Origin of the sequence: Aeromonas sp. Y293-4 (assembly GCF_027705905.1) — a bacterium.
GTDB classification, from domain to species: Bacteria; Pseudomonadota; Gammaproteobacteria; order Enterobacterales; family Aeromonadaceae; genus Aeromonas; species Aeromonas veronii.
On the sequence record NZ_JAPDCI010000013.1, the window covers coordinates 1 to 57,671 of the forward strand.

At 58.0% G+C, this 57,671-nt stretch carries 53 protein-coding genes and 4 tRNA genes (1 of these 57 running past the window's edge); 28 read left to right on the forward strand and 29 right to left on the reverse strand.

What is annotated here, in order from left to right; translation table 11 throughout:
• Window positions 1–1,053 precede the first annotated feature (1,053 nt).
• The 6 genes from OKC31_RS14625 to OKC31_RS14650 all read left to right on the forward strand — a co-directional run bounded on the left by OKC31_RS14625 (window position 1,054) and on the right by OKC31_RS14650 (window position 7,354).
• Window positions 1,054–1,130, forward strand: a tRNA-Arg gene (locus OKC31_RS14625).
• Window positions 1,131–1,237: 107 nt separating this feature from the next.
• Window positions 1,238–1,327, forward strand: a tRNA-Arg gene (locus OKC31_RS14630).
• Window positions 1,328–1,505: 178 nt separating this feature from the next.
• The gene (locus OKC31_RS14635; protein ID WP_270657108.1) at window positions 1,506–2,390 is read left to right on the forward strand and encodes a DMT family transporter; all 885 of its coding nucleotides are present in this window, start codon (window positions 1,506–1,508) and stop codon (window positions 2,388–2,390) included.
• A 105-nt stretch (window positions 2,391–2,495) separates the two neighbouring features.
• Complete coding sequence (locus tag OKC31_RS14640; RefSeq protein WP_270657109.1) at window positions 2,496–4,433, forward strand: methyl-accepting chemotaxis protein; 1,938 nt, start codon at window positions 2,496–2,498, stop codon at window positions 4,431–4,433.
• Between the two features lie 503 nt (window positions 4,434–4,936).
• Window positions 4,937–6,385 (forward strand): OprD family outer membrane porin, encoded by a 1,449-nt coding sequence (locus OKC31_RS14645; RefSeq protein ID WP_005338723.1) that lies wholly within the window; start codon window positions 4,937–4,939, stop codon window positions 6,383–6,385.
• A gap of 141 nt (window positions 6,386–6,526) precedes the next feature.
• On the forward strand, window positions 6,527–7,354 hold the full coding sequence (locus tag OKC31_RS14650) for an SDR family oxidoreductase (protein ID WP_021230349.1): 828 nt from the start codon (window positions 6,527–6,529) through the stop codon (window positions 7,352–7,354).
• A 91-nt stretch (window positions 7,355–7,445) separates the two neighbouring features.
• Here OKC31_RS14650 and OKC31_RS14655 read toward each other — a convergent pair whose 3' ends face one another.
• On the reverse strand, window positions 7,446–7,778 hold the full coding sequence (locus OKC31_RS14655) for a DUF1904 family protein (protein ID WP_270657111.1): 333 nt from the start codon (window positions 7,776–7,778) through the stop codon (window positions 7,446–7,448).
• An 88-nt stretch (window positions 7,779–7,866) separates the two neighbouring features.
• On the opposite strand from OKC31_RS14655, the gene OKC31_RS14660 reads away from it, so the two are divergent.
• The 4 genes from OKC31_RS14660 (at window position 7,867) to OKC31_RS14675 (ending at window position 11,456) form a co-directional block, all read left to right on the forward strand.
• Window positions 7,867–8,754, forward strand: coding sequence for a TraB/GumN family protein (locus tag OKC31_RS14660; RefSeq protein WP_270657112.1), 888 nt, complete (start codon window positions 7,867–7,869; stop codon window positions 8,752–8,754).
• A gap of 136 nt (window positions 8,755–8,890) precedes the next feature.
• Entirely contained in the window at window positions 8,891–9,070 is a 180-nt protein-coding gene (locus OKC31_RS14665; protein WP_047439337.1) for a DUF3149 domain-containing protein, read from the forward strand.
• 187 nt (window positions 9,071–9,257) lie between these two features.
• On the forward strand, window positions 9,258–9,839 hold the full coding sequence (gene smrA, locus OKC31_RS14670; protein WP_042080672.1) for a DNA endonuclease SmrA: 582 nt from the start codon (window positions 9,258–9,260) through the stop codon (window positions 9,837–9,839).
• Between the two features lie 138 nt (window positions 9,840–9,977).
• Entirely contained in the window at window positions 9,978–11,456 is a 1,479-nt protein-coding gene (locus OKC31_RS14675) for a carboxypeptidase M32 (RefSeq protein WP_236381870.1), read from the forward strand.
• Between the two features lie 135 nt (window positions 11,457–11,591).
• On the opposite strand, the gene OKC31_RS14680 is transcribed toward OKC31_RS14675, so the two are convergent.
• The 6 genes from OKC31_RS14680 to OKC31_RS14705 all read right to left on the reverse strand — a co-directional run bounded on the left by OKC31_RS14680 (window position 11,592) and on the right by OKC31_RS14705 (window position 15,454).
• Window positions 11,592–11,993: a VOC family protein gene (locus tag OKC31_RS14680; protein ID WP_005338740.1), complete on the reverse strand. Its 402-nt coding sequence runs from the start codon at window positions 11,991–11,993 to the stop codon at window positions 11,592–11,594.
• 94 nt (window positions 11,994–12,087) lie between these two features.
• The gene (locus OKC31_RS14685; RefSeq protein ID WP_270657113.1) at window positions 12,088–13,704 is read right to left on the reverse strand and encodes a DUF7305 domain-containing protein; all 1,617 of its coding nucleotides are present in this window, start codon (window positions 13,702–13,704) and stop codon (window positions 12,088–12,090) included.
• Entirely contained in the window at window positions 13,701–14,261 is a 561-nt protein-coding gene (locus OKC31_RS14690) for a PilW family protein (protein ID WP_160881889.1), read from the reverse strand. Before OKC31_RS14690 ends, OKC31_RS14685 begins: the two co-directional genes overlap by 4 nt.
• A complete protein-coding gene (locus OKC31_RS14695) occupies window positions 14,255–14,647 on the reverse strand; it encodes a type IV pilus modification PilV family protein (protein ID WP_005338749.1) in 393 nt (130 codons plus the stop codon). Before OKC31_RS14695 ends, OKC31_RS14690 begins: the two co-directional genes overlap by 7 nt.
• Entirely contained in the window at window positions 14,644–15,063 is a 420-nt protein-coding gene (locus OKC31_RS14700; RefSeq protein WP_005349592.1) for a GspH/FimT family pseudopilin, read from the reverse strand. The genes OKC31_RS14695 and OKC31_RS14700 overlap by 4 nt, the downstream gene beginning before the upstream one ends.
• Before the next feature lies 1 nt (window position 15,064).
• Window positions 15,065–15,454 carry a type IV pilin protein gene (locus OKC31_RS14705; protein ID WP_005343572.1) on the reverse strand — a complete coding sequence of 130 codons (390 nt, stop codon included), beginning with the start codon at window positions 15,452–15,454 and terminating at the stop codon, window positions 15,065–15,067.
• Window positions 15,455–15,862: 408 nt separating this feature from the next.
• Between OKC31_RS14705 and OKC31_RS14710 the strand changes: the two genes are divergently transcribed.
• Both OKC31_RS14710 and OKC31_RS14715 read left to right on the forward strand, forming a co-directional pair.
• The gene (locus tag OKC31_RS14710; RefSeq protein WP_041202742.1) at window positions 15,863–17,407 is read left to right on the forward strand and encodes an AlkA N-terminal domain-containing protein; all 1,545 of its coding nucleotides are present in this window, start codon (window positions 15,863–15,865) and stop codon (window positions 17,405–17,407) included.
• A complete protein-coding gene (locus tag OKC31_RS14715) occupies window positions 17,404–17,877 on the forward strand; it encodes a methylated-DNA--[protein]-cysteine S-methyltransferase (RefSeq protein WP_005349587.1) in 474 nt (157 codons plus the stop codon). The genes OKC31_RS14710 and OKC31_RS14715 overlap by 4 nt, the downstream gene beginning before the upstream one ends.
• Window positions 17,878–17,943: 66 nt before the next feature.
• Here OKC31_RS14715 and OKC31_RS14720 read toward each other — a convergent pair whose 3' ends face one another.
• The 3 genes from OKC31_RS14720 to OKC31_RS14730 form a co-directional block, all read right to left on the reverse strand.
• Complete coding sequence (locus tag OKC31_RS14720) at window positions 17,944–19,803, reverse strand: peptidase U32 family protein (protein ID WP_216959039.1); 1,860 nt, start codon at window positions 19,801–19,803, stop codon at window positions 17,944–17,946.
• A gap of 97 nt (window positions 19,804–19,900) precedes the next feature.
• Window positions 19,901–20,509: a LysE family translocator gene (locus OKC31_RS14725; protein WP_041207998.1), complete on the reverse strand. Its 609-nt coding sequence runs from the start codon at window positions 20,507–20,509 to the stop codon at window positions 19,901–19,903.
• Window positions 20,510–20,634: 125 nt separating this feature from the next.
• On the reverse strand, window positions 20,635–21,576 hold the full coding sequence (locus tag OKC31_RS14730) for a LysR family transcriptional regulator (RefSeq protein WP_270657114.1): 942 nt from the start codon (window positions 21,574–21,576) through the stop codon (window positions 20,635–20,637).
• Window positions 21,577–21,802: 226 nt separating this feature from the next.
• On the opposite strand from OKC31_RS14730, the gene OKC31_RS14735 reads away from it, so the two are divergent.
• The 11 genes from OKC31_RS14735 to OKC31_RS14785 all read left to right on the forward strand — a co-directional run bounded on the left by OKC31_RS14735 (window position 21,803) and on the right by OKC31_RS14785 (window position 34,040).
• Entirely contained in the window at window positions 21,803–22,891 is a 1,089-nt protein-coding gene (locus OKC31_RS14735; protein WP_270657115.1) for a ketoacyl-ACP synthase III, read from the forward strand.
• A 256-nt stretch (window positions 22,892–23,147) separates the two neighbouring features.
• Window positions 23,148–24,362, forward strand: a complete 1,215-nt coding sequence (locus OKC31_RS21710; RefSeq protein ID WP_429061111.1) for a methyl-accepting chemotaxis protein — start codon at window positions 23,148–23,150, stop codon at window positions 24,360–24,362.
• A gap of 9 nt (window positions 24,363–24,371) precedes the next feature.
• A complete protein-coding gene (locus OKC31_RS14745; protein ID WP_005338778.1) occupies window positions 24,372–24,740 on the forward strand; it encodes a response regulator in 369 nt (122 codons plus the stop codon).
• A gap of 13 nt (window positions 24,741–24,753) precedes the next feature.
• On the forward strand, window positions 24,754–25,080 hold the full coding sequence (locus OKC31_RS14750) for an STAS domain-containing protein (RefSeq protein ID WP_005358513.1): 327 nt from the start codon (window positions 24,754–24,756) through the stop codon (window positions 25,078–25,080).
• A 22-nt stretch (window positions 25,081–25,102) separates the two neighbouring features.
• On the forward strand, window positions 25,103–27,313 hold the full coding sequence (locus OKC31_RS14755; RefSeq protein ID WP_270657116.1) for a chemotaxis protein CheA: 2,211 nt from the start codon (window positions 25,103–25,105) through the stop codon (window positions 27,311–27,313).
• A gap of 10 nt (window positions 27,314–27,323) precedes the next feature.
• Window positions 27,324–29,249, forward strand: coding sequence for a HAMP domain-containing methyl-accepting chemotaxis protein (locus tag OKC31_RS14760; protein WP_257696685.1), 1,926 nt, complete (start codon window positions 27,324–27,326; stop codon window positions 29,247–29,249).
• 12 nt (window positions 29,250–29,261) lie between these two features.
• Window positions 29,262–29,831, forward strand: a complete 570-nt coding sequence (locus tag OKC31_RS14765; RefSeq protein ID WP_257696684.1) for a chemotaxis protein CheW — start codon at window positions 29,262–29,264, stop codon at window positions 29,829–29,831.
• A gap of 43 nt (window positions 29,832–29,874) precedes the next feature.
• On the forward strand, window positions 29,875–31,629 hold the full coding sequence (locus OKC31_RS14770) for a methyl-accepting chemotaxis protein (protein ID WP_257696683.1): 1,755 nt from the start codon (window positions 29,875–29,877) through the stop codon (window positions 31,627–31,629).
• 57 nt (window positions 31,630–31,686) lie between these two features.
• The gene (locus tag OKC31_RS14775; RefSeq protein ID WP_005349557.1) at window positions 31,687–32,490 is read left to right on the forward strand and encodes a CheR family methyltransferase; all 804 of its coding nucleotides are present in this window, start codon (window positions 31,687–31,689) and stop codon (window positions 32,488–32,490) included.
• 3 nt (window positions 32,491–32,493) lie between these two features.
• Window positions 32,494–32,985: a chemoreceptor glutamine deamidase CheD gene (gene cheD, locus OKC31_RS14780; RefSeq protein ID WP_201945757.1), complete on the forward strand. Its 492-nt coding sequence runs from the start codon at window positions 32,494–32,496 to the stop codon at window positions 32,983–32,985.
• Complete coding sequence (locus OKC31_RS14785; protein WP_257696682.1) at window positions 32,982–34,040, forward strand: protein-glutamate methylesterase/protein-glutamine glutaminase; 1,059 nt, start codon at window positions 32,982–32,984, stop codon at window positions 34,038–34,040. The genes cheD and OKC31_RS14785 overlap by 4 nt, the downstream gene beginning before the upstream one ends.
• A 98-nt stretch (window positions 34,041–34,138) precedes the next feature.
• On the opposite strand, the gene pnp is transcribed toward OKC31_RS14785, so the two are convergent.
• The 15 genes from pnp to rlmE all read right to left on the reverse strand — a co-directional run bounded on the left by pnp (window position 34,139) and on the right by rlmE (window position 49,529).
• On the reverse strand, window positions 34,139–36,286 hold the full coding sequence (gene pnp / locus OKC31_RS14790) for a polyribonucleotide nucleotidyltransferase (protein ID WP_005338796.1): 2,148 nt from the start codon (window positions 36,284–36,286) through the stop codon (window positions 34,139–34,141).
• Between the two features lie 167 nt (window positions 36,287–36,453).
• Window positions 36,454–36,723: a 30S ribosomal protein S15 gene (rpsO, locus tag OKC31_RS14795; RefSeq protein WP_005338797.1), complete on the reverse strand. Its 270-nt coding sequence runs from the start codon at window positions 36,721–36,723 to the stop codon at window positions 36,454–36,456.
• Window positions 36,724–36,867: 144 nt separating this feature from the next.
• The gene (gene truB, locus OKC31_RS14800; RefSeq protein WP_005338798.1) at window positions 36,868–37,818 is read right to left on the reverse strand and encodes a tRNA pseudouridine(55) synthase TruB; all 951 of its coding nucleotides are present in this window, start codon (window positions 37,816–37,818) and stop codon (window positions 36,868–36,870) included.
• Window position 37,819: 1 nt separating this feature from the next.
• Entirely contained in the window at window positions 37,820–38,257 is a 438-nt protein-coding gene (gene rbfA / locus OKC31_RS14805; protein ID WP_005338799.1) for a 30S ribosome-binding factor RbfA, read from the reverse strand.
• Window positions 38,258–38,312: 55 nt separating this feature from the next.
• A complete protein-coding gene (infB, locus tag OKC31_RS14810; protein ID WP_005338806.1) occupies window positions 38,313–41,006 on the reverse strand; it encodes a translation initiation factor IF-2 in 2,694 nt (897 codons plus the stop codon).
• Window positions 41,007–41,026: 20 nt separating this feature from the next.
• The gene (gene nusA / locus OKC31_RS14815) at window positions 41,027–42,529 is read right to left on the reverse strand and encodes a transcription termination factor NusA (RefSeq protein WP_115544343.1); all 1,503 of its coding nucleotides are present in this window, start codon (window positions 42,527–42,529) and stop codon (window positions 41,027–41,029) included.
• 14 nt (window positions 42,530–42,543) lie between these two features.
• Window positions 42,544–43,002 carry a ribosome maturation factor RimP gene (gene rimP, locus OKC31_RS14820; protein WP_005338809.1) on the reverse strand — a complete coding sequence of 153 codons (459 nt, stop codon included), beginning with the start codon at window positions 43,000–43,002 and terminating at the stop codon, window positions 42,544–42,546.
• 166 nt (window positions 43,003–43,168) lie between these two features.
• Window positions 43,169–43,245: transfer RNA gene (locus tag OKC31_RS14825), tRNA-Met, on the reverse strand.
• A gap of 92 nt (window positions 43,246–43,337) precedes the next feature.
• Window positions 43,338–43,422: transfer RNA gene (locus OKC31_RS14830), tRNA-Leu, on the reverse strand.
• A 7-nt stretch (window positions 43,423–43,429) separates the two neighbouring features.
• On the reverse strand, window positions 43,430–43,756 hold the full coding sequence (gene secG, locus OKC31_RS14835; protein WP_257696681.1) for a preprotein translocase subunit SecG: 327 nt from the start codon (window positions 43,754–43,756) through the stop codon (window positions 43,430–43,432).
• On the reverse strand, window positions 43,757–44,521 hold the full coding sequence (tpiA, locus tag OKC31_RS14840) for a triose-phosphate isomerase (protein ID WP_043822828.1): 765 nt from the start codon (window positions 44,519–44,521) through the stop codon (window positions 43,757–43,759).
• Window positions 44,522–44,652: 131 nt separating this feature from the next.
• Window positions 44,653–45,987, reverse strand: a complete 1,335-nt coding sequence (gene glmM / locus OKC31_RS14845; RefSeq protein WP_005338823.1) for a phosphoglucosamine mutase — start codon at window positions 45,985–45,987, stop codon at window positions 44,653–44,655.
• A 15-nt stretch (window positions 45,988–46,002) separates the two neighbouring features.
• Window positions 46,003–46,848 carry a dihydropteroate synthase gene (gene folP / locus OKC31_RS14850; protein ID WP_236381854.1) on the reverse strand — a complete coding sequence of 282 codons (846 nt, stop codon included), beginning with the start codon at window positions 46,846–46,848 and terminating at the stop codon, window positions 46,003–46,005.
• Between the two features lie 59 nt (window positions 46,849–46,907).
• Complete coding sequence (ftsH, locus tag OKC31_RS14855) at window positions 46,908–48,854, reverse strand: ATP-dependent zinc metalloprotease FtsH (RefSeq protein ID WP_042060094.1); 1,947 nt, start codon at window positions 48,852–48,854, stop codon at window positions 46,908–46,910.
• Window positions 48,855–48,899: 45 nt separating this feature from the next.
• The gene (gene rlmE, locus OKC31_RS14860; protein WP_005338828.1) at window positions 48,900–49,529 is read right to left on the reverse strand and encodes a 23S rRNA (uridine(2552)-2'-O)-methyltransferase RlmE; all 630 of its coding nucleotides are present in this window, start codon (window positions 49,527–49,529) and stop codon (window positions 48,900–48,902) included.
• Window positions 49,530–49,626: 97 nt separating this feature from the next.
• On the opposite strand from rlmE, the gene yhbY reads away from it, so the two are divergent.
• Complete coding sequence (yhbY, locus tag OKC31_RS14865) at window positions 49,627–49,923, forward strand: ribosome assembly RNA-binding protein YhbY (RefSeq protein WP_005338829.1); 297 nt, start codon at window positions 49,627–49,629, stop codon at window positions 49,921–49,923.
• Between the two features lie 103 nt (window positions 49,924–50,026).
• A complete protein-coding gene (locus OKC31_RS14870; protein ID WP_111899899.1) occupies window positions 50,027–50,608 on the forward strand; it encodes a PilZ domain-containing protein in 582 nt (193 codons plus the stop codon).
• Window positions 50,609–50,684: 76 nt separating this feature from the next.
• Here OKC31_RS14870 and greA read toward each other — a convergent pair whose 3' ends face one another.
• The 3 genes from greA to pomA form a co-directional block, all read right to left on the reverse strand.
• Window positions 50,685–51,161, reverse strand: a complete 477-nt coding sequence (greA, locus tag OKC31_RS14875; protein WP_005343528.1) for a transcription elongation factor GreA — start codon at window positions 51,159–51,161, stop codon at window positions 50,685–50,687.
• 156 nt (window positions 51,162–51,317) lie between these two features.
• Window positions 51,318–52,211, reverse strand: coding sequence for a flagellar motor protein MotB (locus OKC31_RS14880; protein ID WP_270657117.1), 894 nt, complete (start codon window positions 52,209–52,211; stop codon window positions 51,318–51,320).
• 8 nt (window positions 52,212–52,219) lie between these two features.
• Window positions 52,220–52,978, reverse strand: a complete 759-nt coding sequence (gene pomA, locus OKC31_RS14885; RefSeq protein WP_005349525.1) for a flagellar motor protein PomA — start codon at window positions 52,976–52,978, stop codon at window positions 52,220–52,222.
• A 211-nt stretch (window positions 52,979–53,189) separates the two neighbouring features.
• Between pomA and xseB the strand changes: the two genes are divergently transcribed.
• Genes xseB through dxs form a run of 3 tightly spaced genes read left to right on the forward strand, consistent with a single transcriptional unit; the run spans window position 53,190 to window position 56,222 of the window.
• Window positions 53,190–53,441: an exodeoxyribonuclease VII small subunit gene (xseB, locus tag OKC31_RS14890; protein ID WP_005338838.1), complete on the forward strand. Its 252-nt coding sequence runs from the start codon at window positions 53,190–53,192 to the stop codon at window positions 53,439–53,441.
• On the forward strand, window positions 53,442–54,332 hold the full coding sequence (gene ispA, locus OKC31_RS14895; protein ID WP_064338656.1) for a (2E,6E)-farnesyl diphosphate synthase: 891 nt from the start codon (window positions 53,442–53,444) through the stop codon (window positions 54,330–54,332).
• A gap of 21 nt (window positions 54,333–54,353) precedes the next feature.
• The gene (dxs, locus tag OKC31_RS14900; protein ID WP_257696679.1) at window positions 54,354–56,222 is read left to right on the forward strand and encodes a 1-deoxy-D-xylulose-5-phosphate synthase; all 1,869 of its coding nucleotides are present in this window, start codon (window positions 54,354–54,356) and stop codon (window positions 56,220–56,222) included.
• Between the two features lie 133 nt (window positions 56,223–56,355).
• On the opposite strand, the gene ushA is transcribed toward dxs, so the two are convergent.
• On the reverse strand, window positions 56,356–57,671 hold the 3' portion of the coding sequence (ushA, locus tag OKC31_RS14905; RefSeq protein WP_257696678.1) for a bifunctional UDP-sugar hydrolase/5'-nucleotidase UshA. 409 nt of this gene lie beyond the right edge of the window; 1,316 of the gene's 1,725 nt are visible here — the last part of the coding sequence; the start codon falls outside the window, past its right edge; it ends in the stop codon at window positions 56,356–56,358.

Consider the following 57,671-nt stretch of genomic DNA (forward strand, 5'->3'; position numbering starts at 1 on the left):
CAGGCAGTGATTGTCGGCTGACAACGGGCTGATCTGCACCAGAGTGCCCGCTGGCCGGAACTGCTACAGGTATCGTGAAATGGAATTCTGACCCTGGCAGGCAGTAATTGTCGGCTGACAACGGGCTGATCTGCACCAGAGTGCCCGCTGGCCAGTACTGCTACAGGTATCGTGGAATAGAATTCTGACCCTGGCAGACAATGATTGTCGGCTGACAACGAGGTGATCTGCACCGGTGTGCCCGAGTGCGGAACCGCTATAGGTATCGTGAAATGAAACCCTCGCTGCTGACTGGCAGCGATTGTCAGCTGACAACGGAGTGATCTGCACCTCAGCCCCGCTGACAACCGCATTATCGGTATCGTGAAATGGAACCCTCTCTGCTGACTGGCTGCGATTGTCAGCTGACAACGGGCTGATCTGCACCAGAGTGGCCGCAGGCCGGAACAGCTACAGGTATCGTGAAATGAAACTCCGATCCTGGCCGACTTCGATTGTCGGCTGACAACGGGGTGATCTGCACCAGAGTACCCGCTGGCCCGAACAGCTATAGGTATCGTGAAATGGAACTCTTGCCCCAGCGAACTCGATTGTCGGCTGACAACGGGCCGAACTGCACCAGAGTACCAGAGGCCAGAACAACTACAGGTATCGTGAAATGGAACTCCGACCCAGGCCGATAGCGATTGTCGGCTGACAACAGGCTGATCTGTACCTGAGTACCTGAGGCCGGAACAGCTACAGGTCTCGTGAAGTGGAATCATGACCCTGGCCGATAGCGATCGTCGGCTGACAACGGACCAATCTGCGCCTCGGTGGCCGCTGGCGATCCAATTATCGATACCATGAATGGCAAAAAGGGCACTACATAAGCCTTGATGAGGTCAGATTGGAGTTAGCAATCGAGGACTAAAAATCATTTTTTTGCCGTGTGGTGGCTCCCTACCAAAAAATCTGAACAACAAGCACCCAATCAGGCTAAAAAAGAAGCTTTCCGACAGAAAATCTACGCAGCTGTTTATTTTTATTAGTATTTTTATATAATGCGCGCACGTCCCAGTGGCACAGCTGGATAGCGCGCGCCCCTCCTAAGGGCGAGGTCGCAGGTTCGAATCCTGCCTGGGACGCCATCTCGTAACCTCATTTCACCACCCAATAATGCATTTGCGCATGCGTTGCAAGCATTATTTTGCGCTATTTCAGCGCTATTCAAATCCAAAAATGCACTCAAACCATTGTTTTTTAACGATATTTTTTATTTAAAAGCTCTTATAACCATCCCCTCCTAAGGGACAGGCCACTGGTTCGACTCCAGTCGGGAGCGCCATATAAAACAAGGGGTTGGCATCATTACGATGCCAACCCCTTGGTCGTTTTTGGCCGACCATCCAACCGTAATGACCCTCTCCTTTCTGCGTTCAGAGCATGCGCTCTCTCTGATAGACTGCTTCTCTTTGGCTTGTCTTTGAGGCCAAGCCCTGTTTCATCTTGCAAAGGAGTGTTGGATGTCCGGATGTTCCTGGTGGGATAGATCCACCAGTTTTGCACTGCTGACCATTGTGCTGTGGGCCTCGCTGGCGGCGCTGACGTCACGGGTCACCAGCGTGTCACCGCTGGTGCTGGTCGGGCTGGTGCTGTTGTTCTGCGGGGTCGGGGCTTTGCCGTTCTGGCGCCAATGGCGCGCTCGACCTATTACCTGGCTGGTGACCGTTACGGCATTGCTGCTCTACCATCTGCTGCTTTTTATGAGCTTTCGCCACGCCCCCGTGCTGGAGGCAAACCTCATCAACTACCTCTGGCCGCTCTGCATCATTCTGTTCACCCCGCTGTTGTTGCCCGGCCATCCCCTCCATGCCCGTCACCTACTGGCTGGCGCCTTTGGTCTAGCGGGTTCCATGCTGATGATGGTCAATGGCGAGCTGCAACTGCAGCAGGCCTATCTGTCGGGATACCTGTTGGCGCTCGGTGCAGCTGTCGTCTGGGGGGCCTATTCGGTGCTATCACGCCGTCTGCCGCCAGCCCCTGCCGTGGTCACTGCGGCAGCCTGCCTGCCCGCTGGTTTGCTGGCACTGCTGCTCGCCCGTCTGCTGGAGGGGCCCCTGCCACTCGCGCAGATCCCCACCAGTGACTGGAGCCTCATCATCGGGCTGGCGCTGGGCCCTATGGGGGCGGCCTTTGTGACCTGGTATCTAGCACTGCGAGACGGCGATCCACGCCGGATCGGTGCCCTTGCCTACCTGACACCGCTGCTGAGCACCTTGCTGCTGGTGTTGCTCAATGGAGAAACGCTGACCTCGCGCCATCTGCTGGCCGGTGCACTTATCATGGGAGGCGCCCTGCTCGGTATGCTTGGCCAACGCAACAGCGCTCAGGTATCCCCAGCCAGTTAAGCCGGCAAGATAGGGCTACCTGACCATGCTGTCATAAAAACGCCATCATCCCTGTTTAGGCTCTGGCCACGCTCCCCCATGGTCTGTGCTGACAGGAATTACCCCGTGAAAATCGCCCATTACGCCACCCTATCCTCCCTTGTTTTGTTACTGGTTGCGGGAGGACAGGCGCTGGCCCTCTACCACGGCTGGCAACAGCTTGCCCATACCAATCAGGCCCAGCATCAGCACGAGACGCTGCAACAACTAGTGACAGTGACCCTGCAAAACAGTCTGCGTGACTACCTCAACAGCGGCGATCCACAGCAACTGACCGCTGCGGAGAAGATCCGCCAGCAAGCGCTCTCCTCACTGGCCGCTCAGGATGATGCCGTGGCGGCCCCGCTCAGGCAGCAACTCGAGCAGATGGCGCAGCGCATCGCGCACGACTATCAGGCCGCTGGCAAGCTCTCGGGCAACAGCCAGCTGCTGCTGCAAAATGCGGAGAGTGAGCTGGGCAGCCAGGCCATGGCGCTGATCCGCTATGGGGAGCAAGGCGCCAGCACGGAACAATCTGCCGCAGCACAGCAATATCGCAGCGGTGCGGCCGAGATCCTGGCGGGCCTGCCGCGCCTCGCCCATTTGCGCCAAAGCTATATGGAGCAGGGCAATGAAAAGCTGCTCGAAGGGATCCGCTTTGAGCTGGAGGCACTGCAAAAACAGGCGCAAGCGCTGCAAGCCTTGCCGCTGCTCGGCCTGTATGAAGAGGCTCCCGCCGATGAGTTCACGCTGGGGGAGCCGGTACGCAAGGAGCTGGGAGATCAACCGCGCAGCGAATTACGTTCGCTGCTGGGCCGCTATCCGCAGGAGCTGGCCAACAGCCGCACGGCGCTCCAGCAACAACAGGCTGGCCGCCAGACCGTGCAGCAAGACATCATGGCGATGTTGCAAGCGACCAGACAGATGGGGGAACAACTTGCCCAAGAACGGCAAGCCGTCAATCAGGAGCTGGCCACCATCCTCGGCACGCTGGCGCTCTGTCTGGTGATAGTCGCCCTGCTGTTTGCGCTGGTGCAACGACGCTGGCTGCTCGCCCCCTTGTTGCGACTGCGCGGAGCCTTTCTGCAGCTCGATCAGACGGGGCAGGCCGAGCCGTTGCCTACCGGGCGCGATCGCAACGAGCTGGCCGATATTGTTGCCAGCTACAACCGGCTGATCGGTCGCCTGCAACTGGACCAACAACAGAAAGAGGGGCAGCTGTCAGCGGTATCCCTCAGCCTGCAAGGAATGGTCAGCCAGGTTGACGAGATCCATCACAGCACCCGCACCACCGAACAGGTGGTCGACGAGAGCGGCCAGATGATGGATGAGCTGAACCAGCTGGCCGGAGAGGTCCATCAGGTCGCTGCCGACATCGCCCAGCATGCCCACCATAACGAACAGGCGATGAGCCAGAGCGAAGATCTGGTGGGGAGCATGCTGCACGCCACTCATCAGACCGGACTGGCGATTGACGAGAGCGATGAGGCGCTGCAAGCCCTCACCCGCTCGGTTGCCGATGTGACGGCCATTGTCGATGTGATCGGTCATATCGCTCAGCAGACCAACTTGCTGGCCCTCAACGCCGCCATCGAAGCGGCCCGCGCAGGGGAACAGGGACGAGGCTTTGCCGTGGTTGCCGATGAAGTGCGTCACCTCTCGGCCAATACCCAGCAATCCCTCAACCAGATCACCGATATTCTGGGGCGCCTGACCCAATCCGGCGAACAACTTGGCACTGTACTGAACCGGATCACCAGCGAATCAAGCCGCCAGCGGGCGCAGGCGGAACAACTGCGCCAAACTACCCAGGCAGTGCGGGAGATCGCCCGGAACACCGCAGTGATCGCCCTGCAGGGGGCCGACAACGCCAAAAGTCAGGAACACAAACTGGCCAGTTTTGCCGACCTGATCGCCCGTATCCATCAGCATGCCCGTCAGGTGAGTCAACTCTCGGTGCAGGTCTCCTCCCATATCCACCATCAGGCGCAGCAGATCCCCCGCATCCTCGGCCAGCAAGGCTGAACCCTATTCGTCCCATATCCCCACCAGATCACTTTCCCTCAACCAGAGGGAAAGTTTTTTTGTGGCACAAAATTATCTGTTATCGGCAGGTTAACTGACACCTCTTCCCCCGTACCGGATGAAAACCCGCACTGGCGCTGGCTGCGGCCTCAAGAAAACGCTCTCATCACCGTAATACCTGCCATGAGCCTGTTTACGACCTTGCCCATGATTATTTGCACTCGGTCATACTTTTGAAACGTTGAGGGAACTTTTCATTGATATTTCGCACCGCGAACGTACTCTTGGGGTTGTCCGATAGCCAAGAATCGGAACATAAAAAAACAACATGTGATGATCAGGACTGCCAACTACAGATGTGCCAAGACATCCGGGTTTGCAGGTAGCCAAGACAAGATTTTTTGCCCTTCGGGGTTTTGATTGCAATGCCAATACCGAGCGGTAGGCCCGATGCCAACTGCCGGAAAAAAAAAGCTAAGTCCATAAAATCAGGAGCAATAAAAATGGAAAAAGTGATCTTCAAGCGCGCCGCTTTGAGTGCCGCTGTGGTAGCCGCTCTGGTCGCCCCCGGTATGGCGTTGGCAGCTCAGGACATGATGAGCCCGGAATACGGCCAGTCCTATGAAACCTTCGTTAAAGACTCCAAACTGACCGGCGGCCTGTTTTACTTCCAGCGTGATCGTCAGCGCATCGATGGTGACCCGACTGCAGCCAAGAAAGAAGGCAAATACCAGTCCAACCTGAGCCACTCCACCGTTCAAGCCGCTCTCAACTTCAACTCCGGTTATGCCTGGGACACCGTAGGTCTGGATCTGGGCGGCTTCGGTGCCTATGACCTGGCCGTTACCGAAAATCACCCGGTCAACCAGGAAAACGAATTCTCCTTCGCTGGCCGTTCTTGGGGCAACAACGCCAAAGATGGCTCCCCTGAAGGTGGTTTCAGCCTCTCCAACGCAGCGATGAAGCTGAAATTCCTGGACGGCGGCATCACTGCCAAGGGTGGTTATACCCAGCTGTATGTCCCTGGCCAAATCGGTGTTAACTGGTCTTATCAGCCGGGTACCTATCGTGGTGGTCAAGTTGAAGGTAACTTCGGTGGCCTCTACCTGACCTACGCCATCGCTGACGAGTACAAGGCCCCCTGGTACAAAGAGACTCAGGTCTTCTCCCGTGCCAAAGCGTGGATGGATCCGTTCGCTGATGAAAACGTCATCGACTACATCCACGGTATTGCAGCCCGTTACACCTTCGAAAATGGCACTGCTGTGACCGGTTCTTTCGGTCAGTCCGAAGGCTACATGGACAGCTACCACTTCAAACTGGCTCACAAGTTTGACGTACTGGGCGGCCTCTCCACCAGCTACCAGTTCTACGGTTCCGAGACCGAGACCTACACCAAGGGCGCTTCCCAGATCGAGACTTATGACGGTCTGGCATGGCAACAAGCACTGACAGCTGCCTGGGGCATGGGCCCGTACGGCTTCCGTCTGGAAGGTCTGTGGACCAAGGCTGAAGGTGCGGAAGGCAACTACCTGCCCCGTCTGACCCGTGGCTACGCCAACTCCCAGGGTGCCAACGAAATTTGGTGGGACTCCCGCTCTGACTGGAACGCCAACAACGAGAAAGCGCTGTTCTTCGGCGTGACCCGTTCTCTGGATGACCTGGTTGGTGCGCCTGGCTGGTCCGTCGGTGTATCCGGTGCTTACGGTTGGGATATCGAAACCGGTCAAGGCAAGAAAGCAGCTAACGGTGAAGATACCGAATGGGCAGCCAACTTCGATGTCACCTATACCGTGCAGGATGGCAAGCTGAAAGGCACCCTGTTCAAACTGCACTACACCGACTACAACAACGACATCAGCCAGGGCGGCGGTTGGACCGATTACCCCAACATCTTCGCCTCCGAACACGACGTCAAGTTCCACATCATCATGCCGCTTACCTTCATGTAATCAGGCAATACGATGTCAGCAAACCGGGCCACTTGGCCCGGTTTTCTTTTTGCCGGTTGGCAGGCTAACATGCGAGCCGGATAAGGATTTTACCCACTCACCTGCCCACACGCTTTTGTCAGCAGTCACAAGGACGCCATCATGCCCCGTTTTGTTCTGATCACCGGTTGTTCCAGCGGTATTGGCCTCGCCGCCGCACAGGCGCTCGGGCAGCACGGTTTTACCGTGATCGCCTCGGCGCGCAAGGCGGAAGATGTGGCCCGTCTGCAGCAACAGGGATTGCTGGCAGTACAGCTGGATCTGGCGGACCCTGCCTCCATCGAGCTGGGTGCCAGTGCGGCGCTCCATCTGGCGGGCGGGCGCCTCTATGGCCTGTTCAACAATGGCGCTTATGGCCAACCCGGGGCGCTGGAAGATCTGCCCACCGAAGCGCTCAGGGAACAATTCAATACCAACCTGTTTGGCTGGCACCATCTGATCCGTCAGGTGCTGCCGCCGATGCTGGAGGCCAAAGAGGGACGGATAGTGCAGAACAGCTCGGTTCTGGGACTGGTTGCCATGAAGTATCGCGGCGCCTACAACGCCAGCAAATTTGCGCTGGAAGGTTATAGCGACACCCTGCGCCTCGAACTGGCGGGTAGCGGGGTACATATCAGCCTGATTGAACCGGGCCCCATCGATACCCGTTTTCGTGCCAATGCCCGCAGCGCCTTCTTGCGGCACATCGATCCGGCCCAGAGCCGTCATCAGTCGGCCTACCGCCAAACCCTGACACGGCTGGAAAAAGAGGGGGCCACCAGCAGCTTTACCCTCCCAAGCGACGCCTGCATCCCGCCACTGCTCCATGCACTGACCCACGCCCATCCCAAGGCGCGCTATCCGGTGACCACGCCGACCCGGCTGTTTGCCTTCCTGCGACGGGTATTGCCCACTCGCTGGCTCGATAAACTGCTGGCCAAATCGGCCTGATCCCGTGATGGGCGACAAGCATCCTGCCGCCCAAGTGGCGTTAGCCGGGTAGCGGCATCACCCGTCCCGCCAACCTGGTTTGTCCCTCTCTTCAATAGTGCTCGCCATTGCTGTAGTAGGCGCTCTTGACCAAGGGGACTACCTGCACCACCACATAGGTCTGCGCCCCCAGCACCCGTTTCAAATGGCGCGTGATAAGGCGCGCGGCAGCGTCCTGCATCTCCTGCGGCCGTTCGAACCAGTGCAACTCGACAAACGGAAATCCCGCCTCTGGCTCGCCGTTGCGGATCCAGCAGCTCTCCACCCGCTCCATGGTGACAAACTCCGGCTTGCCGCCGGTCAACTCGCAAAGCTCGGCCAGCAGCGGGCCGCTCACCTGTTGCAGGGTCTCGAGCGCCACGGCGCGAAAACGAAGATGGGGCATGGCAAACCTCTTGGTTATCTGAAATGAGGACTTATCATAGGAGTTATTGTCAGCAAGAGAAGTCACCCGGCGCATATTAAGGATTCCCATGAGATTTCATCGCACCCTCTTTGCCTTCCTGCTCTGCCTGCTGCTACCGCTGCACGCCTTTGCCGATCCCGCCTTCTATCGGGTGAGCAAGGGCAACCAGCAACACTGGCTGCTGGGCTCCATCCATGCAGGTAAACCAGCCCTCTATCCTCTGCCCGAGCCGGTGGAGCGTGCCTGGCTGCAGAGTCGCGCACTGGTGATGGAGGTGGACATGAACAGCATCACGCCGGATCAGTGGCAACAGACCAGCTCCCTCACCCGACTGGTGGATGGCAAACCGCTCAAGGATCATCTGCCTGCCGAGCTCTATCAACGCACCCTGATGGCGGGCGCCCGCTATGGCATCGACGAGGCGACCCTCGCCACCCTGCGCCCATGGTTTGCCGCCATTACCCTGACCCAGGCCGCCATGGCCCGCTCCGACTTCAAGAGTGAACTCGGGATAGACCAGCACTTTGCCGTCCGGGCCGCCAAAGAGGGCAAACCGGTAGTGGGTTTTGAAACCCTGCTGGAGCAGCTCGGTTATCTGGCCAGCGTGGGTGACAACCAGACCCTGATGCTCGCCAGCACCCTGGATGAGCTACCGATGCTGGAGAGTGGTTTCGCCGCCGTGATGAAGGCGTGGCAGCAGGGAGATGAGGCGATGCTGATCAATCTGCTCAAGGAGGAGATGGCCCCGCCCGCGCTACAGAGCTGGATGGAGCAGACCCTGCTGGCCGAGCGCAACCATAACTGGCTGAAAAAATGGTCCACCCTGCCCAACGAGAGCTTTATCGTGGTAGGCGCCCTGCACCTTTACGGCGAACAGGGGTTGCTGGCGTTGCTGGAGCAGCAAGGGTGGCGCATTACCCCGCTCACCACACCGGGCCCTGTGCAGGCTCGGTAGCAAGGAGTCCAGTGAGAACGATCACAGATCGCGCTGGTTATTAAACAACCTGCAAGGGAGTTGATCGGGATCATCCCGGACGTGGCAAAGAGGTATTTATCATGCCTGTCATCAACTGGGTGACAGGAGCAATAAAATGGACTTTTGGCTGGACCTGATGTTTGGCAACAGCGTGGGATTGATGTCGATGCTGGTGATTATCGGCACCTTCTTGCTCATCAGCTCTTACGCGGCCTACTTCATCTACAAGGTGATGCACTCGCAACCGCCTCATTCACAGCACCCCCATTCTCAACAACCCAAAGAGGGCAAATAATCCTCTGACCACAGGCGGCAGTTCACACTGACCGCCTGTGCTGTTTTATGGTTCGCGACTGTGATTCCCGGGCCAGACTGCACTAATGTCCATGCTGGGCGCCCCTTATCCCCTCCCCCTTTCCCCGTTTTCTGTGCCGGTTGCGGCCGTTATAATGGCCCCCACTTTTTCTTATGGGGAGCCTGCCGTGTCTCATAACGACGAACTCTCGCTATTCATGAATGAAGTGGCCGACGTGCGGCCCATTCGCAGCGACAACATCCATCCCCATGCGGCCAAATCCGCCCCGACCGAGGCACAGCTCGCTCGCCGTCAGGCTGCCACCGCCGAACAACTCGCCCTCGACCACCTCACCATGGAGGCCATCGAGATGCTAGATCCGCACGAAATCGTCGGCTTCAAGCGTGATGGGGTGCAGGAGGGGGTCTACAAGAAGCTGCGGCTCGGCAAATACGAGCTGCAGGCCAGCCTGGACTTGCACCAGAAAACCCTCAATGAGGCACGCCAGACGCTGGTGCAGTTCATTGCGGATTGTGAAGTCCGGGATATCCGCTGTCTGCTGATCCTGCACGGCAAGGGGGAGCGCAGCACCCCGCGCGCCCTGCTGAAAAGCTATGTGAGCGCCTGGTTGCCGCAACTGCCCGCCGTCATGGCGATCCACAGCGCCGAGCGTCGCCACGGCGGCAGCGGTGCTCTATACGTGCTGCTGCGCAAAAGCGAACGCAAAAAAGCGGAAAACCGCGAACGGCACCAGAAGCGGCTCGGCTAATCCGCGTTTCGCCCCCACGCCTTTGGCCCGCCTGCATGAAGGTGGTCAACTATACAGCGGCGGTGTTAGCATCGAACGGCCCCGATCATGCCAGGTACGGGGCGGCATACCATCAGGGACGATAACAAGGACAATCCCATGTCATATCAAAAGCTTGAACAACATCAGCAGCAGATCCACCGCTTTAGCCATCTCGCCGCCATCTGCGGCTGGGATCAGGCGGCCATGATGCCGGAAGGGGGCAATGATGCCCGCGCCGAAGCGATGGCCGAACTCGGTCTGCTGATCCACCAGAAGCGCACCGCTCCCGAGCTGGGCGACTGGATTGCCAAGGCCGAGAGCGAACCGCTCGATGAAGTGCAACGTGCCAACCTCGGCGAGATCAAGCGCCAGTGGCAAGATGCCAGCCTGCTGCCCGGTGAGCTGGTCGAAGCGCTATCGCTCGCTGGCAGCAAGTGCGAGCACGCCTGGCGCAGCCAGCGCAAGAACAACGACTGGGCCGGTTTTGCCCCCAATCTCGAGGAGGTGGTGAAACTCTCCCGTGAAGTAGCGCAGCTGCGGGCCGATGCGCTTGGCGTGCGCCCCTACGACGCCATGCTGGCGCTCTATGAGCCGGGCATGACCAGCGCGCGGCTCGATCAGATCTTCGGCGATCTGGCCAGCTGGCTGCCGGCTCTTATCCAGACCGTGAGTGAACAGCAGAAGGGCGATGCCCTGCTACTGCCGCAAGGCCCCTTCCCCATCCCGACCCAGCAAGCGCTCGGTCAGGAGGTGATGGGACTGCTCGGCTTTGATTTCGCACACGGCCGCCTCGATGTGAGCAGTCACCCCTTCTGTGGCGGCGTGCCGACCGACGTGCGGATCACTACCCGCTATAACGAGCAGGAGTTTGTCTCCAGCCTGATGGGCATAGTGCACGAAACCGGTCACGCCCGTTACGAGCAGGGGCTGCCGCGCCATCTGCTGGGTCAGCCGGTGGCCGAAGCGCGCTCCATGGCGATCCACGAGAGCCAGAGCCTGTTTTGCGAGATGCAGCTGGGCCATCATCCCGCCTTCCTCACGCTGCTGGCACCACGCATTCGTCACCACTTCGGCGAGCAGGCGGCGTTTGCGCCGGACAATCTGGCCAAGCTCTACAGCCGGATCGAGCCGGGCTTTATCCGGGTCGATGCGGACGAGGTGACCTATCCGGCCCACGTTATTCTGCGCTACGAGCTGGAGCGCGATCTGGTGGAAGGGAAGATCGAAGTGGCCGACATCCCCGAGCTGTGGGATGCCAAGATGCAGCAGTGGCTGGGGCTCTCCACCAAGGGCAACTACCGCAATGGCTGCATGCAGGATATTCACTGGACCGACGGCTCGTTCGGCTATTTCCCGAGTTACACCCTGGGTGCCATGTATGCCGCCCAGCTGCGTTTTGCCCTCGAGAAAGAGCTGGGCAGCATGGGGGAGGTGATCGCGGCGGGCCGCCTGCCGGAGATCTTCGGCTGGCTCGGGCGCAACATCTGGTCACAGGGGAGCCTGCACAGCACCGACGAGCTGGTGCGCCGCGCCACCGGTGAAGCGCTCAACCCGCACTGGCTGCGCCAACATCTGGAACAGCGCTACCTGAAGTAATGAGCACAGTAAGCTAACAGCAGAACGGAGCCCTTTTTAGTTGACCACTACAGGGCCCCGTTTTTATGGCGGTTAATTTTTATGGCGGTGCATGGCACAGCACGCCGTCACGACAATGCTGTAAAAATAGGGAGTTCAGAGGGGGTCCGGGGAACCCAGCAACTCGCGCAGTTGCAGGATATTGCCCTCCGGGTCGAAGGCGTTGCGCACCACAAAGCCAGGCCCTGTCCACTGCTGTGGCAGCAAACCGCCGCCGAGATCCGCCGCCTTCGCTTCTGCCCAGGCGAGGCTGGAGACGGTGAAGAACAGCTTGATGGCCCCCTCTTCCCGCAGTGCTGGCGGCCGCTTGATAACGACTTGCCCGGCATAAGGCTCGGGAATGGCGTGGATCAGCAGCTGGATATCGCTGTTTTCCAGCACCACCAGCTGCTCATCCTGACTGCAGACCACCATCTGCAGCAGGGTACGGTAAAAGTGGGTCAGCAGGCCCGGATCCTTGGCATAGATCAGGGCACCGGCACGAGCGGGGCCTGGCATGGAGCACTCCTCAACAGTGAACGGCTGGGTGGACAGATCTCCACCTTCTCACAGTTGCGCGCCCCATTCGATCCTTTTTAGCGGCTCGCCAGCCTCACTGCACAAAGTGCCACTGCCGCAGTGCCAGCGTCGGAGGCGGCCCCTGATCCTCCCCCAGATCTGCCATGCCCAGCGCCTCGTCATAGTGCACCCCGCCCGCACCGCTCTCGGTCAAGTGTTTTGCACGCACCGCCCCGTACAAACCGCCACTTCCGCTGATCTTCATCTCGGTGAGCGGGGCATAGAGGGCGGCATAGAGCGGGGTATTGCCCGACAGCTTGATCCCATCCTTGCCGCTATACGCGGAATAGATGGAGATAGCGGGCGTACCGCCAGCGGTCAGCCCCTGCTTGACTGCCGTCACCTCGGCACCGGCCCCGAGATCAACCTTGCCGCTGACGATCAGGGTCAGACTGCTCCCCTCGCTCACCGTCAACTTGTTGCTGCCAGTCATGGTGAAATCCTTGTCGATCAGCAGCACCACATCCCCCTTGATGGTGAGTGTGGCATCGGCCCCCATATTGAGACTGTCGAGCTGATAAATGGTCTGATCCTTGCCAAACAGCTCCCCCTTGCCGGGTAGCGGCAACCCGGGCTTGTGCTGGTTGCTGCTGGTGACCGAGCCAGTGGCGGGATCCGTGGTCAGCACCATCTGCTGGGTGGCGCCCAGCGTCAGCGGCCCATTGATGGGCAGTGTGGCAGGGGGGAACGATTTGGGCAACGCGGCCACATTGAGCGGGTCACACACCTGCCCGGCCACGGGTGGCAGCTTGGGATGAGTGCGGTATTGGGGATCCAGATACTTCTGATGCTTGGCATCAAGGAATGCCCCCTTCCCACCATAGTTCAACTTGTCGCCAGCAATGCTTGTGCCATGACCCATAGAAACATCACCATTGATCGCAACAGCTCCGGCAATATGCCCCCCTTGCAAGGCAAAATTTCCACTCCCGTTTACGCTGCCCTCAACCCTGACGACACCATCAGAAGGAGAAATGGTGATGTCGCCACCAGCAAGTACATTACCCGCAACAGGTGAAGAGCCGTTCAAGGTCACCGAGCCGGTCGCCCGCACATCACCCCAGATGGGGGAGTGCCCGGCGAGCACCACATTGGCCTTGTCGCTAACGGTCGCCACCTTGGCATTCTGGTTAATGTTGGTGCCGCCATATTTGCCCTTGCGCGAATCATAGCTGTCGATAAAACCGCTGCCGGAGAGGCTTAACCCTTCACACGCCACCACCGAATCCTGAAAGATGAGATTGCCGGGCTCACGCTTGAGGGCAAACAGCGCGTTGAGGCTGGCATTTCCCTCCAGATAGCGGCCATGGCTCTGCAACGCCAACTTGCTGCCGGCAGAGGCATCCAGCTGATCGATGCTGAAGCGGCTGCCCGCCATGGCCCCTTCGCCCTTGCTTGGCACCTTCTGCACCAGTTGAGCCCACTCTATCCGTGGTTCGGCGCCAAGGGCCTGATGCAGGGCGCGATAACTCTCGTTCATCCCCTGCTCGGCACTGAGCTGCGCATTGATCTTCTTGTGAAAATTGCCGCTCAGGCGAGTCTGCAACTGGTTCTCCTGAATGCTGGTAAACACCAGCAGACTCGACAGCAGGCTCACTACCAGCACCACCAGCAGCACGGCTCCCCGCTGCCCGCTCAATCCCTTGTTCATCCCGCTCCCCCTACTGTGGCGCTGGCACCGGATGTGGCCAACGCTGCCGCCCAGACCGCCTTGCGGCGGGCCACCTGCACCTCTACTCCCGGTGCCAGATAGCTCGGCAGCCCTTCGGGCAAGATGCGGATATTGACCAACGCACCCTGCTGGCCGAATTCAAGATCCTGAAGATGGGCCAGCAACAGGCGCGGGCCATCTCCGTCATCGCAACTGAGTACCGGCGGCGTGAAGCGGTACTGCTCGGTAAAATCGGCGGTTTTCTGGTTGCCAAGGCAGGAGAGCACCTGACTGCCCCCCTCTACCTTGAAAGCCAGCGTCAGGCGATCAGGGGTCACGGCTATCAGCTGATCCGCCTGCTTGATGCTGTTGGTAAAGGTGAGAGTGGCAAAGCGCAGCACTTCGTTCGCCTGCTCCAGCGCCTTGCTCTGTTCGACCGTACTCTTGATCGGGGCGTAACCGGCAAAAATCGCCAGCATCAGCATCAGACCGAGCACCATGGAGATCATCAGCTCGACGAGACTGACGCCTCGTTGCCGTGAGGGGACGCTCAGCATAAAGGCGGAAATCCTGCGTTCAGCTCCACCCGCTTGGCGCCGGAGACCCGCTCATCCTGCCACTCGATAGCGACCACAAAGTTGTCGCTATAACGGTTCGGCAGCACCAGCCGGTGGCCATCCTGCAGGGTGAAACGGGCCAGAAAATCGGCCTGGGTGAACCGCTCGGGCTTGCGCTGCACTTCACACAGCGAACTCCAGATCTGCTCCACGCTGTTGCTCGCCTCGATCGTAGCCAGCGTGCTCTGCAAGCTGTAATGCGCCTGCTGCAACGAGACCACTTGCCCCTTGGCGAGACCGAGAAACACCATCACCGCCAACACCATGGAGACCATGATCTCCACCAGATTGAAGCCTTGCTGGCGGGCAAGTGCGGCGTATCTCATGAGCAGCTCCCTTGCAGCAGCTGGCCGCTCGGGGCCACGCAGAGCACCCGCTGCTCACCGAGGCGATTGGCCAGAATGATCTCGGCGTGGCTGCTGCTGCCGGTTGGCGCGATCTGGATGGGGTCAAACGGCTTGATCACCACGCCGCCACCGGGAGCTGATGCCTGACGCAACCGCTGGCTGTCGGCCATCACCTCCCAGCCACCGTTCTCGGTGCCCTGCAGCACCACCGGCAGGGTCAGCTTGACCGCTTCACTGCGGGCAAAACGGTAGGCAGACGCGAGCTCGGTCGCGCTGCGATCGAGCCGTTCGGCCGCGAGGCGCTGACTCATGGAGGGCAACCCGACCAATAGCAAGATGGCGGCGATGCCGACCGTGATCATTAACTCAATCAGAGTAAATCCGCGCACATTCATCTTATGATCCCCAGCAGTCATGGCGATTGGCCGCGCGATAACCGGTCTGATCGAGGGTCAGAGTGCCGCACTCATCCTGTTGTCGCGTCGTTGGAATGGCTTTGAGCAGGTAGTCGCCAGCATCTTGCTGGCTGTAGCTGAACTGGTAGAAATCCGTGTTGGAAGGGGTAGCAAACGTATCGGGATAACGGCCCTGTTGGGTATAGATACGTTCGAGGGCGAGCGCCTGCTCCAGCAATTGCTGCTGCGCTTCGTAACGACGTCCCTGTTGCAGATAACCCTGATACGCTGGCAACGCGATGGCCGCGAGAATGCTGACAACCGTCATGGCGATCAACAACTCGATCAGACTAAACCCACGGCAATGGGGCCATGCCTTACAGTCGTTCACTTATCATCCTTGGCAAGTGTTGTTATTGGTCGGCCTAAGGCCGCAGATGTGATGACTTAATAATCATCAAAAATTAACTGACTCGATTGAACAACACAAAATCGCCACACTCAACGTAAAAAAGATAGTTATGTGATCTGTTATTAATTTTTAAGCAGTTTTCTCCGCAACTAATCTCGCTAAGCAAATAAAGCTAAGCCAATCGTGCCTCCGACCCGTCCGTTATGCCCCCTTCTGTCGAGCCGCGACATATGAATAACAGCGTGACGAAGAGTGAAACCCGGCCGTGCAATGAAAGAGCAAAAAAACCTTTGGCCAATTTTTGCTATCCCTGTCCGTTTCTGGCTAGTCACGGCCCCCGAGCCCCCTTACTCTTTTGCCATCTATTCCAGCAAAGCCGCCAACACCATGAATGCAAAGCCAAGCCCAGATTCGTCACAAGATGAGGTGATCAACACCCTCAGCCGTGAGCAGTGTCACGCAGCACGGCTCGCTCGCGACGCTCGCTTTGATGGCCGCTTCTTTACCGGCGTTATCTCGACCGGCATCTACTGCCGACCGGTCTGCCCGGCACGTCCGCCGCACGAGCACAATGTGCGCTACTTCCAAAGCGCCGCGGCCGCCGAGCAGTATGGGCTGCGACCCTGCCTGCGCTGCCGCCCTGAGCTGGCCCCCGCCGCCCGTGGCGATCTGCCGGTTGAACTGGCACGTCTGCTGGCACGCATCGATCGCGGAGAGCTGGCGGAGGGCACGCTCGCCAAACTGGCCACTGAGGCAGGGATCAGCGAACGCACCCTGCGCCGCCAGTTCGAGCAACATCTCGGCGCCTCACCAAAACAGGTGGAGCAGACGCGCCGCCTGCTGCTCGCGAAACGGCTGCTGACTGAAACCGGGCTGCCCATTACCGACATCGCGTTTGCCGCCGGCTTTGCCAGCATCCGCCGCTTCAATGACGCCTGGCTGAACGCCTACGGACTGGCCCCGCGCTCCCTGCGCCAACAGGAGCAGCACGATGACGCGCCAGAGCACATGAGTGCGCAGCCGCGCGGCGCAACTCTGACGCTGCAACTGCCCTACCGCCCCCCATATGACGTGGCGGCCATGCTGGCGTTCTATCGGCTCCGGGCGATCCCCGGGCTGGAGCAGGTGGATGGTGAGATGTATGAGCGGTGCTACCGGGTCGGCGATCAGGTCGCGCGGGTGCGTATCGCGCAGGGCAAGGGGCATAGCCTGCAGCTCACCGTGCATGACCTGCCGCTCGCCGCGCTGCCCGATCTGCTCTATCGGGTGCGTCGGATGTGGGATCTCGATGCCGACATGCAGCGGATCGGTGATCTGCTCGGTCAGGATCCGCTGCTCGCCCGCTTGCAGGCGCGCTGGCCCGGCGTTCGGCTGCCGGGTGGCTGGGACGAATACGAGGTGATGCTGCGCGCCATCGTCGGCCAGCAGGTCTCGGTCAAGGGAGCCATCACCATACTCGGGCGACTGGTGGCCCGCACCGAGGCGCAATTCGGGGTGGCGCAACTACCGACCCCCGCCCAGTTGTGCGAACTCGATCTCGACGGTATCGGCATGCCCGGCAGCCGCATTCGCACCCTGCGCGGAGTGGCGCAGGCGCTGGCCAGTGGCGAGCTGCCCCTCACTACAGCCAGTGACGAGCAGTTGCTGGCGCTGCCGGGCATAGGCCCCTGGACGGTCTCTTACTGGCGGCTGCGTTGCGGGCTGGATACCGATGCCTTCCCCGCCTCCGATCTGGTACTGCAAAAGGCACTCGGAGGCGGCACCAAGCTGCCGGTGAAGGAGGTGTTGGCGCAAAGCGCAGCATGGCAGCCATGGCGCAGCTATGCGGCCAGCTGGCTGTGGCACGCCATGAGTGAAGCGCCCGATTTGCTGCTCCGTGCCACCGGCAACGAACAACAGCCAGATACCCAACAACAGGAGAGAACCCCATGATCCGCTACGATATCCTGCCGACCCGCTGCGGCAATCTGCTGGTTGCCATCAACGAGTATGGCTTGGTGCACGTGGACTTTGTGGCGGGCCTGCGGGCGCTGCCCGATATGAGCGGCTGGCTGCAAGACCCCGCAGCGCTGGCCCCCTTCCTCGCCGAATTTGACGCCTATTTTGCCGGTCGCTTGCAGCGCTTCTCCCTGCCCCTTGCCGCCCGTGGCACAGCTTTTCAGCAGGCGGTGTGGCAAGCGCTGTGCGACATCCCCTACGGCGAGACCCGCAGCTACAGCGATATCGCTCGCACCATCGGCAAACCCGATGCGGTGCGGGCAGTGGGCGCGGCGAATGGCCGCAATCCGCTCTCGATCATCGTCCCCTGCCATCGGGTGATCGGCCAAAACGGCAGCCTGACCGGCTATGCGGGGGGATTGGAGATTAAAAAAACGCTGCTGGCGCTGGAGAGGGGCAATTAAAGGAGGGTAGGCAGAGAACCTGCGATAAAAATTGCCCCTTTCCGGATGGAGAAAGGGGCTCATTGATCAGCGTTTCAGGCTGCCCATCACATGCATTTCGCAGCGGTTACAGTCAAAACGCAGGCGGAAGGTGTCTTTACCCATTTTGAGTTCCAGCGGCTCGGCCTTGAGACCTGGCACCTCGTTCGGACAGAGGTTCTGGCTATAGCGGATGCAATGCTTGGTGATCATCAGCACCACTTCCCGCTCCTCCTTGTTCGCCTCATAGGCGGGAGCAATCCGATCCACCCCGTGTTCGCGGAAGAACTGCTCGGCCGCGCTGTTCAGCACATTGCCAAGGTAGGAGAGACGGTGCTGGGGATAGTTGATATCCCGCAGGGCAATGCGTCGCTCGGGGCGCTGGTAGCTGGCCACGCGTGCGGCCTCCAGTGCAGCGATGCCATCCCGGCGCAAACCGTTGAGCTGTGATGCGGCGATAAATAGCGGGTGAGTGAATGCCAACTCAATCTTGCGCGCCACAAACAGGGTATTGCCGAGTTTGCCAAGCTGATCCCGCGCCTGTTGCAGCGCCCGCTCCGGGTTGTCGGCAGGCTGCTTGTCGCAAGGCAGGGTCACCGCAACGCTGATGCCCTGCTCGTCGGTGAGCGTGAGGATCACACCCTCATCGCACTCAGCCAGCACCATATCGACCCGGATGCGGCGATCCGCGCTCGCCTTCTCCAGCATCTTGCTGAACGCCTGATCGTGGTTGCGGTAGATTTCTGTCCCCACCTTTAGCCCCGGCATTCGTTCTGACAGGAGTAACTGCTTACCTTCGACCTTGTTGAGGCGCATCCCCACCAGCTCATTGTTCGGCTTGAAGAAGCCCAAACCGTCGCCGTTGTTGAGGGTGACCTGTTTGCCATCAATCTCGATACCGTCACGGGTCACCTTGGTGACACGCCCCAGCGGTTCGCCCACATATTTCGGGCTTTTGGTGGAGTCGATCCCCTGCTGGCGGCCATGGAGGAAATAGTCGGTGCTGCCGCGGTTGAAGCTCTTCTTGGGGTCAGGCGTGAAGCTGTAGCTGCAACGACCCGCCGAGGCGGCCACCAGATCGGAGCGGCTATCGAGAATGGCGTCCAGCTTCTGGCGATACCAGGCAGTAACGTTTTTGACGTAGTCGAGCCCCTTGAGTCGCCCTTCAATCTTGAAGGAGCGGATCCCCGCCTCGATCAAGGCCTCCAGGTTATCGGTCTGATCCATATCCTTGAGCGACAGCAGGTGGCTGTCGGCCACCAGCACTTCACCGTCCGGCTTTTGCAGCGAGCAGGGCAGACGGCAGAGCTGGGCACACTCGCCACGGTTGGCGCTGCGGCCGGTACGGGCATGGCTGATGTTGCACTGGCCGCTGTAGGAGACACAGAGCGCGCCGTGGATAAAGAACTCCAGCTGCACATTGGTCGCCGCGCTGATCTCGCGGATCTGCGCAAGAGACAGTTCGCGCGCCAGCACCACCTGAGAGAAACCCACATCCTGCAGAAACTTCACCTTCTCCGGCGTGCGGTTGTCGGTCTGGGTACTGGCATGGAGCGCGATGGGAGGCAAATCCAGCGCCAGCAGCCCCATATCCTGCACGATGAGCGCATCGGCACCGGCTTCGTAGATTTGGTGGGTCAGCCGCCGGGCCTGCTCCAGCTCATGATCGTGCAGCAGGGTGTTGAAGGCGACAAAGACCTGGGCGCCGAAACGGTGGGCGTGGCGCGCCAGCGCCTCGATATCTTCGAGGGAGTTGCCCGCCGCACTGCGGGCGCCAAAGGCTGGGCCGCCCATGTAGACGGCATCGGCGCCATGGTTGATGGCTTCGATGCCGTAGGCGAGGTTCTTGGCCGGAGCCAGCAGCTCCAACCGGTTGTTGTGGCTTAACGGGTGCTTGTTCTGGTGCATGGTCTCGGGATCAGGGCGGACAGCAAATGGGCGCTACTCTAGCCCATTCACCGCCCACGTGCCTTGATCCCGCTTAAGGTATCTGCGAAATGCAGGATTAGATAACCACCTTGAGTGCCAGTCCCAGCAGCACCAAGCCGCTCACCTTATCGATCACAAAGGATTTGGCTTTAAGCCACGCCAGCACAGGCCCGCGCGAGAGCACCAGCGCCACCAGCACGTACCAGACGGCATCGATCCCGCCCGCGGTGAGCATCATGATTCCCCCTTCGCTCCAGCCGGTATCGGCCCGCACAAACTGGCTGAACAGGGCGATGAAGAAGACCGCCAGCTGGGGATTGAGGAAGGCCACCATAAAACCTTCAAAGGCCCCTTGCCGACCACGCAGCTGGTGCACCTCTTCACTCGCTTCACCACTGGCTGGTTTTGCCAGCAGGGCTTTCACCCCAAGCCAGGCAAGAAACGCAGCACCGCCGTAGCGGATCAGATCAAACAGGATTGGGGTCTGGGTGATCAAAATGGAGAGGCCGAGCGCGGTGACCAGCGCATAGATACCAACCCCGAGGCCGTGGCCGAGCGCAGTGGCGACACCATGCCCCTGCCCGCCCTGTACCGTGTTGCGGATGATCAGTGCCAGACTCGGCCCCGGGCTGATGGCCCCCATCACGCAGATTGCGGCCAGTGCCAGCCAACTCGTCAGTTCCATGCTTTCCTCTTTTGTGCTCGATATGATGACCTGTACTCAGGGTACGGGCTGACTCATTATGCCAGTAGTGAAAGTTATGAATAGATTCCATAACCCATGGCTATAACGCCACACAACTGACTGGGCTAACCGCCGAGATCGAGCAGCTTGTGACTCTCGCCGACAGTACGTTGCAGGTGATCCCGCAGGAATGGGTAGGCCAGCTCGCGAAACCAGCGGTGGGCCGGATCCTGATGGTGGCGCTGGTGCCACAGCAGATGATACTGCTGGTCGCGGGTAGCAAATGGCAGATCGACAAAGGTGAGTTCATGGCAGCAGGAGAGCTGCCAGGCGATATGAGCCGGGGTGGTCATCAGGCAATCGGTGCGCAGCAACACCTCCACCGCAGCCTGAAAGAAGGGAACTCTGGCAAACCAGCGCCGACTCAGCCCCTGCGGCGCCAGCACCTGTTCCACCGGGCTGTCCTTGTCGCCACCGCCACTCACCTGCAGGTGAGGCCAGGCAAGATAGTCATCGAGACTCAACGCCTTGCCTGCAAGCGGGTGGTGGCTTCCCATCAGCACCGCCAGCCGATCTTCCCCCTGATGCAGACCTCGGATCTGCTCCGGTACCTGCTCGGTGATGGTAGAGACCAGATCAAGCTCCGACTGCCACAGCTGCGGCAGCTGACGTTTGTCCCACAGGCTGTACTCCAGCGCCGCCAACGGCGCCTCTTTGGCGAGCGCGGCACAGATATCGGGCAGGATATGCTGGGCCACATAATCGGAGGAGGCGAGCCGAAATACCCGCTCGCAACGACTCGGGTCAAAACCGGGCGCCTCGTAGAGCCGCGCCAGCGCACCGAGAGAATCCGCCAGTTGAGCGGCCAACAGTTCGGCCCGTGGCGTCAGCAGCCAGCGTTGCCCCTCCCGCACCAGCAGCTCGTCGTCAAACTCGCTGCGCAACTGGGCAAGCTGCTTGCTGATGGAGGGCTGGCTCAGGTGCAGCAGCTCGGCAGCCCGGCTGATATTGCGGGTCTCCAGCAGCACCTTGAGGGTCGGCAACAAGTTGAGATTGGCTCTGAGCAAGGAGATACCCTCATCGGTGGGGAAACGCCTATCTTAGGGCAGAGGAGTCCCGCGTTTTAAGCAAAATTTCCTGCCATGTTCAGCACGTTGCAGCCCTTTGCGACCAGATGGCACAGCGGATCCCCCCGCACATCACCATGACCACAAGATGACAGTGGTTGTCTCGTACGGCATAATTGCACGATTTTCCGCCCGCGGGCGATCCACTTTGAGAAGCGGTAACAAGATGAAATACGCCAATATCACCGGCTGGGGCAAATGCCTGCCTCCCTCCGTGCTGACCAACGATGACCTCAGCACCATCATGGATACGTCAGACGAGTGGATCTATCCGCGCACCGGCATCAAGGCCCGCCGGATCTCCCATGTCAGCACCTCGGATCTCGCCACCCTGGCCGGTCGCCGCGCGCTGGCTTGTGCCGGTCTGGAGGCCAGCGATCTCGATGGCATCATCCTGGCCACCGCCACCCCGGACAACCTGCTGCCAAGCGCCGCCTCTGCCGTGCAGAAGAAACTGGGCGCAGTCAATGCCGCCGTGTTCGACCTCAACGCAGCCTGCACCGGTTTCGTCTACTCCCTCTCCGTCGCCACCTCGCTGGTGCAGACCGGCATGATGAAGAAGGTGCTGGTGATTGGCGCCGAGCGCCTCACCTATCTGCTGGACTGGGCGCGCCGCGATACCGCTGTGCTGTTTGGCGATGGTGCCGGTGCCGTGGTAATCGAGGCGAGCGAGCAGGAGTGTGGCCTGATCGCCAACAAGCTGGGCTGTGACAGCGAAGCGCGGGAGATCCTGCACGTACCGAACTTCGGTACTGACCGGGTGCGTTTTGCCGATATCGATGGGCTGTTCACTTTCAACTTCGAAGGCCCGGAGATCTTCAAACGCGCCGTACGCGGAATGGGGGAAGCCACCAGCACTGTGCTGGCGCAGGCCGGTATTGCGCCGGAGCAAGTCGACCTGATCGTTCCCCATCAGGCCAATATCCGTATCATCGAGACCCTCGCCAAACGGATGAATGCGCTGATGGAGAAGGTGATGGTCAACATCGAAAACTACGGCAACACCTCCGCCGCAACCGTGCCCATCGCCCTGTGCGAAGCGCTGGAGCAGGGCCGCGTCAAGCCGAACTCCTATCTGCTGACCGCCGCTTTCGGTGCCGGCCTGACCTGGGGCGCAGCCATCATCAAGTGGGGCGATCGCGTCACCCCCATCAAGGCGTGCGAGGCGGAACTGCCCCCCTGCGACCAGAGCGCACTGGAACTGATTGCTCACGCCGTGGAAGGTTGCCAGAAGGCTCACGCCAACGAGGCTTGATCCTCATCAGGAGCCTGAATCCTCAGGCTCCTTCTCTCCTTTTCATCCCCACCTAGCACTCCCCCCCCCCACTTCGCAAGCCGCTTGATACAGCAATCGCTGATACAAACAACTCCGATTTGCAGCCAATTAATTTTTTTCCGCTAACCTTATTGTGCCAACTATAAATAAAGAAAAGAGCGTCAAGGGGCACCATGACTGTTTCGGTCCTGCGCCTTTACCTCTTACCAAATAATTGCACAGGGATAAGCTACGTATGGCACAACACAAAAGTGGCGTGAACACACCGCTTTGGGAACCGGTTTGCTGGATTTGCTGCATCGGTCTTGCTCTGCTGAGCTGCCTGTTGCTGCAGCTTGCCGATGCGCTGTCACCTCTCTATCTGCTGCTCAATGTGCTGGTTGGTATTGCCGCCGCGCTCTGGACATCGAGTCACTTCCACCAGCACACACACCGACATCGTGCAGGAGAGGAACAAACCGTCGCGACCGGTCCTCTCGCCCACTCCATCATCGGGCTCGAACAGGTGTGTGAGAAGGCTCTACCAATCTGGTCCCAGCAAATTGAAAGCTCTCGTCAACAAACCGAAGCCGCGATGATTGACCTGACTCAACGCTTCAGCGGCTTGGCCAACAAGCTGGAAGAAGCAGTCAATGCTTCTCATCTGGCAGCCGGAGAACTGGGTGATGCCAATTCCCGTGGCATGGCAGGAGTTTTGAGCGAGAGCCAACAGCAGCTCAATGAGGTAGTGGCAATCCTGCACTCCGCCCAGGCCAATCGGGACGCCATGCTGGGTGAGATAAAAAGCCTGACCACCTACACCATAGAGCTCAACACCATGGCCATGGATGTGGCCAAAATCGCCTCCCAGACCAACCTGCTGGCCCTCAACGCCGCCATTGAAGCAGCTCGTGCAGGGGAAGCAGGCCGTGGCTTTGCTGTGGTCGCTGATGAAGTGCGCAACCTCTCCCGCCTCTCCAGCGAAACCGCCCAGAAGATGACCGACAAGGTAGACACCATCAATACTGCTATCGGCCGCGCCTTCCAGATTGCCGAAAATGCTGCCGCACGGGATCACGCCTCGGCGCTCAATTCGGAGCAAACAATCGAACAGGTACTGGCCCGTTTTCGCCATGCCACTGACAGCCTGGCGGAATCCGCCTCCCTGCTGCAAAACGAGAGCACCGATATCCATCGCGAAATCTCCAGCGTCATTGTCTCGCTTCAATTTCAAGACAGGGTCAGCCAGATCCTCAGCCACGTCAGACAAAACATGGAGAGCCTCTCAAGCCATCTGGTTGCTTCGGAGCAGAGCAGCAATGCGACAGGGCCAATCCAGATTGATGCCAATCGCTGGCTGGCAGAGATGGAGCTCTCATACGCCACCGACGAACAGCGCAATATTCACCATGGTCGCACCACCCGTTCTGTCAACGCGCAACCAAGCAGCGCCGACATCACATTTTTCTAGGAGAGAGATATGGGCAAAACGATCCTGATCGTGGATGACTCGGCAACTATTCGCCAAGTCGTGGGCATGACCCTCAAGGGAGCCGGTTATGAGGTCATGGAAGCCTCTGACGGCAAAGATGCGCTCAACAAACTAGATGGCAAGAAGATCAACCTGATCATCAGTGACGTCAACATGCCGAACATGGATGGCATCACCTTCGTCAAAGAGGCCAAAAAGCTGGCCAACTACAAATTTACCCCAGTCATCATGCTGACCACCGAGTCTCAGGACAGCAAGAAGCAGGAGGGACAAGCCGCAGGAGCCAAAGCTTGGGTAGTCAAACCCTTCCAGCCCGAACAGATGCTGGCCGCAGTCGCCAAGCTCATCATGCCGTGATCCGGAGCGCATCATGCAACTACAGAGTGAGCTACTCGACAACAAGGTAGTGGTGACCATGCCGGATGAGATCACCATTTATACAGTCAGCGAGCTGAAAGATGCTCTCTCACCCTTATTACATCAGGGGAACGAACTGGAGCTGAATCTGGCGGCGGTATCCGAGATAGACAGCGCCGGGCTGCAATTGCTGCTGGCAGCGAAGAAAACCGCTCTGCAGCAAGGCTCCTCCCTGGCGCTGGTCTGGCACAGCCATGTTGTGCTTGAACTGCTGGAGCTCTGCCAGCTCTCGGCCTTTTTTGGCGACCCCACCCTCATCACCCATGGCGAACGGCCCTGAGCCACCATGACAAGGAGTCACCGTGAGCATCGATCTTGATCAGGCTTTACAAACCTATATCGCCGAGGCACGCGAGTTGCTTGAAGAGATGGAGTCAGCCCTTCTATCACTGGAATCTGACCCTGACAATAGCGAGCTGATTGGTGCCATCTTCCGTGCTGCTCATACCATCAAGGGGTCGGCTGGCCTGTTTGGTCTGCAACCAATCGTCGGGTTTACCCATATCGTCGAGGATCTGCTCGACCAGATCCGCAATCAGCAGCTCACCGTCACCTCTCCTCTGATCAAGGATCTGCTGGAGAGCTGTGACCACATCCAGACGCTCATCAGTGTCGTTGCAGAACAGGGCAGCACGTTAAGCGAGGGCGATGCCAACCAGGATGAACGGCTGAGGCTCACCCTCACCCGTCATCAGTGCATCCCCCATGCCACGCTGCCAGATACTGTGCATATGCCGGAACCCAAGATCGAAAAAGAGGGAGGAATTACCAGCTCCGCCTCCCTGTGGCATATCTCCCTGCGTTTTGGCCCCGATGTGCTGCGCAATGGCATGGATCCAGCCGCATTTCTGCGCTATCTCGGCACCCTCGGAACCATATGCTCGGTGGAGACCATCCATCAGGCGTTACCGGATTGGGAGCAGTTCGATCCGGAGAATTGCTACCTCGGCTACGAGATAGACTTCGACTCGCAGGCAGACAAGACGGCCATCAGCGATGTCTTTGAATTTGTCAGAGATGACTGTCAGATCACCATCTTGCCGCCCCACAGCAAGATCGCCGAGTTCATCAACCTGATCGAGTCGCTGCCGGAAGATAGCGTCATGCTGGGGCAGTTGCTGGTCAACACCGGCGCCCTGACTGCAGAGGAGTTAGCCAGCGGTCTGCAGGCACAACAAGCGACCCCGGCAGAACAAGCGCCCAAACTCGGAGAAATCCTGATTGCGCAGGGTGCCGTCAACGAAGCCGTCGTCGATGCCGCCCTGAAAAAACAGAATCAGACCAAGGAGAGCAAGAGCAAAGAGGGCCGTTACGTCAGGGTACATGCCGACAAACTGGACGATCTAATCAATCTGGTCGGGGAGCTGGTAGTCGCCAGTTCAGGAGCCAATCTGCTGGCCCAACGTACCCGCGAAAGCCAACTGCAGGAAGCCACCTCAGTCATTGCCATGCTGGTGGAAGAGATCCGCGACAGTGCACTGCGCCTGCGAATGGTGCCTATCGGCGATACCTTCAACCGCTTCCAGCGGGTGGTGCGCGATGTCAGTCAGGAACTGAACAAGGATATCACTCTGGTAATCTCCGGAGCCGAGACTGAACTGGACAAATCGGTGGTAGAGAAGATCGGCGATCCGCTGATGCATCTGGTCAGAAACTCGATGGATCACGGCATCGAATCGGCAGAGCAACGGCTGCTGGCAGGCAAATCCCCCCGTGGCACCCTGAATCTCAATGCCTATCACGACTCCAACAGTATCGTCATCGAAATTCGGGATGATGGAGCTGGTCTCAACAAAGCCAGGATCCAGCAAAAAGCCATCGAGCGCGGTCTGATCAGCCCAACCACCACGCTGACGGATCAGGAGATATACAACCTGATCTTCGAGCCGGGGTTCTCTACCGCCGAGGCGATAACCAACCTCTCCGGTCGCGGGGTGGGCATGGATGTCGTCAAACGCAACATCACTGCCCTGCGCGGCACGGTCGATCTGGACAGCATCCCTGGAAAAGGAACCCGTGTGCAGATCCGTCTGCCGCTTACCCTTGCCATCATCGACGGCTTCCTGGTACGAGTCTGCGACACCCACTACGTCATTCCCCTCGATATGGTGATCGAGTGCGTTGAATTGACCCAGAGTGCACTGTCCGACACCCAGGGTCGCAATTACATCAATTTGCGTGGCGAGGTGCTGCCCTTTATCCGCCTGCAACACTACTTCGATACCAATGGCAGCAAAGGGCGGCGCGAGAACATTGTCGTGGTCAGCCATGCAGGCAAAAAATCCGGACTGGTAGTGGATGAACTGCTGGGAGAATTCCAGACCGTCATCAAACCGTTGGGGAAATTGTTCCAGCGCCTGCAGGGCATCAGTGGCTCCACCATTCTGGGGGGGGGAGAGGTCGCCCTGATCCTCGACATTCCTTCGCTGATCCAGCACGCAATCACTCAGGAATCCTGTCAGCTCAACAGGTTGACAGTGTCGCGCAACCTGCCTCAATCCAGCATCAACTGAGGGGACCATCATGTTAAAAAATTCCACCATCAAATTGCGTCTTATTGTACTGCTCTGCATGCTCTGCCTGCTGCTGCTGGCCGTTGGCAGCCTCGGGTTATACAACATGCAGAGCAGCAATACCGGGTTGCAGCGCGTTTACAATGACAGGGTGGTTCCCCTCAAGCAGCTGAAGACTATCTCCGACAGCTATGCCGTCTCGATCATCGACAACCTCAACAAGGCCAATGCGGGGCTGATCTCGGCAGAAGAGGCTTTGAAGCAGATACAACAGGCACAGCAGACAATCAAAAACGAGTGGCATCACTACCAGTCCACCACCCTCACACCGGATGAACAGCGCTTGTCAGCCGAGGCGACAACCCTGTTCAACGCGGCCGATACTGATATTGGCAAGCTGGAGAAATACCTCGCCACCCAGCACGGCATGATTACTGGCATGCTGAACAATTTTGACGGTGCCCTCTATGGCTCCATCGACCCGATAGGCAACAAAATCACCGAGCTGGTCAACCTGCAGCTCAATGTGGCCAAGTCGGAATATACCGCTGCGCAATCCTGGTATGACGTGATGCTGATAACCATGGCGGTGGTTATCGCGGTCGGCATCGGACTCGCAGCCTGGTTTGGCACCCTGCTGATCAAAAGCATCATCACCCCCATCGAACAGGCTCTGCGCGTGGCCAATAGTCTGGCCGATGGCAATCTGGATGTATCGATCCAGATAGAGTCCAACGATGAAGCGGGTCAGCTCTTGATGGCGATGGATAACATGGTCAAGAAACTGGGGGCATTGATCACGGATATCGAGACGCTGGTCACCGCCGCTGTCGAACAGGGCGACTTCAGCCACAAGATTGCGCTGGAGGATCGTCAGGGCTACATCAAGCGGGTATCCGAGCTGCTGAATCGCCTCTCCCATGTGACAGATACCAGCCTGGAAGATGTGATGCGCATTGCCACCGCGCTCTCCAAGGGTGACCTGACCCAACGGATCGATGAGCCCTATCCAGGAATTTTTGGCCAGACCAAAGACGGCCTCAACCGGACCATCACTGCGCTGACCAATATCATCGAAGAGGTACGCAACGCCGCCGACAACCTGACCAATGCCTCCAATCAGGTGAGCAATACGGCGCAGGCATTGAGCCAGGCCACCAGCGAGCAAGCAGCCAGCGTTGAAGAGACCAGCGCCTCTATCGAGCAGATGAGCGCCAGCATCAATCAGAACACCGAGAACGCCAAGATCACCGACAGCATGGCCAGCAACTCGGTGCTGGAGGCCACCGAAGGGGGCCAATCCGTTCAACAGACGGTGACCGCCATGCAGCAAATCGCCAAGAAAGTCAGCATCATCGACGACATTGCCTACCAGACCAACCTGCTTGCCCTCAACGCCGCCATTGAGGCGGCTCGCGCCGGAGAGCATGGCAAAGGCTTCGCGGTGGTTGCTGCCGAGGTGAGAAAACTGGCAGAGCGCAGCCAGATCGCAGCGCAGGAGATTGGCGAGCTATCCTCCGACAGCGTAAGCAAGGCAGAGCGGGCTGGCAACCTGCTGGAGAGGATCGTCCCCTCCATTCGCAAAACCTCTGATCTGGTACAAGAGATCAATGCTGCTTCCGGGGAACAGGCCAGCGCAGCCAACCAGATCAGTCTGGCCATGAACCAGCTTAATCAGGTGACACAGCAGAATGCGGCCAGCAGCGAGGAGCTGGCGGCCACGGCCGAAGAGATGAGCTCGCAAGCCAGCGAACTGCAGCAAACCATGGCCTTTTTTGCTCTGGAGAAAAGTGCGCAGCTCAACACCAGGCCCAATGAAACCGGCCACAAGGGCATGCCTCCCAGAGGCAGTTTCATCGCCCCCCCACAACGGGCCAGCCAGCCCAATCAACCATCATCCCATTCCATTGATGACGCGGATTTTGTCCGCTTTTAACCGGAGGCGACCATGCATACATTCACCGACATCACGGTGCCATCAGCGGCCGCTGACGAGAGCAGTGGCGATGCCCAGTACCTGACATTTCTGATCAACAACGAGATGTTCGCCATCAATATTCTGGGGGTCAAAGAGATCATCGAATACGGCAATATCACTCCGGTTCCGATGATGCCGGGTTTTATTCGTGGCGTAATCAACCTCAGAGGAGCGGTAGTGTCGGTCGTAGACTTGAATGCCCGCTTTGGCAATGCACCTTCGGTCATCACTCGCCGCAGTTGCATCGTCATTATTGAGGGGATGGCCCCGCAGGGCGATGAACCTGTAGGTCAGGATATTGGCGTTGTGGTGGATTCCGTATCGGAAGTACTGGGTATCCCACAAGCAGATATCGAGCCCCCACCCAGTTTTGGTGCCCGCATCCGGGCCGATTTCATCAGCGGCATGGGCAAGGTCAACGGCAAATTCGTCATCCTCATCGATACCGGGAAAGTGTTGTCACTCGATGAGATGGCTCAACTCAACGAACTGGCCCAGCCACAGGCAAGGTTGCCACAAGGCAACCTTCAACCCTCCTGAACAGGCCTCCATACTCCACGACATGCAGCATAAGGAAACGCTCATGACCCAATCACTCTTAGGAAAACTCTTCGGAGACAATGCCACCGAAGTGAAGCAGCGGACCCAGTTACTCGACGCAATCGGCCAGCTGCAACACGCAGTCCTGGCAGAGCAGGTTCCAGCACCACTCGATCTTTCCGGTATGGATAGCCCCTTGCGTGAAGTAGGACATGCCATCAACGAGGTGGTCACCTTGCTCAGTGACAAGCTGGAACAGAGCCGCAACGACATTAAAAAGAACCAGATGTTACTCCATGAGAACCAGCTGGTTCGCAAAGCCCTCGACTGCGCCAGCACCAACGTGATGATTGCCGATACCAACCTCGACATTATCTATATGAACGAGGCTGTGACCGGCATGCTCAATCAGGCTGAGACCGACATCAAGAAAGAGCTCTACAGCTTCAACGCCAATCAGCTGATGGGCGCCAACATCGACAGCTTTCATAAAAATCCCGGCCATCAGCGCGCCATGCTGGCCAAACTCAACAGCACCTACCGCACCCAGATACAGCTGGGGGGGCGCACCTTCTCCCTGATCGCCAATCCGGTCTTCAACGATACCGGAGAACGGTTGGGATCCGTGGTCGAATGGGCCGACAGAACCAAGGAGGTGATGATAGAGAAAGAGATGTCCGACATTGTGCAGGCCGTGATCAATGGCGAGCTGCACCGCAGGATGGAACTTGCTGGCAAGAGCGGCTTCTTTCAGGCGATGGGAGAAGGGATCAACCAGATTGCAGAAGTGATCGACAGCACCCTCAACGACGTCATCCGGGTCGTGCAATGTTTGGCAAAAGGTGATTTGACCCAACAGATTGAGGCGGACTACCCCGGTGTGTTTGGCACCACCAAGGATGCGCTCAACAAGACCATCGCTTCGCTCACCAACATCGTCACCGAAGTGCGCGGCGCCTCTGACAACCTCTCCAGTGCCGCCGAGCAGGTAAGCGCGACCGCCCAGTCGATCAGCCAATCCAGCAGTGAACAGGCCTCCAGCATGGAGGAGACCAGCGCCTCCATCGAACAGATGAGCGCCAGCATCAACCAGAATACCGACAATGCCCAGGTCACCGATGGCATGGCCAGCAAGGCAGCCAAAGAGGCCGTAGAGGGAGGAGAAGCGGTCAAACTGACTGTGGATGCCATGAAGCAGATCGCCAGACGGATTGGCATCATCGATGACATCGCCTACCAGACCAATCTGCTGGCACTCAACGCGGCTATCGAAGCGGCGCGGGCAGGCGATCACGGCAAAGGCTTTGCCGTAGTGGCCGCGGAGGTGCGCAAACTGGCCGAACGCAGCCAGGTGGCAGCACAGGAGATTGGTGAGCTGGCCTCCAGCAGTGTCGAGATGGCGGAAAAAGCAGGTCGCCTGCTCGATCAAATGGTGCCCTCCATCAACAAGACCTCGGATCTGGTGCAGGAGATCAGTGCCGCTTCGGTTGAGCAATCCACCGGTGTCAGCCAGATCAATCAGGCCATGAACCAGCTGAGTCAGGTTACCCAGCAGAATGCCTCTTGCAGCGAAGAGCTGGCTGCCACAGCAGAAGAGATGAGCAGCCAGGCTGAACAGCTGCAACTGGCCATGGAGTTCTTTACCCTGGAGGCCCACACCAAAGAAGTTAAAGCAGCCACCTCGCATCTTCACCCCAATACCCGAGGTCGCTTCATGAACGAGAGCAATGCCAACAGTCGGGAACGAGGCGCCACAGTCCAACGCCCCATCGGCGATGGCGATTTTGTCCGGTTCTAGTCATGGGAGAGGCGTTGCCTCTCCCATCAGCGACAACACAGGTAGAGGGACTGTTTTTTGTATCAAACCCAGCTGCATGATGATGAGTTCTCCCGTTTCCAACGCTGGCTTCATCAAACGGCGGGGATAGAGCTGTCTCCAGCCAAGAAGGCGCTGGTGGCCAGCCGCCTGGCGAAACGGCTCTGCCACTATGAGCTGGATAGTTATGACGACTATTTCCAGCTCATCATGAACGATCGCAGCAGCGAACTGCAGCTGGCGCTTGATCTCCTTACCACCAACGAAACCTACTTTTTCAGGGAGCCCAAACACTTCGAGTTTCTAACGCGAGAGATAGTCTCAGCGCTCCCGCCCGAGCAATCGCTGCGGGTCTGGAGCGCTGCCAGCTCATCCGGCGAGGAGCCCTACAGTCTGGCCATGACCCTCGCGGAAAAACGCAGCACCTTCAATTGGGAGATCCTGGCCTCCGATATCTCGTCCCGGGTGCTGGAACAGGCGATGAGCGGTCGCTACCCCATCGAGCGGGCGCAAAATATTCCACTGCCCTTTTTGATGAAATATTGCCTCAAGGGTGTGGGCCTGCAGGAGGGCATCTTCATCATCGATCGCAAGTTGCGGGACAAGGTGCAGTTCATGCAGATCAACCTCAATCAGGATCTGCCGGACATCGGCATGTTTGACGTCATCTTCATCAGAAACGTGATGATCTACTTCAACAAGGAGACCAAAGGGCAAGTATTGCAGCGGCTGGTACCCAGACTCAAACCCGGTGGCTACCTGCTGGTGAGCCACGCCGAGAGCCTGCATGGCCTGCACCACGGCCTGCAGCTTGTCTCGCCTTCCATCTATCAGAAGAGATAAGTCATGACTCGGGAGGTGATCCTGCAACCGGGAGAGCTCTTTTTTGGCAAGGAGGATGTGGTGGTCAGAACCGTACTGGGCTCCTGTATTGCCATCACCTTGTGGCATCCGGAGCAGAAACAGGGAGGAATGTGTCACTACATGCTGCCATGTAGGCGCAATCCCTCTGCCAAGCTGGATGGGCGCTATGCCGATGAAGCCCTCGCCTTGCTGCTGCAAGCGGCCAGTCACTATCCCGCCCCCATCCATGAATATGAGGCCAAGTTGTTCGGGGGTGGCAACATGTTTACCGAACCTCAATACGCACAGAGCGACAACAATGTCGCCGCCAAAAATATTCAGGCAGCCTGGCAGCTGGCCCGACACCTTGGCCTTGATATCAAGGCTCATCATCTTGGCCATAGCGGCCACCGAAGCTTGCTCTTTGAGCTCAGCAACGGCAGTGTCTGGCTCCGCCATCATCGTCTGCCACATCAACGGGAGTCGCGAGAATGAAGCAGATCCGGGTCATGCTGGTGGATGATTCCGCCGTGGTCAGACAGGTATTGCAAGCGGTGCTGGAGCAGGAGCCTGATATCCGGGTGATCGCCACGGCATCGGATCCCCTGTTTGCCCAGGAAAAACTGAAGAAAGAGTGGCCTGACGTCATCGTGCTCGATGTGGAGATGCCCCGTATGGATGGCATCACTTTTCTCTCCAAGATCATGGCAGAGCATCCAACCCCGGTGGTGATCTGCTCCTCCCTCACCGAAAAGGGGGCCGAGACCACCTTGCAGGCAATGGCTGCCGGCGCGGTGGACATCATCACCAAACCGACCATGGGGATAAAAAGCTTTCTGCAAGAATCTGCCCACGACCTGGCTATGGCGGTACGTGCTGCGGCCCAGGCCAATCTCAAGCGCGTGGGCAAGCCATCCTCTGTGCCGGTCAGCACCAAACTCAACGCAGATACCATGCTGGCGCCCAACCAGCACGCCATGGCACAAACCACCGAGCGGCTCATCGCCATCGGCACCTCGACCGGCGGCACCCAGGCGCTGGAAGCCGTGCTGACTGCCTTGCCCCGGGTCAGCCCCGGTATCGTCATCGTGCAGCACATGCCAGAGAAATTTACCGCCATGTTTGCCGAACGCCTGAACGGGGTCTGCCAGATAGAAGTGCGGGAGGCGAGGAACAATGACCGGGTGATCCCGGGGCTGGCGCTGATTGCCCCCGGAGGCAAGCATATGCTGCTCAAACGCAGCGGTGCCTACTATCACGTCGAGGTGGTCGACGGGCCGCTTATCAACCGCCATCGCCCCTCGGTGGATGTGCTGTTTCGCTCCGTTGCAAAATATGCCGGCAAGAATGCCACCGGCATCATCATGACCGGCATGGGGGATGACGGAGCCCGGGGATTGCGCGAGATGCTGGATGCGGGTGCCAACACGTATGCCCAGGATGAGGCATCCTGCGTGGTCTTTGGCATGCCCAAGGAGGCGATCAAGCTGGGAGCCGCCCGCCATGTGCTCCCCTTACAAGAGATGCAGTACGCCATCCTCGGCAAGTAATCCCTTATCGCGCGTTTTGCCCATAAAAAAGTCCGGCTCCCATTGGGGAGCCGGACTTTTTACATCAACCGGAACCAATCCGGTATCAGGCGAGTAGATTACTCTGCAGCAGGCGCTTCTTCAGCGGCCGGAGCGGCGTCAGCAGCAGGTGCAGCTGCTTCGGTCGGGGCGTTCGCTTCCTTGATGGAGAGACGTACACGGCCCTGACGGTCCACTTCCAGTACCTTCACCTTGACCACGTCACCGATTGTCAGGTGGTCAGCCACGTTCTGCACGCGAGCGTCGGTGATCTGGGAGATGTGTACCAGACCATCTTTGCCCGGCAGAATGTTGACGAATGCACCGAAATCGGCCAGACGAACAACTTTACCTTCATAGATGCGGTTCACTTCGATCTCGGCGGTGATAGCCTCGATGCGACGGATCGCTTCCATGGCGGCTTCGTTGGCCACGGCGGAGATACGTACAGTACCGTCATCATCCAGCTCGATGTTGGTGCCGGTCTCTTCGGTCAGCGCACGGATCACGGAACCACCCTTACCGATCACGTCCTTGATCTTCTCAGGATTGATCTTGATGGTGTGGATACGCGGTGCAAAATCGGAGATCTGGGCACGGGGAGCCTGGATAGCTTCATCCATCACTTTCAGGATGTGCAGACGAGCGCCACGAGCTTGCTTCAGCGCAATCTCCATGATCTCTTTGGTGATGCCTTCGATCTTGATGTCCATCTGCAGCGCGGTCACACCTTCGGTGGTACCGGCTACTTTGAAGTCCATGTCGCCCAGGTGATCTTCGTCACCCAGGATGTCGGACAGCACGACGAAACCTTCTTCTTCCTTCACCAGACCCATGGCGATACCGGCAACGGAGGCCTTGATCGGCACACCGGCATCCATCAGCGCCAGAGAGGAACCACAGACAGACGCCATGGAGGAGGAGCCGTTGGATTCGGTGATTTCAGAGACCACGCGCACCACGTACGGGAACTCGGCGGCGCTCGGCATCACGGCAGCAACGCCGCGCTTGGCCAGACGGCCGTGACCGATTTCACGACGCTTCGGGCTACCCATCATGCCAGTCTCACCGACACAGTATGGCGGGAAGTTGTAGTGCAGCATGAAGCGATCGGCACGGTTGCCGGTCAGCTCGTCGATGTTCTGGGCGTCACGCTCGGTACCCAGAGTGGCCACCACGATGGCCTGAGTTTCACCACGGGTGAACAGGGCAGAACCGTGGGCACGGGGCAGAATACCGGTACCTACGCTCAGGGCGCGGATCATTTCCGGATCGCGACCATCGATACGCGGCTCACCACGTACTACGCGACCACGAACGATGCGGCTTTCCAGGCTGTGGAACTCTTCGCCGATCTTCTTGGCATCTTCTTCCACGCCGGAAGCGATAACTTGCTCAACCACACGACCCTTGATGGCCGCGATGGTTTCGTAACGAACAGCCTTCTCGGTGATGCGGTAGGCTTCACCCAGTTCGGCGCTCGCCAGCTCGGCAACCTTGGCTTTCAGAGCTTCGTTGACGGCAGGCGGAGTCCAGTCCCACGGCTTGGTGCCGACGGCAGCGGCAAACTCGTTGATCGCATTGATCACGGTCTGCATCTGCTCGTGACCGTATACCACGGCGCCCAGCATGACCTCTTCGGAGAGGATGGCCGCTTCGGACTCAACCATCAGCACGGCATTGGCAGTACCGGCAACCACCAGATCCAAGTCGCTCTGCGGCAGTTCGGTGGTGGTCGGGTTCAGCACATACTGACCGTTCATGTAACCCACGCGAGCAGCACCGATCGGGCCGCCAAACGGGATACCGGAGATGGCCAGTGCAGCAGAGGCACCGATCATGGCAACGATGTCGGGGGATACGGCCGGATTCACGGACATTACGGTCGCAACGACCTGAACCTCATTGAGGAAGCCTTCCGGGAACAGCGGACGAATAGGACGGTCGATCAGACGGGAGATGAGGGTCTCGCCTTCGCTCGGACGGCCTTCACGACGGAAGAAACCACCCGGGATACGACCAGCAGCATAGGTACGCTCCTGGTAGTTGACGGTCAGCGGGAAGAAATCACGGCCGTGATCGGCCTCTTTCTTGCCGACAACGGTCACAAATACGCAGGTATCGTCCATGCTGACCATAACGGCCGCAGTGGCTTGACGGGCCATCACACCGGTTTCCAGAGTGACGGTGTGTTGACCGTACTGGAATGACTTTACAATAGGATTCACGTGAATTTCCTTTTTACAATTTGGCTCTTTAAATTCGCGCACAAGTATACTTGATTCGATGCAAAAGGTAAGCGGTGACGCGAATTCTGTGAGGCAGGCAACGGCTTGAAGAGCAATAAAAAAGGGGAACCTGACGGTTCCCCTTTTTCGCGAAATCTGATGGTCGATTAACGACGCAGACCCAGCTTGGCGATCAGAGCAGCATAACGCTCGGAGTCTTTACGCTTCAGGTAGTCCAGCAGCTTACGACGCTGGGAAACCATGCGCAGCAGACCGCGACGACCGTGGTGGTCCTTGGAGTGCTCTTTGAAGTGACCTTGCAGATGGTTGATCTGGGCAGTCAGCAGGGCAACTTGCACTTCGGGGGAACCGGTGTCGTTGGCGCAACGAGCGTTGTCAGCAACGATTTGAGCTTTGATCTCAGCATTTAGAGACATGGTAATACTCCAGTAGAGTGTTTAAAGGTTCACAGCCAATCTCTAATTCAGCCGTGAAATGAGGGCGGTATCATAATCGTCCCCGCCCCTTTTCGCAACGATAAAGAGGCGAAACGGGAAAGACGCGCTGATACCGCCTGAGGATCACTCCTCGTCGTGATAACGCACCAGTCGCTTGGGAGCGACGCGGCCATCGTCATCAATCTCGCCAACCCCGATGAACTCGCGCTCCGGGCCGACCGTCATGCGAACCTGACCGCTTTGCGGCGCACCCGCCACCTGCACGGCCTGGCCCTGATTCACATAGGCAGCCACAACCGCCAGCATGTTCACCTCGGGCAAGCTTGCTACGGCGGTATCCATCGGCAACAACAGCGGATCCAGCTGCTCGCGCGGCGGGATGCTCTCGGCCTTGGCCTGCTCGAAGATGCACTCGAGTTGCTCCAGAGTCAGCATCCGCTCATACGGATAGCTGGCCACCTGGGTACGACGCAACTGGGTCACGTGGGCGCCACAACCCAGTACTTCACCCAGATCATCCACCAGAGAGCGGATGTAGGTGCCCTTGCTGCAGTGCACTTCAAGGCGCACCTCATCACCTTCAAAGCTCAGCAGTTTGAGCTCGAATACGGTGATGGGACGGGCTTCTCGCTCGATCTCGATGCCTTCGCGGGCATATTCGTAGAGCGGACGGCCGTTGTGCTTGAGCGCGGAGTACATGGACGGCACCTGCATGATGGGGCCACGGAACTGGTCCAGCGCCTCGATCAGGGTACCGACAGCCACGTTCACCGGACGGGTGGAGACCACCTCACCATCGGAGTCGCTGGTGTTGGTGCGCTCGCCCAGTTTGGCGGTCACCTCATAGCGCTTGTCCGCTTCCAGCAGATACTGGGAGAACTTGGTGGCCTCGCCGAGGCAGATCGGCAGCATGCCGGTCGCCAGCGGATCCAGTGCGCCGGTGTGACCGGCCTTGGCGGCGTTGTAGATGCGCTTGACCTTCTGCAACACATCGTTGGAGGTCAGGCCGGTCGGCTTGTCCAGCAGCAGAATGCCGTGCACATCACGGCCCTTGAAACGACGTCTTCGGGTCATCTCAGGCTTTATCCTCAGTCGTGTCATCCGGTGCGGATTCAGCTTCTTCGTCACGGCCGGATTCGGCCATGCGACGCTTGTCTTCACGCACAGTGTTGGTCACCAGGTTGGAGAGACGCATCCCCTCGACCAGGGTCTGGTCGTAGTAGAAACGCAGCTCGGGCACCACGCGCAGACGCATGGCACTGCCCAGCAGACTACGGATATATCCGGCTGCTTCGGTCAGACCCTGCAAGCCTTCCTTGATGCGCTCGGCATCATTTTCCAGCTGCAAGAAGGTGACGTAAATCTTGGCATAGTTGAGGTCACGGGACACTTCCACATCGGAAACAGTCACCATGCCGATGCGCGGGTCTTTCACCTCGCGCTGCAGGATCAGCGCGATTTCACGCTGGATCTGCTGTCCGACCCGACGGGTCCGGCTGAATTCTCTGGCCATATTCTATCCTGCGATAAAAGGGGGCCGCGGCCCCCTATTTTGTCTAACTCTCGGCTTACAGAGTCCGTTGGATTTCAACAGTCTCGTAAACTTCGATCTGGTCGCCTTCGCGCACGTCGTTGTAGTTCTTGACCGCGATACCACACTCGTAGCCGTTGCGAACTTCGTTGACGTCATCCTTGAAGCGGCGCAGGGATTCCAGCTCGCCTTCATAGATAACCACGTTGTCACGCAGAACGCGGATACGGTTGGAACGCTTGACCACACCTTCGGTAACCATACAGCCGGCAACAGCGCCGAACTTCGGAGACTTGAAGACGCTACGCACTTCAGCCAGACCGATGATTTCCTGACGATACTCAGGGGCCAGCTTGCCGCTCATGGCCTGCTTCACTTCGTCGATCAGGTCATAGATGACGGAGTAGTAACGCAGATCCAGGCTCTCGGATTCGATGACCTTGCGCGCAGATGCGTCGGCACGGACGTTGAAACCAACCAAGATGGCGCTGGAAGCAGCAGCCAGGGTCGCGTCGGTTTCGGTGATACCACCTACGCCGGAACCCACGATCTTCACCTTCACTTCGTCGGTGGAGAGTTTGACCAGCGCATCACAGATCGCTTCCACAGAACCTTGTACGTCGGCCTTGATCACCACGTTCACTTCGGACACTTCGCCCTCGGTCATGTTGGCGAACATGTTTTCCAGCTTGGCCTTCTGCTGGCGAGCCAGCTTGACTTCGCGGAACTTGCCCTGACGATAGAGCGCCACTTCACGGGCTTTCTTCTCGTCACGGACAACGGTGGCTTCGTCACCGGCAGAGGGAACGCCGGACAGACCCAGGATTTCCACCGGCAGGGACGGACCCGCTTCCTTGATCTCGCGACCCAGTTCGTCACGCATGGCGCGAACACGGCCGTACTCGAGACCACACAGAACGATGTCGCCCTGACGCAGAGTACCTTCTTGCACCAGTACGGTCGCAACCGGACCACGACCTTTATCCAGGAAGGATTCGATCACGACGCCGTTGGCCATGCCATCAACCACCGCTTTCAGCTCCAGTACTTCAGCCTGGATCAGGATGGCCTCCAGCAGGTCGTCGATGCCTTCGCCAGACTTGGCGGACACGTGCACGAACTGGCAGTCTCCACCCCAATCTTCGGACATGACGTTGTAACGGGCCAGTTCGGTCTTGACGCGATCCGGATCCGCTTCCGGCTTGTCGATCTTGTTGACCGCAACAACCAGCGGCACACCGGCAGCCTTGGCGTGCTGGATAGCTTCGATGGTTTGCGGCATCACGCCGTCGTCAGCTGCAACAACCAGAACAACGATATCGGTCGCCTTGGCACCACGAGCACGCATGGAGGTAAACGCCGCGTGACCCGGGGTATCCAGGAAGGTGATCATGCCACTGTCGGTCTGGACGTGGTAAGCACCGATATGCTGGGTAATACCACCGGCTTCGCCAGCAGCAACCTTGGCTTTACGAATGTAGTCGAGCAGCGAGGTCTTACCATGGTCAACGTGACCCATGATGGTAACGACCGGTGCGCGCGGCTTGGCTTCGGAGGTCTCGTCACGATCGGACAGTACCGCCTCTTCCAGCTCGTTCTCACGACGCAGCACAACCTTGTGACCCATCTCCTCGGCGACCAGCTGAGCGGTCTCCTGGTCGATCACCTGGTTGATGGTGGCCATGGCCCCCATCTTCATCATCACCTTGATGACTTCAACGCCCTTGACGGCCATCTTGTTGGCCAGCTCGGCCACAGTGATGGTCTCGCCGATGACGACGTCGCGGTTCACCACGGCAGCCGGCTTGTTGAAGCCGTGCTTCATGGCGTTCGGCATGGCGACCTTGCCGCGCTTGCCTTTGCGGGCACGCGGGTTGCGAGAGTCGCGATCATCTTCACGACGACCGGCTTTCTTCGGTGCCTTGGCTGCTGCGGCAGTGCGGCGGCTGGTCTCTTCTTTCCGATCCAACTCGTCTTCTGCGGCTTGCGCATGCTTGTTGGTGGTCAGATGGTAGTCGCTGCTCTCTTTGGCGCGAGCGGCCTCTTCTTCAGCCCAGCGGGCTGCGTTCTGTTCCGCCATGAGACGAGCCTCTTCGGCTTTCTTCGCGGCGAGTTCTTCAGCTTTTTTCAAAGCTGTTTGTTCCTGTTGGCGCTTCAGTTCTTCTGCTTCGCGCTTGGCCATCTTTTCTGCCTCTTGCTGAGCTGTGCTACTGGCTGCTTTGGCGGGCTGTGAAGCCTGTCGAGCCTTTGATTGTGCCTCGATCCGCGCCTTTTCCTCAGCTTCACGACGAGCTTGCTCAGCCTCACGGCGAGCCTTCTCTTCAGCTTCGAGGCGAGCCTTCTCTTCGGCCTCGCGACGAGCTTTTTCTTCTGCTTCCAAACGCGCTGTTTCCTCGGCTTCCGCCTGACGCTGTTCATCTTCCAGCGCCGAGCGTCTTACATAGGTGCGAGACTTGCGCACTTCTACCTGCACTTCCTTGTTCTTGCCGCCAGTCCCCTGAACACTGATGGTGCTCTTGGTCTTGCGCTGCAAGGTCATGCGGGCAGGAGCGGCGACCTCGTCACCTCCATGCTGTTTCTTCAGGTGTGCCAGCAGAGCCTGTTTCTCAGACTCGCTGACCATGTCGTCGGCCTTGCTCTTGCTGATACCGGCATCGACAAACTGCTGGAGAAGACGATCAACCGGTGTGTCGATGTCAGTGGCAAGTTGTTTGACTGATACTTCTGCCATTCATTTTCCTCCGTTTGATCTTACTCGGACTGCTCTTCTCCGAACCAACAGATATTGCGAGCAGCCATAATGAGCTCACCTGCCTTCTCGGCAGTCAGCCCTTCAATATCAGCAAGGTCATCGATGCCTTGCTCAGCCAAATCTTCCAGGGTACCCACGCCACGGCCCGCCAGAGCGTAAGCCAGTTCGCGGCTCAGACCGTTCAGATTGAGCAGCTCTTCGGACGGCTCAACGCCATCGAAAGACTCTTCTTTGGCCAGTGCCTTGGTAGTCAGGGCATCTTTGGCGCGCTTGCGCAGCTCTTCGACCATGTCTTCATCCAGACCGTCGATAGCCAGCAGCTCGTTGACCGGTACAAAGGCGATCTCTTCCAGGGTAGAGAAGCCCTCTTCCATCAGCAGACCTGCGAAATCGTCGTCGATGTCCAGGGTGCTGGTGAACAGGTTCATGATGCGGTCGTTTTCGGCCTGGTGCTTGGCACGCATGTCCTCAACGGTCATCACGTTCAGCTCCCAACCGGTCAGCTGGGAGGCCAGACGCACGTTCTGACCATTGCGACCGATGGCCTGAGCCAGGTTGGCAGCTTCCACGGCGATATCCATGGTGTGGTTGTCTTCATCAACGATGATGGAGGCCACATCGGCAGGTGCCATGGCATTGATCACGTACTGGGCCGGGTTGTCATCGTACAGCACGATGTCGGCGCGCTCACCGCTCAGCTCGGCGGAGACAGCTTGCACACGGGCACCGCGCATGCCGATACAGGCACCAATCGGGTCGATACGACGATCGTTGGTTTTCACCGCGATCTTGGCGCGGGAACCCGGATCACGGGCAGCGCCCATGATTTCGATCATCTCTTCACCGATCTCCGGTACTTCGATACGGAACAACTCTTTCAGGAAGTCCGGGCTGGAACGGCTGACAAACAGCTGGGAACCACGGGCTTCCGGACGCACTGCATACAGCAGGCCACGGACACGGTCGCCCGGGCGGAAGGTTTCACGCGGCAGCATGTCATCACGGAAGATCACGGCTTCAGCATTGCTGCCCAGATCCAGGATGACGTTGTCGCGGTTGCTCTTCTTGACCACACCACTGATGATGGTGCCTTCTTTATCTTTAAACTGATCAACTACTTGTGAACGCTCGGCTTCGCGCACTTTTTGCACGATAACCTGCTTGGCGGTCTGGGTAGTGATACGGTCGAAGGTCACAGAATCGATCTGGTCTTCAACATACTCACCGATCTGGATATCCGGCTGATCAATTTGTGCCGCTTCCAGGGTGATTTCAGCATAGGGGTTCTCCATCGCGGCTTGATCCGCAATGACTACCCAGCGGCGATAAGTGTCGTAGTCACCGGTCTTGCGATCGATTTCGACCCGAACTTCGATCTCGCCTTCATATTTCTTCTTGGTCGCAGTCGCCAGCGCGGTTTCCAGAGCCTGGAAGATCTTCTCGCGGGGTACCGCTTTCTCGTTGGATACTGCGTCAACGACCAGCAAAATCTCTTTATTCATATCCGATAGCCTCGTTAACCAAAGTTCGGCACTATGTTCGCTTTTTGGATATTGGTGAAAGCCAACACGTCGTCCTTACCATCTACTGTCAGGGTGATCATGTCGCCCTGCACAGCTTTGATTACGCCTTTGAACTTGCGGCGGTTGTTTGTTGCCATCCGAAGCGTTACCGCCGCCTCTTGGCCAACGTATTTTTCGAAATGGGCAACCTTGAACAGGGGACGATCCAGGCCGGGGGAGGATACCTCGAGGTAATACTCCTCGGTGATGGGATCTTCGACGTCCATGATGGCGCCAACCTGATGGCTGACCTCAGCACAGTTCTCGACAGTCACACCCTGCTCGCCGTCGATATAGACACGCAAGGTGGAGTGTTTACCCGCGCGGATAAACTCAATACCCCAAAGTTCAAAACCCAAGGCAACGACCGGAGCCTCGAGCAGATCGGTCAAACGTTGTTCCAACGTAGCCAAAGTCACCCTCCGAAAAACAAAAAAAGGGCATAAAGCCCAGATAGATATCGATTCAGAGTAAATTGCACATAACAAAAAGCCCCGATGTCAAATCGGGGCTTGGCGCTTTACCCTGATTGTCGCCTCGCAGCGACCGCCTTCCTGAGCGTAGGAAATGCGTGAAATTTGGTTGCGGGGGCCGGATTTGAACCGACGACCTTCGGGTTATGAGCCCGACGAGCTACCATGCTGCTCCACCCCGCGTCCGAAATCGTGCGAGATTATAGCCACTTCACTGTCTCGACACAAGACTGAGTGGCTATAATACACTCGGTTTCCCGAGCTCACTGCTTAATTGGTGCCGTGGGCGGGACTCGAACCCGCACACCCTAGAGCACTACCCCCTCAAGATAGCGTGTCTACCAATTCCACCACCACGGCAAAACTCTTACTCGGGAACGTCAGTATCTTTCTTCACTGGCGCTTTGGTCTGCTCAACCTGTTTGGTTTGTTGCAGATTTTCCCATTCACTACCCTGCTTTACCTTGTTGCTGGACATAGATCCGAGCACCAGGCTGATAACGAAAAACAGAGTAGCCAAAAATGCTGTTGTTCGGGTCAGGAAACTGCCTGAACCACCGGAGCCGAATACTGTGTTCGATGCCCCTGCGCCGAAGGAGGCGCCCATATCAGCCCCTTTACCTTGCTGAATCATCACCAGACCAATCAGAGCCAGTGAAACCAGCAGATAAACGACTAGAAGAATCTCGTACATTTAACTTGCACCCTTTGCCGCTTCAACAATTCCTAAAAACGCATCGCTATCGAGGCTTGCTCCGCCAATCAGTCCGCCATCAATGTCGGGCTGTGCAAACAAATCTCTCGCGTTGCTCGGCGTTACGCTCCCACCATAGATGATTCTAACTTTCTCACCTATTACCGGAGTATCCTCCGCCAAGCGACCACGTATAAAGGAATGAACCTCTTGTGCCTGCTCGGGTGTGGCGCATTTACCTGTACCTACAGCCCAAATCGGCTCGTAGGCGATGATAGCATTATCGAAAGCCATCGCGCCATTTTTCTCTATGACGATATCCAGCTCTTCAGCGATCACCTCGAAGGCTCTTCTCGCCTGCCTAGCCGCACCTGATTCACCTAAACAGAGGATGGGAATCAAGCCTGCCGCTCTGGCTGCCGCAAACTTCTCTGCGACGATAAAACTGGTCTCACCAAAGAGACGCCTGCGCTCGGAGTGCCCTACCAATACGTAACGACACCCTGCCTCAACCAGCATCTGACACGAGATTTCTCCAGTGTAAGCGCCAGTCGCGTGCTGACTCACATTTTGAGCCCCCAACTTTATTACCTTCTGCTCATTGAGCAGTGAAGCGCTAAAGTCGAGATGCACATGGGAAGGACAGAGAACCACATCTACTTTTCCGTCAACGCCGTTTAGGCACTGACTCGTAAACTGCTCTAACTGCGACCTACTACCGTGCAACTTCCAGTTGGCTGCTACAAACGGCTTGCGATGTCCCATCGGCAACTCCCTTGCGAAAGCGGGGCTGATAATATCCAGAGGATGCTCAGCTGACAAGTGCTATTTTTAAATTTTTGAATCGTTTGAACAAGATACAACCAGGGCGGCTAAAAAGCCGCCCTGGTTGTTCATTAAAACGCCGATTCAACCTGCTTGGCGATGCGCTGAGCCATGTCACGCACCTGCTGTTCATGCTCCCCTTCGACCATGACCCGGATCAGCGGTTCGGTACCTGATTTACGCAACAGTACGCGACCACGACCAGCCAGCTCCTGTTCCACCTTGGCAACCTCAGCCATGACAGCATCAGCGGCCAGCGGATCCTTGCCTTCGGCAAAGCGAACATTCACCAGCACCTGCGGGAACTTGCTCATGCCGGAGCGCAGCTTGGCAAGCGGCATCTCGGCACTGCGCATGGCGGTAAGCACCTGCAAGGCGGCTACGATGCCATCACCCGTAGTGGTCTGATCCAGACAGATAATGTGGCCGGAGTTCTCACCACCGATGCGCCAGCCCTTCTCTTCCATCATCTCCAACACATAGCGGTCACCCACCTTGGCACGGGCAAACGGGATGCCCAGGGTTTGCAGCGCCAGCTCCAGACCCATGTTGGCCATCAGGGTGCCGACGACACCGCCTTTGAGGCGCCCATTGCGCAGGGCATCGCGCGCGATGATATAGAGCACTTCATCACCGTCGATGAGATAGCCGGTATGGTCGACCATGATCAGACGGTCACCATCACCATCAAAGGCAACCCCCAGATCGGCCTTGCACTCCAGCACCTTGGCAACCAGTGCGTCAGGCGCAGTCGAGCCGACACCATCGTTGATGTTGAGACCATCCGGGGCGCAGCCCATGGTGATCACTTCGGCACCCAGCTCGCGGAAAACCGATGGCGCAATGTGGTAAGTAGCGCCGTGGCCACAGTCGACCACCATTTTCACCCCATCCAGATTCATGTGGGAGGGGAAGGTGCTCTTGCAAAATTCGATATAGCGACCGGCTGCATCATCAATGCGCACCGCTTTGCCAAGTTCGGCCGACTCGACACACTTGAGCTCGTGATCCAGCTCGGCTTCGATAGCCAGCTCGACATCATCGGGCAGCTTGGTGCCATCGGCGGAGAAGAACTTGATGCCGTTGTCGTAGAAGGGGTTGTGGGAAGCGCTGATGACGATGCCAGCTTCGGCACGGAAAGTGCGAGTCAGGTAGGCAACCGCCGGCGTGGGCATCGGCCCCATCAGAATGGCCTTGAGGCCTGCCGCGGAGAGCCCCGCTTCCAGCGCGGATTCCAGCATGTAACCGGAGATGCGGGTATCTTTGCCGATCAGCACCTTTTTGGTGCCCTTCTTGGAGAGCACCTTGCCGGCAGCCCAACCCAATTTCATTACAAAATCAGGGGTGATCGGGTATTCGCCAACCTTGCCGCGTACCCCATCGGTACCGAAATACTTTCTTGCCATTGTCTGTTCTCTTTATTATCTGGAAATAAAATCTTGTCCCGTCATTGCCAGCCAACCGACGCGCAATGCGTCCATGGTCTCCCGTACATCGTGTACCCTGATGATGCGGGCCCCATGCTGCATGCCGATAAGGGCGCATGCCAGACTGCCCGCCAGACGCTCATCCACCGGACGGCCCAGCAGGTTGCCTATCATAGACTTTCGCGACATCCCCACCAATAGCGGCAAGCCATAATCAAGCAGTTCCTTTTGAGCCGCCAACAGCTGATAGTTGTGTGCAAGGGTTTTGCCAAAGCCATATCCCGGATCCAGCAACAGCTCTTCACGACGGATCCCGACCGCTAGACAAGCCGCAATACGCTCATCAAAGAAGGCGCGAACCTCCCCGATCAGGTCCTCATAGTGCGGCTCGACCTGCATGGTTCTCGGCTGCCCCTGCATATGCATCAGACAGACCGGAACCCGCGCTTCGGCCGCGGCTTGCAGTGCTCCAGGTTCTTGCAGTGCCCGCACATCGTTGATCAGATGGGCACCCGCCTTGCAACCCTCCCGCATCACAGCCGCTTTGGAGGTATCGAGGGAGACCATCACATCCAGCTCACGGACCATCTGCTCCACAACAGGAATGACCCTGTCCAGCTCCTCCGGCTCGCTCACATCGGGCGCACCAGGGCGGGTTGACTCGCCACCGATATCGATAAGGGTCGCACCGTCAGAGACCATCTGGCGCGCATGGGCCATTGCCCGTTCAAACTGGTTGAAATGGCCGCCATCGGAGAAGGAGTCGGGCGTCACATTGAGGATCCCCATCACATGGGGACGATCGAGGGAGAGGCTGAGCCCCTTGCTGGTTAACTGCATTTTCACATCCATCTGATAAAGAAAAACCCCGGGCAAGCCCGGGGTTTGGATAGTCACGATTATTTGGCCGGAGCGTCGTTGGCTTTGTCGATAGTGACATCCGCCACCGGTGCAGCCTCATCGGCAGGCTTGGCCTCGGCAGCCACAGTGGAACCGCCCTGCGGGGTATCACCGTGCTCGTCATGCCAGTTGCTCGGAGCACGTACCTCGCGACGCGCCATCAGATCATCGATCTGTTTGGCGTCGATGGTCTCGTACTTCATCAGCGCATCTTTCATGCTGTGCAACACGTCCATGTTATCCAGCAGGATCTGCTTGGAACGGGCGTAGTTGCGGTCGATGACCTGCTTGACCTCGGCATCGATAACGCGAGCGGTATCGTCGGACATGTGCTTGGCCTTGGCCATGCTGCGACCGAGGAACACCTCGCCATCTTCTTCCGCGTAGAGCATCGGGCCGAGACGCTCGGACATACCCCACTGGGTCACCATCTTGCGTGCAATCTCGGTCGCCCGCTCGATATCGTTGGACGCACCGGTCGATACCTTCTCGGCACCATAGATCAGCTCTTCTGCCAGACGACCGCCATACAGACTGGAGATCATCGACTCCAGATGCTGCTTGGAGTGGCTCCAGCGATCCTGCTCCGGCAGATACATGGTCACACCCAGCGCACGACCGCGCGGAATGATGGAGACCTTGTAAACCGGGTCATGATCCGGAACCAGACGACCAATGATGGCGTGACCGGCTTCATGATATGCAGTCATCTCTTTCTCGGACTCTTTCATCACCATGGAGCGGCGTTCCGCACCCATCATGATCTTGTCCTTGGCCTTCTCGAACTCGGCCATGGAGACCACTCGGCGGCTCTCACGAGCAGAGAAGAGGGCTGCTTCGTTGACCAGGTTGGCCAAGTCCGCACCGGAGAAACCGGGGGTACCACGGGCAATCAGCGCCGGATTCACGTCATCCGCCAACGGAACTTTGCGCATGTGCACTTTCAGGATCTGCTCGCGACCACGGACATCCGGCAGACCGACCACAACCTGACGGTCGAAACGGCCCGGACGCAGCAGTGCCGGATCCAGTACGTCAGGACGGTTGGTGGCAGCAATGACTATGATGCCTTCATTGCCTTCAAAACCATCCATCTCGACCAGCATCTGGTTAAGAGTCTGCTCACGTTCATCGTGACCACCACCCAGACCGGCGCCACGCTGGCGACCGACCGCATCAATTTCATCGATGAAGATGATGCAAGGAGAGGATTTCTTGGCCTGTTCGAACATGTCACGCACCCGGGAGGCACCGACACCGACGAACATCTCCACGAAATCGGAACCTGAGATGGTGAAGAACGGCACCTTGGCCTCACCCGCAATGGCCTTGGCCAGCAGGGTCTTACCGGTACCGGGAGGACCAACCAGCAGCACACCGGTCGGGATCTTGCCACCCAGTTTCTGGAATTTGCTCGGGTCGCGCAGATAGTCGACCAGCTCCTTCACCTCTTCCTTGGCTTCATCGCAACCTGCAACATCAGCAAAGGTGGTCTTGATCTGATCTTCGCTCATCAGGCGAGCCTTGCTCTTGCCAAACGACATGGCACCTTTGCCACCGCCGCCCTGCATCTGACGCATGAAGAAGACCCAGACACCGATCAGCAGCAGCATCGGGAACCAGGAGATGAAGATAGAGGTCAACAGAGACGGCTCTTCCGGCTTCTCGCCCATCACTTTGACATTGTGATTGAGCATGTCGTTGAGCAGCTGGGGATCCGGCGCAGGGATGATGGTGGTGAATCGTTCACCAGTACGCTTGACGCCATTAATGACCTTACCGTCCATCCGCACTTCACGGATCTGCTCTTGGGTCACCTCTTTAACGAAGCTGGAATAGTCCAGCTGGCGACTGGTGGTATCGCTGGGGCTGAAGCTATTGAACACCGACATCAAAACGACGGCGATGACCAGCCACAGGATTAAGTTTTTCGCCATGTCACTCAAATCAGTAACCTCGCAGACTGACAGTTAACGATGAAGGTTAGGGTACTACAGTTTAAAACCGGTAGCCACAATGTAGACTTCCCGTGATCTGGCGCGGGATGAGTCTGGTTTACGAATTTTGACAGCGGAGAAAAGTTTACGAATTTCATTGAGATAGGCATCAAAGCCCTCTCCCTGAAACACCTTCACTACGAAACTGCCGTCACTACGCAATACCTGATTGCACATGTCCAGCGCCAGCTCGACCAGATACATGGCGCGAGCCTGATCCACCTGCTGGGTACCGCTCATGTTAGGCGCCATATCAGACATCACGACATCGACCTTGTCGGGACCCACTCGCTCCAGCAAAGCGCCGAGTACAGTTTCCTCCCGAAAGTCCCCTTGCAGGAAATCGACACCAGCAATGGGATCCATCGGCAAAATGTCACATGCGATGACGCGACCCGAATCACCAACCTGTTCAACCGCGAACTGGGACCAACCACCGGGGGCTGCACCCAAATCCACTACGGTCATGCCATGTTTCAGCAAGCGATCCTTGCCCTGGATCTCGTCAATCTTGAAAACAGCACGAGAACGCAGGCCCATTTTCTGGGCTTTTTTGACGTATTGATCGTCGAAATGTTCTTTTAACCAGCGAGTTGAACTGGGGGAACGTTTTTTCTGGGTCATGATAATCGACTTTAAAAAACCACAAGGGTTATTAGTATTAAGGGCTAAGTGGGGGTAGAATACGCCCCTTTCAACCCTGACTTATGAAGAAATTGCGATGATTCTCAACAATAAACAGAAACAGTACCTCAAGGGCCTTGCCCATAGCCTCAAGCCTGTCGTCCTGCTGGGTCAGCATGGTCTGACCGAAGGTGTACTGGCCGAGATCGATCTGGCACTGAACCATCACGAGCTGATCAAGGTTAAGGTTGCCTCTGAAGATCGCGAAATGAAACAACTGGTTATGGATGCTATCGTCCGTGAAACCGGTTCAATCAAGGTGCAAAGCATGGGTCATGTGCTGACCATTTATCGTCAAGCCAACGAACCCAAAATCCAGCTGCCCCGCAAGTAAAAGGAAAGAGCATCGCTCTTTCCTTATTCCACTTCTTCCCGAGTCGCTTGCCAAAGTAGTCGCAAAGCCCTTAACCTGCGATGAATACTTCCGGACACGCATTATGGCTCACCATCCTATTCTGACCGACGATGAGCTGGCCATGCTGCGGGACTTGGGGAGCAATCAGGACACCCATGTTCTGAGTGGTCACCTCGATGCCCCCATGCTTGGCTTGCTGCAAAAAGCCGAACACCTTGTACTCGAAGCCCGCTTCGCAGGCCATCAGCTGCGTTTTCCCCTGAGCTTTACCCAAGGGGAAGATGGCTTCGTCGAGCCCCGGTTATCTGCACCGGTCATCAGGGAGCTGGGATTTGCGCAACCGCGCGCCTGGCGTCTCACACAAAAAGCCAAACTTTGCAGCGAGCTGGGCCTGTTTCAGGTGCTCAGCCTCTCCCTCAACGGCCTCATCGTGGAAAATTTGCCGACCGGCATGGTCGCCGATACCCCCATCAACGGCGAGCTCTGCATCGAGCAAGAGGCCCCTCTTCCACTACAGGGACGACTGGTAAGGCGCATCAAAGCCAATGCCGACCATGCCACCTGGGCACTGAGCTTTCAGATGAGCGAGAGCAACATCGAACGGCTGCGCCACTGGCTGTTTCAGCGTCATCAGGACGCCTTTACCGAGGCGTATCTGTCCTGATTTTTATCAATAATCATATAGATAAAGACAAACAGGGGAGCACCAGCCCCCCTGTTTCATCGTCTGTAGCATTCGCTTAGATATAAGCGACTTCCAGTACTTCGTATTCCACATCGCCAGCAGGGGTCTTGACGATTGCAACATCGTCCACTTCCTTGCCAATCAGGGCGCGGGCAATGGGGGAGTTGACAGAGATGAGGTTCTGTTTGATATCAGCCTCATCGTCACCCACGATGCGGTAAACCACCTCTTCCTCTGTCTCGCTCTTGAGCAGAGTCACAGTCGCGCCAAAAATAACGCGGCCGTTGTTGGTCATCTTGGTGACATCGATCACCTGCGCATTGGAGAGCTTGGCTTCAATCTCCTGAATGCGACCTTCACAGAACCCCTGCTGCTCGCGAGCGGCATGGTATTCGGCGTTTTCCTTCAGATCGCCGTGCTCACGGGCATCGGCAATCGCTTCGATAATCTGGGGACGAAGCTCGGTCTTGAGATAATCGAGCTCTTCGCGCAGCTTCTCAGCGCCGCGAACAGTCATCGGAGTATGATTCATAGTCGAAACCTGGGTTGCTTGAAAATAGAAACTGCGGCCATCTGCAAGGAGGCCGCAGCAATCTGTTCGGATGAGGCATCTTAATATGAAGCCAACACAAAATCCACGTCAGCCCCCTGATGCAGATCCCACTTGCCTCATCGACATTCCCCTCACTTACTTCCCTTCCGGTACGGAAATGGGGGCCGAAACAGTCGGTTTGCCCTGCATGATGGCGATCTCCACCCGCCGGTTCATCCGACGATTTTCCGGGGTCGTATTGGGCACCAATGGCTGGGAATCAGCCATCCCCTGCACCACCAGTCGCCCCTGATCAAAACCGGGGACCTTCAGCATCTGGTGCGCCACCGCCACCGCCCGTTGCGACGACAACTCCCAGTTGGACTGGAACAGCTCATCTTCGGTCGCGACGTTGTCAGTGTGACCGGAGATGGTGATTTCACCCGGCACATCCTTGAGCAGGGTCGCGACCTTGCGAATAACCGGCCAGAACTGGGGCTGCAGAAATGCCGAACCGGCCGGGAACGACGCTTTTTCCCTGATCCGGATGATGATCTGCTGGCCCAGAGCCTCAATTTCGATGGCGCCATCCTGGATCTGATCTTTCATCTGCTCGGCGAGGGCTTTGGCCAGGGTATTGGACTGTTCTTGCGCCTTCTTCGCATCCTGCACGGTATCGCCCCCCGTCTGCTTGCCATCACTCTTGTCCTGACCACCGGCCTGATCCGACTCGCCGGGCAGAAACTCCAGTTCGGTCTGGGTCAGATCGATGGTCTGCTGCATCACGGTATCAATCGGCGTGGGTTCCGGGCGACCGGGCCTGAACTCCTGGGCAATCACCGAGGTTCCCTTGGGAATATCTTTCACCTCAAGGATGTTCTGTACCCCGAATGCCTTGTCCATGGAACCGGCTATCTGTTTGAACTTCTGCACATCCATCTCGGCAAAGGAGAGCAACAGCACGAAGAAGCACATCAACAGCGACATCAGGTCGGCAAAGGTTCCCATGTAACCAGGAAGACCTGGTGGTGGGCACTTGCAATCAGACATAGCGCCCCCTATTCGGTGCCAGTATTACGTTTGGACTGGTTCAGATAGTTTTGCAGCATGGACTGGATCACCCGCGGGTTCTGGCCATCCTGAATCCCCATAATGGCATCAAGGATCAGGGTACGACTGAGCTTCTCCTCCCCGCTGCGCAGCTCCAGCTTGTCGGCAATCGGGATCGCCAACATATTGGCCTCTATCGCACCGTACAGGGTGGTAAGCAAGGCCACCGCCATTGCCGGCCCGATCGACTTGGGGTCACTCATGTTGGCCAGCATGGCCACCAGACCCACCAACGTACCTATCATCCCCATGGCAGGGCCCAGATCCCCAAGGGTACGGAAGACCTTGATGGCAATGACATGGCGCTCGGCTGTCAGGTCGATATCCTTTTCCATCACGGCGCGCACCACTTCGGCATCGTGACCATCCACCAACATGTCGATCCCTTTTTTCATAAATGCATTGGGGATCTCTGCGGCCTCCAGCGCCAGAAAGCCCCCTTTGCGAGCCGCGTCAGCCAGTTCAACGGCTTTGGTAATCAGGTCTTCAAGCTTATCGCCCTTGTACATAAAGGCTTTGCCCGCCACCTTGAATGCCATCAGGAACTGGCCAAGGTTGAACTTCATCATGGCGATGAAGATTGAGCCCAATACAGTGATATAGACCGATGGCATATCCACATACATGCTCATGGGGCCACCCAGCAGCATGCCGTACACCACCACCCCGAAACCCAGCACTATCCCTATCAGACTGCCTAGATCCACGTCCCTACTCCTGTCACCGGTTCTTATGTCTATTTATAGTTTGTTGAATTTTCTGCTATTGCGACCCATGCGGCAAGCATGCATCCACTGAGAATGATGGCTCATTATCGGCCAGTTTAGCGAGAGTTTGAGGGGGCGATGCTTTTCTGCCTCCCCCCTGTGGACGGTCGATGTTAATATAAGCCGTTTTTTTCAATCCCCGAGGATGGACATGGCCAGTAAAAAAATCGACCGTCTGAGTTTTGATGCCACTCTGGAAGAGCTGGAAACCATCGTTCATCAGCTGGAACAAGGTTCCCTACCCCTGGAAGAGGCACTCAAGCAGTTCGAGCAGGGCGTTCATCTGGTTCGGGCCGGTCAGCAGAAGCTGGAACTGGCCGAACAGAAGATCCAGATCCTGCTCAGTCAAGCCGATGGCAGTGACCAGCTCGCCCCCTTCCAGCCAGAACAAGGAGAGGAGTGAGTGGCGCTGGACCATTTTTCCCGTCTGCATCGTCAGCGTATTGACGACTGTCTGTCAGCACAACTTGAATCCTTGCCCGCAATGGCGCCACGCCTGCGCGATGCCATGAGTTATGGCCTGCTGCTGGGCGGCAAGCGGGTTCGCCCGTTTCTGGTCTACGCGGTCGGCGAGATGCTGGGCGTCAAGAGCGAACTGCTGGATGGCCCCGCGGCTGCCGTGGAGTGCATCCACGCCTACTCCCTGCTGCACGATGACCTGCCCGCCATGGATAACGACGACCTGCGTCGTGGTCAGCCAACCGTTCACAAGGCGTTTGACGAAGGAACCGCCATTCTGGCCGGTGATGCGCTGCAGACCCTGGCGTTCTCCATTCTGGCCGATCACCCCATGCCCGACTCCTTGATGGCCAACCGGGTGCGGATGCTGAGTACCCTCGCCCGTGCCTCCGGCTATCTGGGTATGTGTGGCGGTCAAGCGCTGGACCTGCAGGCTGAAGGGCGCCAGATCACGCTTGCCGAACTGGAGCAGGTACACCGCCACAAGACCGGTGCACTGATTGAATGTGCCGTGGCGCTCGGCGCCCTGTGCAAAGCCGATGTCGATGACGCCACGCTGGCTGCACTGCAAACCTACGCCGCCGCAATTGGCCTCGCCTTTCAGGTGCAGGATGACATCCTCGACATCACAGGTGATACCGCCACCCTGGGCAAGCCACAAGGTTCTGACCTGGCGCTGGAGAAAAGTACCTATCCGGCCCTGCTCGGACTCGAAAATGCCCGTGAGCTGGCTCGCGAACTGCATGGGAAAGCCTTAACAGCCCTGCAATCCTTGCCCTACAATACCGACATTCTGGAAGCGTTTGCCGATTACATCATCGAGCGAACCCACTAAACGCTGGATAACAGTAACAATATGAGCGTTGATATTAGCAATTTCCCCAACCTGGCCCTCGCGGACACTCCGGTCGAGCTGCGTTCCTTGCCCAAAGATCGGCTACCGGTGCTGTGCAACGAGCTGCGCGAATATCTGCTGCGCTCTGTCAGCCGCTCCAGCGGACACTTTGCCTCCGGTCTCGGCACGGTCGAACTGACCGTGGCCCTGCACTACGTCTACAACACCCCGTTCGATCGGCTGATCTGGGACGTGGGCCATCAGGCCTATCCCCACAAGATCCTGACCGGGCGCCGTGATCAGATCCACACCATCCGTCAGAAAGACGGTCTGCACCCCTTCCCCTGGCGCGGCGAGAGCGAGTACGACGTGCTCTCCGTCGGCCACTCCAGCACCTCCATCGGTGCGGCGCTTGGTATGGCGGTCGCCGCCGAGAGTGAAGGGCTGGGTCGCAAGGTCGTTGCAGTGATCGGTGATGGTGCCATTACCGCAGGGATGGCCTTTGAAGCGCTCAACCACGCTGGCGATGTGCACAAGGATATGCTGGTGATCCTCAACGACAACGAGATGTCCATCTCAGAGAATGTCGGCGCGCTGAACAACCATCTGGCCCGGGTCATGTCCGGCAAGCTCTACACCACCATCCGCGAAGGCGGCAAGAAGGTGCTGGCCGGTCTGCCGCCGGTCAAGGAGCTGGCCAAGCGGGCCGAAGAGCACCTCAAGGGGATGGTGGTGCCCGGCACCCTGTTCGAGGAGTTCGGCTTCAACTATATCGGCCCCATCAACGGTCACGATATCGAGGCGCTGGTCGAGACCCTGCGCAACATGCGCAACCTCAAGGGCCCGCAACTGCTGCACGTCAAAACCAAGAAGGGCAAGGGTTACGAGCCGGCGGAGAAAGACCCCATCGGTTATCACGCCGTGCCCAAGTTCAATCCTGACGATTGTTCCCTGCCCAAGGCGAGCAGCGCCAAACCCACCTTCTCCGCCATCTTTGGCCAGTGGCTGTGCGACATGGCGGCCAAAGACGAAAAGCTGGTCGGCATCACCCCCGCCATGCGCGAAGGCTCCGGTCTGGTGAAATTCAGCCAGCAGTATCCGGACCGCTACTTCGATGTGGCCATTGCCGAGCAGCATGCAGTCACGTTTGCTGCCGGTCTTGCCATCGCCGACAAGAAGCCGGTGGTGGCCATCTATTCGAGCTTCCTGCAGCGTGCCTACGATCAGGTGATCCACGACGTGGCGCTGCAAGATCTGCCGGTGCTGTTCGCCATCGACCGGGCCGGTCTGGTGGGCGCCGATGGTCCGACCCATCAGGGGGCGTTCGACATCAGCTTCCTGCGCACCGTGCCCAACATGGTAGTGATGACGCCATCTGATGAGAACGAGTGCCGCCAGATGCTCTATACCGGCTATCTCCATCAAGGCCCTGCCGCAGTGCGCTATCCGCGCGGCAGCAGCCTGAGCGACGCCCCCATCTCGTCAGAAATGCAGGCACTGGAGCTCGGCAAGGGACGAATCCTGCGAGAGGGCAAGGGCACTGCCATTCTGGCCTTTGGTACTCTGCTGCACCACGCCAAAGCGGCCGCAGAGGCACTGGATGCCACCCTGGTGGACATGCGCTTCGTCAAACCGATGGATGAGGCGCTGGTGCTGTCGCTGGCAGCCAGCCACGATCACTTCGTCACCATCGAAGACAACGCCATCATGGGCGGCGCCGGTTCGGCTGTGAACGAACTGCTGATGCGCAGTAAACAGTGCAAGCCGGTGCTCAACCTTGGCTTGCCGGACCGCTTCGTCGAACAGGGTACCCAGCAGGAGATCTATGCCCTGCTCGGTCTGGACGATGCAGGCATCCAGCGCAGCATCGAAAGCTGGCTGCAAGCCTGACGAGACACGATGTGATGCAATAGACAGGAAAATTCAGTAACGGTTCGAAAAAATCCCCAGGTAATGCCTGGGGATTTTTTTAAGAAGACAGCAGAGTGTGACTACTGTTGTGACGATACCGAATCGACAGCGCTTAGTTACACCCTTCGGTAGAGGCTGAGTTCAGATAGCTCACCTCATTGCCTGGCTGATAGTCGGCCACGTTGATGGTCTTCTTGATCTCGATGTACTCCTTCAGCACGGCAGCATCGACCAAACCGGCATTGATGGTATCGATCTTCGGATAGCCATCACCACCGGAGGCGCTGAAGCTCGGGATCGCGAAGCTGTAAGTTGCTGCCGGATCAAACGCCTTGCCACCGATACTGGTGATATTGACGCTCTTGGCCTGGCAATCCACCGCCATGTTGATACCGCCAAACTGGGCATAACCACCGGTATTGCGGGTCTTGCTTGCCACCTGGCCCAGATAGGTCGCCAGCTCGCTTCCCTTCATGACAGCCTTGTTGACCGTGTTGCCAAACGGGTGCACCAGCAACACGCTGCGGTAGGTGATATCACCGGCCGGGATGCTGTCGCGCACACCGCCAGAGTTGACGATACCAAAGTCGACACCCAGCTTGCTGCTGGTCGCCGTGGTGATGAGTCGACCCAGGTTGGTCTGCTTGTTGCGAACCGAGTTGCGATCACCAACCAGCAAGCCATCTGCCGAGCCAATGACGACATTCAGCTCTTGCTGACCTTTCTCCTGATAACCCAGCAGGGTGTTATACAGCTCGGGATCCTTGGTGATCTCGTCCTGTACGAACTGCATCTTGGCCGGATCCTTGGTTACGGCGCCGTTGGCATCGATCGCCTCGCCCTTGGCGTTGCGCTTGATCAGGTTGACCGGGATCAGGTCATAGCTGGTCAGGGTCAACTTGCCATTCTGGTACTCAAACTGGGCACGGCCCACAAACTTGCCCCACTCGTGGGCCTGCATGATCCAGGTGCCGTTTTGCTGGTCCGGCTGGCAGTTATCACCCGGTTTGAAATTGGCGTACTTGTTGGTGGTGCCCGGTTCCATACAGACCGGATTCTGGGAGTGGCCACCAATGATGGCATCCAGAGTCCCTGCCGGCAGTGCACGAGCCATCTCTACATCGCCCGGCGCATTGCTGCCGTGCTGACCATTCTCGTAATGGCCCATGTGAGTGATGGCGAAGACCAGATTGGCCTCCTTGTTGCTGCGGATCTGCTGGCCCAGTTTGGCCGCCTCGCTGGTCGGATCGCGGAACTCCAGGGTCTGCACGTTGTTGGGATCAACCAGCTGGGCGGTATCCTCGGTAGTCAGACCCAGTACGGCGACCTTGAGACCGCTCTCCAGCTTGAACACCTTGTAGGGGTCAAAGTAGTGTTTGCCACTGACCTTGTCGTAGATGTTGGCCGAGAGCATGGGGAACTGGGCCC

Excerpts from the sequence above, each read along its gene's own strand:
- OKC31_RS14635 (WP_270657108.1), top strand. The coding sequence starts at position 1,506 with ATGTCCGGATGTTCCTGGTGGGATAGATCCACCAGTTTTGCACTGCTG.
- OKC31_RS14645 (WP_005338723.1), top strand. The coding sequence starts at position 4,937 with ATGGAAAAAGTGATCTTCAAGCGCGCCGCTTTGAGTGCCGCTGTGGTA.
- OKC31_RS14650 (WP_021230349.1), top strand. The coding sequence starts at position 6,527 with ATGCCCCGTTTTGTTCTGATCACCGGTTGTTCCAGCGGTATTGGCCTC.
- OKC31_RS14655 (WP_270657111.1), bottom strand. The coding sequence starts at position 7,778 with ATGCCCCATCTTCGTTTTCGCGCCGTGGCGCTCGAGACCCTGCAACAG.
- OKC31_RS14660 (WP_270657112.1), top strand. The coding sequence starts at position 7,867 with ATGAGATTTCATCGCACCCTCTTTGCCTTCCTGCTCTGCCTGCTGCTA.
- OKC31_RS14665 (WP_047439337.1), top strand. The coding sequence starts at position 8,891 with ATGGACTTTTGGCTGGACCTGATGTTTGGCAACAGCGTGGGATTGATG.
- OKC31_RS14675 (WP_236381870.1), top strand. The coding sequence starts at position 9,978 with ATGTCATATCAAAAGCTTGAACAACATCAGCAGCAGATCCACCGCTTT.
- OKC31_RS14680 (WP_005338740.1), bottom strand. The coding sequence starts at position 11,993 with ATGCCAGGCCCCGCTCGTGCCGGTGCCCTGATCTATGCCAAGGATCCG.
- OKC31_RS14685 (WP_270657113.1), bottom strand. The coding sequence starts at position 13,704 with ATGAACAAGGGATTGAGCGGGCAGCGGGGAGCCGTGCTGCTGGTGGTG.
- OKC31_RS14690 (WP_160881889.1), bottom strand. The coding sequence starts at position 14,261 with ATGCTGAGCGTCCCCTCACGGCAACGAGGCGTCAGTCTCGTCGAGCTG.
- OKC31_RS14695 (WP_005338749.1), bottom strand. The coding sequence starts at position 14,647 with ATGAGATACGCCGCACTTGCCCGCCAGCAAGGCTTCAATCTGGTGGAG.
- OKC31_RS14700 (WP_005349592.1), bottom strand. The coding sequence starts at position 15,063 with ATGAATGTGCGCGGATTTACTCTGATTGAGTTAATGATCACGGTCGGC.
- OKC31_RS14710 (WP_041202742.1), top strand. The coding sequence starts at position 15,863 with ATGAATGCAAAGCCAAGCCCAGATTCGTCACAAGATGAGGTGATCAAC.
- OKC31_RS14715 (WP_005349587.1), top strand. The coding sequence starts at position 17,404 with ATGATCCGCTACGATATCCTGCCGACCCGCTGCGGCAATCTGCTGGTT.
- OKC31_RS14720 (WP_216959039.1), bottom strand. The coding sequence starts at position 19,803 with ATGCACCAGAACAAGCACCCGTTAAGCCACAACAACCGGTTGGAGCTG.
- OKC31_RS14725 (WP_041207998.1), bottom strand. The coding sequence starts at position 20,509 with ATGGAACTGACGAGTTGGCTGGCACTGGCCGCAATCTGCGTGATGGGG.
- OKC31_RS14735 (WP_270657115.1), top strand. The coding sequence starts at position 21,803 with ATGAAATACGCCAATATCACCGGCTGGGGCAAATGCCTGCCTCCCTCC.
- OKC31_RS21710 (WP_429061111.1), top strand. The coding sequence starts at position 23,148 with ATGGCACAACACAAAAGTGGCGTGAACACACCGCTTTGGGAACCGGTT.
- OKC31_RS14745 (WP_005338778.1), top strand. The coding sequence starts at position 24,372 with ATGGGCAAAACGATCCTGATCGTGGATGACTCGGCAACTATTCGCCAA.
- OKC31_RS14750 (WP_005358513.1), top strand. The coding sequence starts at position 24,754 with ATGCAACTACAGAGTGAGCTACTCGACAACAAGGTAGTGGTGACCATG.
- OKC31_RS14760 (WP_257696685.1), top strand. The coding sequence starts at position 27,324 with ATGTTAAAAAATTCCACCATCAAATTGCGTCTTATTGTACTGCTCTGC.
- OKC31_RS14765 (WP_257696684.1), top strand. The coding sequence starts at position 29,262 with ATGCATACATTCACCGACATCACGGTGCCATCAGCGGCCGCTGACGAG.
- OKC31_RS14770 (WP_257696683.1), top strand. The coding sequence starts at position 29,875 with ATGACCCAATCACTCTTAGGAAAACTCTTCGGAGACAATGCCACCGAA.
- cheD (WP_201945757.1), top strand. The coding sequence starts at position 32,494 with ATGACTCGGGAGGTGATCCTGCAACCGGGAGAGCTCTTTTTTGGCAAG.
- OKC31_RS14785 (WP_257696682.1), top strand. The coding sequence starts at position 32,982 with ATGAAGCAGATCCGGGTCATGCTGGTGGATGATTCCGCCGTGGTCAGA.
- rpsO (WP_005338797.1), bottom strand. The coding sequence starts at position 36,723 with ATGTCTCTAAATGCTGAGATCAAAGCTCAAATCGTTGCTGACAACGCT.
- truB (WP_005338798.1), bottom strand. The coding sequence starts at position 37,818 with ATGACCCGAAGACGTCGTTTCAAGGGCCGTGATGTGCACGGCATTCTG.
- rbfA (WP_005338799.1), bottom strand. The coding sequence starts at position 38,257 with ATGGCCAGAGAATTCAGCCGGACCCGTCGGGTCGGACAGCAGATCCAG.
- infB (WP_005338806.1), bottom strand. The coding sequence starts at position 41,006 with ATGGCAGAAGTATCAGTCAAACAACTTGCCACTGACATCGACACACCG.
- nusA (WP_115544343.1), bottom strand. The coding sequence starts at position 42,529 with ATGAATAAAGAGATTTTGCTGGTCGTTGACGCAGTATCCAACGAGAAA.
- secG (WP_257696681.1), bottom strand. The coding sequence starts at position 43,756 with ATGTACGAGATTCTTCTAGTCGTTTATCTGCTGGTTTCACTGGCTCTG.
- tpiA (WP_043822828.1), bottom strand. The coding sequence starts at position 44,521 with ATGGGACATCGCAAGCCGTTTGTAGCAGCCAACTGGAAGTTGCACGGT.
- glmM (WP_005338823.1), bottom strand. The coding sequence starts at position 45,987 with ATGGCAAGAAAGTATTTCGGTACCGATGGGGTACGCGGCAAGGTTGGC.
- folP (WP_236381854.1), bottom strand. The coding sequence starts at position 46,848 with ATGCAGTTAACCAGCAAGGGGCTCAGCCTCTCCCTCGATCGTCCCCAT.
- rlmE (WP_005338828.1), bottom strand. The coding sequence starts at position 49,529 with ATGACCCAGAAAAAACGTTCCCCCAGTTCAACTCGCTGGTTAAAAGAA.
- yhbY (WP_005338829.1), top strand. The coding sequence starts at position 49,627 with ATGATTCTCAACAATAAACAGAAACAGTACCTCAAGGGCCTTGCCCAT.
- OKC31_RS14870 (WP_111899899.1), top strand. The coding sequence starts at position 50,027 with ATGGCTCACCATCCTATTCTGACCGACGATGAGCTGGCCATGCTGCGG.
- greA (WP_005343528.1), bottom strand. The coding sequence starts at position 51,161 with ATGAATCATACTCCGATGACTGTTCGCGGCGCTGAGAAGCTGCGCGAA.
- OKC31_RS14880 (WP_270657117.1), bottom strand. The coding sequence starts at position 52,211 with ATGTCTGATTGCAAGTGCCCACCACCAGGTCTTCCTGGTTACATGGGA.
- xseB (WP_005338838.1), top strand. The coding sequence starts at position 53,190 with ATGGCCAGTAAAAAAATCGACCGTCTGAGTTTTGATGCCACTCTGGAA.
- dxs (WP_257696679.1), top strand. The coding sequence starts at position 54,354 with ATGAGCGTTGATATTAGCAATTTCCCCAACCTGGCCCTCGCGGACACT.